The organism is Weissella paramesenteroides ATCC 33313 (genome assembly GCF_000160575.1).
Taxonomy (GTDB): domain Bacteria; phylum Bacillota; class Bacilli; order Lactobacillales; family Lactobacillaceae; genus Weissella; species Weissella paramesenteroides.
Genome location: NZ_GG697128.1, coordinates 512773 through 570228 on the forward strand (window position 1 = coordinate 512773; position 57456 = coordinate 570228).

The 57456-nt window shown below is 37.9% G+C and carries 61 protein-coding genes, 1 tRNA gene, 4 pseudogenes and 1 riboswitch; of the genes and pseudogenes, 8 read left to right on the plus strand and 58 right to left on the minus strand.

What is annotated here, in order from left to right:
- Positions 1-39: 39 nt before the first annotated feature.
- The 30 genes from HMPREF0877_RS02345 to HMPREF0877_RS02490 all read right to left on the minus strand — a co-directional run bounded on the left by HMPREF0877_RS02345 (position 40) and on the right by HMPREF0877_RS02490 (position 29363).
- The gene (locus HMPREF0877_RS02345) at positions 40-675 is read right to left on the minus strand and encodes a redox-sensing transcriptional repressor Rex (RefSeq protein WP_040760308.1); all 636 of its coding nucleotides are present in this window, start codon (positions 673-675) and stop codon (positions 40-42) included.
- Between the two features lie 444 nt (positions 676-1119).
- On the minus strand, positions 1120-2415 hold the full coding sequence (locus tag HMPREF0877_RS02350) for a DEAD/DEAH box helicase (RefSeq protein WP_002827578.1): 1296 nt from the start codon (positions 2413-2415) through the stop codon (positions 1120-1122).
- 25 nt (positions 2416-2440) lie between these two features.
- Positions 2441-3436, minus strand: a complete 996-nt coding sequence (locus HMPREF0877_RS02355) for a Gfo/Idh/MocA family protein (RefSeq protein WP_002827579.1) — start codon at positions 3434-3436, stop codon at positions 2441-2443.
- 131 nt (positions 3437-3567) lie between these two features.
- Positions 3568-4116, minus strand: coding sequence for a cysteine hydrolase family protein (locus HMPREF0877_RS02360; RefSeq protein WP_002827581.1), 549 nt, complete (start codon positions 4114-4116; stop codon positions 3568-3570).
- Positions 4117-4247: 131 nt separating this feature from the next.
- Complete coding sequence (rlmD, locus tag HMPREF0877_RS02365; protein WP_040760310.1) at positions 4248-5615, minus strand: 23S rRNA (uracil(1939)-C(5))-methyltransferase RlmD; 1368 nt, start codon at positions 5613-5615, stop codon at positions 4248-4250.
- 232 nt (positions 5616-5847) lie between these two features.
- Positions 5848-6738 carry a zinc metalloprotease HtpX gene (htpX, locus tag HMPREF0877_RS02370; RefSeq protein ID WP_002827583.1) on the minus strand — a complete coding sequence of 297 codons (891 nt, stop codon included), beginning with the start codon at positions 6736-6738 and terminating at the stop codon, positions 5848-5850.
- 13 nt (positions 6739-6751) lie between these two features.
- Entirely contained in the window at positions 6752-7321 is a 570-nt protein-coding gene (locus tag HMPREF0877_RS02375; RefSeq protein WP_040760312.1) for a LemA family protein, read from the minus strand.
- A gap of 430 nt (positions 7322-7751) precedes the next feature.
- Positions 7752-9476: a phospho-sugar mutase gene (locus HMPREF0877_RS02380; protein ID WP_040760315.1), complete on the minus strand. Its 1725-nt coding sequence runs from the start codon at positions 9474-9476 to the stop codon at positions 7752-7754.
- An 84-nt stretch (positions 9477-9560) separates the two neighbouring features.
- Positions 9561-10250, minus strand: a complete 690-nt coding sequence (gene rpiA, locus HMPREF0877_RS02385) for a ribose-5-phosphate isomerase RpiA (RefSeq protein WP_040760436.1) — start codon at positions 10248-10250, stop codon at positions 9561-9563.
- A 227-nt stretch (positions 10251-10477) separates the two neighbouring features.
- Positions 10478-11263: a carboxyltransferase subunit alpha gene (gene accA / locus HMPREF0877_RS10420; RefSeq protein ID WP_002827587.1), complete on the minus strand. Its 786-nt coding sequence runs from the start codon at positions 11261-11263 to the stop codon at positions 10478-10480.
- Between the two features lie 2 nt (positions 11264-11265).
- Positions 11266-12111: an acetyl-CoA carboxylase, carboxyltransferase subunit beta gene (gene accD / locus HMPREF0877_RS10425; RefSeq protein ID WP_040760318.1), complete on the minus strand. Its 846-nt coding sequence runs from the start codon at positions 12109-12111 to the stop codon at positions 11266-11268.
- A 10-nt stretch (positions 12112-12121) separates the two neighbouring features.
- The gene (accC, locus tag HMPREF0877_RS02400; RefSeq protein ID WP_002827590.1) at positions 12122-13498 is read right to left on the minus strand and encodes an acetyl-CoA carboxylase biotin carboxylase subunit; all 1377 of its coding nucleotides are present in this window, start codon (positions 13496-13498) and stop codon (positions 12122-12124) included.
- 2 nt (positions 13499-13500) lie between these two features.
- On the minus strand, positions 13501-13932 hold the full coding sequence (fabZ, locus tag HMPREF0877_RS02405) for a 3-hydroxyacyl-ACP dehydratase FabZ (protein WP_002827591.1): 432 nt from the start codon (positions 13930-13932) through the stop codon (positions 13501-13503).
- An 11-nt stretch (positions 13933-13943) separates the two neighbouring features.
- The gene (accB, locus tag HMPREF0877_RS02410; RefSeq protein ID WP_002827593.1) at positions 13944-14408 is read right to left on the minus strand and encodes an acetyl-CoA carboxylase biotin carboxyl carrier protein; all 465 of its coding nucleotides are present in this window, start codon (positions 14406-14408) and stop codon (positions 13944-13946) included.
- Complete coding sequence (gene fabF, locus HMPREF0877_RS02415; RefSeq protein ID WP_002827594.1) at positions 14408-15643, minus strand: beta-ketoacyl-ACP synthase II; 1236 nt, start codon at positions 15641-15643, stop codon at positions 14408-14410. Before fabF ends, accB begins: the two co-directional genes overlap by 1 nt.
- A gap of 87 nt (positions 15644-15730) precedes the next feature.
- A complete protein-coding gene (locus HMPREF0877_RS02420) occupies positions 15731-16453 on the minus strand; it encodes a 3-oxoacyl-ACP reductase family protein (RefSeq protein WP_002827595.1) in 723 nt (240 codons plus the stop codon).
- 11 nt (positions 16454-16464) lie between these two features.
- The gene (locus tag HMPREF0877_RS02425; RefSeq protein WP_002827596.1) at positions 16465-17394 is read right to left on the minus strand and encodes an ACP S-malonyltransferase; all 930 of its coding nucleotides are present in this window, start codon (positions 17392-17394) and stop codon (positions 16465-16467) included.
- Between the two features lie 16 nt (positions 17395-17410).
- On the minus strand, positions 17411-18358 hold the full coding sequence (locus tag HMPREF0877_RS02430; RefSeq protein WP_002827597.1) for a DUF561 domain-containing protein: 948 nt from the start codon (positions 18356-18358) through the stop codon (positions 17411-17413).
- 30 nt (positions 18359-18388) lie between these two features.
- Complete coding sequence (locus HMPREF0877_RS02435) at positions 18389-18628, minus strand: acyl carrier protein (protein ID WP_002827598.1); 240 nt, start codon at positions 18626-18628, stop codon at positions 18389-18391.
- 49 nt (positions 18629-18677) lie between these two features.
- Positions 18678-19649 carry a beta-ketoacyl-ACP synthase III gene (locus HMPREF0877_RS02440; RefSeq protein WP_002827600.1) on the minus strand — a complete coding sequence of 324 codons (972 nt, stop codon included), beginning with the start codon at positions 19647-19649 and terminating at the stop codon, positions 18678-18680.
- Positions 19650-19660: 11 nt separating this feature from the next.
- Positions 19661-20119, minus strand: coding sequence for a MarR family winged helix-turn-helix transcriptional regulator (locus HMPREF0877_RS02445; RefSeq protein ID WP_002827601.1), 459 nt, complete (start codon positions 20117-20119; stop codon positions 19661-19663).
- Positions 20120-20121: 2 nt separating this feature from the next.
- Complete coding sequence (fabZ, locus tag HMPREF0877_RS02450) at positions 20122-20583, minus strand: 3-hydroxyacyl-ACP dehydratase FabZ (RefSeq protein WP_040760323.1); 462 nt, start codon at positions 20581-20583, stop codon at positions 20122-20124.
- A gap of 233 nt (positions 20584-20816) precedes the next feature.
- Positions 20817-21056 carry a CsbD family protein gene (locus HMPREF0877_RS02455; RefSeq protein WP_002827603.1) on the minus strand — a complete coding sequence of 80 codons (240 nt, stop codon included), beginning with the start codon at positions 21054-21056 and terminating at the stop codon, positions 20817-20819.
- 127 nt (positions 21057-21183) lie between these two features.
- Complete coding sequence (gene purB / locus HMPREF0877_RS02460) at positions 21184-22479, minus strand: adenylosuccinate lyase (protein ID WP_040760325.1); 1296 nt, start codon at positions 22477-22479, stop codon at positions 21184-21186.
- A 141-nt stretch (positions 22480-22620) separates the two neighbouring features.
- Positions 22621-23682, minus strand: a complete 1062-nt coding sequence (locus tag HMPREF0877_RS02465) for a peptidylprolyl isomerase (RefSeq protein WP_002827605.1) — start codon at positions 23680-23682, stop codon at positions 22621-22623.
- Positions 23683-23751: 69 nt separating this feature from the next.
- Entirely contained in the window at positions 23752-26220 is a 2469-nt protein-coding gene (locus HMPREF0877_RS02470) for an ATP-binding protein (RefSeq protein ID WP_002827606.1), read from the minus strand.
- Entirely contained in the window at positions 26217-27302 is a 1086-nt protein-coding gene (locus HMPREF0877_RS02475; RefSeq protein WP_002827607.1) for a carbamoyl phosphate synthase small subunit, read from the minus strand. The genes HMPREF0877_RS02470 and HMPREF0877_RS02475 overlap by 4 nt, the downstream gene beginning before the upstream one ends.
- A 63-nt stretch (positions 27303-27365) precedes the next feature.
- Positions 27366-27878: a bifunctional pyr operon transcriptional regulator/uracil phosphoribosyltransferase PyrR gene (pyrR, locus tag HMPREF0877_RS02480; protein WP_002827608.1), complete on the minus strand. Its 513-nt coding sequence runs from the start codon at positions 27876-27878 to the stop codon at positions 27366-27368.
- A gap of 197 nt (positions 27879-28075) precedes the next feature.
- Positions 28076-28990: an RluA family pseudouridine synthase gene (locus tag HMPREF0877_RS02485; protein ID WP_002827610.1), complete on the minus strand. Its 915-nt coding sequence runs from the start codon at positions 28988-28990 to the stop codon at positions 28076-28078.
- A complete protein-coding gene (locus tag HMPREF0877_RS02490) occupies positions 28983-29363 on the minus strand; it encodes an EbsA family protein (protein ID WP_002827611.1) in 381 nt (126 codons plus the stop codon). Before HMPREF0877_RS02490 ends, HMPREF0877_RS02485 begins: the two co-directional genes overlap by 8 nt.
- Before the next feature lie 97 nt (positions 29364-29460).
- Here HMPREF0877_RS02490 and HMPREF0877_RS02495 point away from each other — a divergent pair, with 97 nt between their 5' ends.
- The gene (locus tag HMPREF0877_RS02495) at positions 29461-29853 is read left to right on the plus strand and encodes a ribonuclease HI family protein (protein ID WP_050755305.1); all 393 of its coding nucleotides are present in this window, start codon (positions 29461-29463) and stop codon (positions 29851-29853) included.
- Here the strand turns inward: HMPREF0877_RS02495 and HMPREF0877_RS02500 are convergent.
- The 4 genes from HMPREF0877_RS02500 to HMPREF0877_RS10070 form a co-directional block, all read right to left on the minus strand.
- A complete protein-coding gene (locus HMPREF0877_RS02500; RefSeq protein ID WP_002827613.1) occupies positions 29834-31189 on the minus strand; it encodes a Na+/H+ antiporter NhaC family protein in 1356 nt (451 codons plus the stop codon). The genes HMPREF0877_RS02495 and HMPREF0877_RS02500 overlap by 20 nt on opposite strands.
- 450 nt (positions 31190-31639) lie before the next feature.
- Positions 31640-31882: a type B 50S ribosomal protein L31 gene (locus HMPREF0877_RS02505; RefSeq protein WP_002827614.1), complete on the minus strand. Its 243-nt coding sequence runs from the start codon at positions 31880-31882 to the stop codon at positions 31640-31642.
- A gap of 139 nt (positions 31883-32021) precedes the next feature.
- A complete protein-coding gene (gene lepA, locus HMPREF0877_RS02510) occupies positions 32022-33845 on the minus strand; it encodes a translation elongation factor 4 (protein WP_002827615.1) in 1824 nt (607 codons plus the stop codon).
- Between the two features lie 72 nt (positions 33846-33917).
- Positions 33918-34055 (minus strand): hypothetical protein, encoded by a 138-nt coding sequence (locus tag HMPREF0877_RS10070; RefSeq protein ID WP_002827616.1) that lies wholly within the window; start codon positions 34053-34055, stop codon positions 33918-33920.
- 124 nt (positions 34056-34179) lie between these two features.
- Here HMPREF0877_RS10070 and HMPREF0877_RS02515 point away from each other — a divergent pair, with 124 nt between their 5' ends.
- Positions 34180-34806 (plus strand): DUF308 domain-containing protein, encoded by a 627-nt coding sequence (locus HMPREF0877_RS02515; RefSeq protein WP_002827617.1) that lies wholly within the window; start codon positions 34180-34182, stop codon positions 34804-34806.
- 67 nt (positions 34807-34873) lie between these two features.
- On the opposite strand, the gene cls is transcribed toward HMPREF0877_RS02515, so the two are convergent.
- The 12 genes from cls to HMPREF0877_RS02575 form a co-directional block, all read right to left on the minus strand.
- Positions 34874-36322, minus strand: a complete 1449-nt coding sequence (gene cls, locus HMPREF0877_RS02520; protein WP_040760330.1) for a cardiolipin synthase — start codon at positions 36320-36322, stop codon at positions 34874-34876.
- An 82-nt stretch (positions 36323-36404) separates the two neighbouring features.
- Entirely contained in the window at positions 36405-37925 is a 1521-nt protein-coding gene (locus tag HMPREF0877_RS02525) for an ABC transporter permease/substrate-binding protein (protein ID WP_040760333.1), read from the minus strand.
- A gap of 10 nt (positions 37926-37935) precedes the next feature.
- Entirely contained in the window at positions 37936-38856 is a 921-nt protein-coding gene (locus tag HMPREF0877_RS02530; protein ID WP_040760336.1) for an ATP-binding cassette domain-containing protein, read from the minus strand.
- Between the two features lie 239 nt (positions 38857-39095).
- Positions 39096-39713, minus strand: coding sequence for a thiamine phosphate synthase (gene thiE, locus HMPREF0877_RS02535; protein WP_002827621.1), 618 nt, complete (start codon positions 39711-39713; stop codon positions 39096-39098).
- On the minus strand, positions 39676-40509 hold the full coding sequence (gene thiM, locus HMPREF0877_RS02540) for a hydroxyethylthiazole kinase (protein ID WP_002827623.1): 834 nt from the start codon (positions 40507-40509) through the stop codon (positions 39676-39678). Before thiM ends, thiE begins: the two co-directional genes overlap by 38 nt.
- An 80-nt stretch (positions 40510-40589) precedes the next feature.
- Positions 40590-41024 carry an energy coupling factor transporter S component ThiW gene (gene thiW, locus HMPREF0877_RS02545; protein WP_002827624.1) on the minus strand — a complete coding sequence of 145 codons (435 nt, stop codon included), beginning with the start codon at positions 41022-41024 and terminating at the stop codon, positions 40590-40592.
- A 109-nt stretch (positions 41025-41133) separates the two neighbouring features.
- Positions 41134-41235, minus strand: a riboswitch (TPP riboswitch).
- A 50-nt stretch (positions 41236-41285) separates the two neighbouring features.
- Complete coding sequence (locus HMPREF0877_RS02550) at positions 41286-42182, minus strand: LysR family transcriptional regulator (RefSeq protein WP_002827625.1); 897 nt, start codon at positions 42180-42182, stop codon at positions 41286-41288.
- A 223-nt stretch (positions 42183-42405) separates the two neighbouring features.
- Complete coding sequence (locus tag HMPREF0877_RS02555) at positions 42406-43626, minus strand: phosphoglycerate kinase (RefSeq protein ID WP_002827626.1); 1221 nt, start codon at positions 43624-43626, stop codon at positions 42406-42408.
- Between the two features lie 108 nt (positions 43627-43734).
- Entirely contained in the window at positions 43735-44745 is a 1011-nt protein-coding gene (gene gap / locus HMPREF0877_RS02560) for a type I glyceraldehyde-3-phosphate dehydrogenase (protein WP_002827627.1), read from the minus strand.
- Positions 44746-45101: 356 nt separating this feature from the next.
- Positions 45102-45314, minus strand: a complete 213-nt coding sequence (locus HMPREF0877_RS02565; RefSeq protein ID WP_002827628.1) for a hypothetical protein — start codon at positions 45312-45314, stop codon at positions 45102-45104.
- 125 nt (positions 45315-45439) lie between these two features.
- Positions 45440-45895, minus strand: coding sequence for a hypothetical protein (locus tag HMPREF0877_RS02570; protein WP_002827629.1), 456 nt, complete (start codon positions 45893-45895; stop codon positions 45440-45442).
- Entirely contained in the window at positions 45882-46268 is a 387-nt protein-coding gene (locus HMPREF0877_RS02575; protein ID WP_040760342.1) for a helix-turn-helix transcriptional regulator, read from the minus strand. Before HMPREF0877_RS02575 ends, HMPREF0877_RS02570 begins: the two co-directional genes overlap by 14 nt.
- 167 nt (positions 46269-46435) lie before the next feature.
- Between HMPREF0877_RS02575 and HMPREF0877_RS02580 the strand changes: the two genes are divergently transcribed.
- Positions 46436-46507 (plus strand) — tRNA-Arg (locus HMPREF0877_RS02580).
- A 705-nt stretch (positions 46508-47212) separates the two neighbouring features.
- Here the strand turns inward: HMPREF0877_RS02580 and HMPREF0877_RS09815 are convergent.
- From HMPREF0877_RS09815 to HMPREF0877_RS02595, 3 genes are read right to left on the minus strand one after another with little or no spacing between them, the layout of a single operon-like run.
- Positions 47213-47611 (minus strand): DUF722 domain-containing protein, encoded by a 399-nt coding sequence (locus HMPREF0877_RS09815; protein WP_002827631.1) that lies wholly within the window; start codon positions 47609-47611, stop codon positions 47213-47215.
- On the minus strand, positions 47611-48006 hold the full coding sequence (locus tag HMPREF0877_RS02590; RefSeq protein ID WP_002827633.1) for a DUF722 domain-containing protein: 396 nt from the start codon (positions 48004-48006) through the stop codon (positions 47611-47613). Before HMPREF0877_RS02590 ends, HMPREF0877_RS09815 begins: the two co-directional genes overlap by 1 nt.
- A gap of 1 nt (position 48007) precedes the next feature.
- Positions 48008-48322, minus strand: a complete 315-nt coding sequence (locus tag HMPREF0877_RS02595) for a sigma-70 RNA polymerase sigma factor region 4 domain-containing protein (protein ID WP_002827634.1) — start codon at positions 48320-48322, stop codon at positions 48008-48010.
- A 256-nt stretch (positions 48323-48578) separates the two neighbouring features.
- Here HMPREF0877_RS02595 and HMPREF0877_RS02600 point away from each other — a divergent pair, with 256 nt between their 5' ends.
- Positions 48579-48914, plus strand: coding sequence for a hypothetical protein (locus HMPREF0877_RS02600; protein ID WP_002827635.1), 336 nt, complete (start codon positions 48579-48581; stop codon positions 48912-48914).
- Between the two features lie 1682 nt (positions 48915-50596).
- On the opposite strand, the gene HMPREF0877_RS02605 is transcribed toward HMPREF0877_RS02600, so the two are convergent.
- Positions 50597-50872, minus strand: coding sequence for an HK97 family phage prohead protease (locus tag HMPREF0877_RS02605; protein WP_002827636.1), 276 nt, complete (start codon positions 50870-50872; stop codon positions 50597-50599).
- A complete protein-coding gene (locus tag HMPREF0877_RS10495; RefSeq protein WP_420031172.1) occupies positions 50830-50955 on the minus strand; it encodes a hypothetical protein in 126 nt (41 codons plus the stop codon). Before HMPREF0877_RS10495 ends, HMPREF0877_RS02605 begins: the two co-directional genes overlap by 43 nt.
- A 523-nt stretch (positions 50956-51478) precedes the next feature.
- Between HMPREF0877_RS10495 and HMPREF0877_RS02615 the strand changes: the two genes are divergently transcribed.
- From HMPREF0877_RS02615 to HMPREF0877_RS02625, 3 genes are all read left to right on the plus strand, one after another.
- Positions 51479-51784, plus strand: a complete 306-nt coding sequence (locus HMPREF0877_RS02615) for a transposase (RefSeq protein ID WP_002827637.1) — start codon at positions 51479-51481, stop codon at positions 51782-51784.
- On the plus strand, positions 51781-52659 hold the full coding sequence (locus HMPREF0877_RS02620) for an IS3 family transposase (RefSeq protein WP_002827638.1): 879 nt from the start codon (positions 51781-51783) through the stop codon (positions 52657-52659). The genes HMPREF0877_RS02615 and HMPREF0877_RS02620 overlap by 4 nt, the downstream gene beginning before the upstream one ends.
- Before the next feature lie 257 nt (positions 52660-52916).
- Positions 52917-53123, plus strand: a complete 207-nt coding sequence (locus tag HMPREF0877_RS02625) for a MerR family transcriptional regulator (RefSeq protein WP_002827639.1) — start codon at positions 52917-52919, stop codon at positions 53121-53123.
- Between the two features lie 131 nt (positions 53124-53254).
- Here the strand turns inward: HMPREF0877_RS02625 and HMPREF0877_RS10355 are convergent.
- Positions 53255-53341: pseudogene (locus HMPREF0877_RS10355) on the minus strand (MerR family transcriptional regulator); the annotation flags it as partial.
- Positions 53334-53854: pseudogene (locus HMPREF0877_RS09940) on the minus strand (RepB family plasmid replication initiator protein); the annotation flags it as partial. The pseudogenes HMPREF0877_RS10355 and HMPREF0877_RS09940, both read right to left, overlap by 8 nt.
- Here HMPREF0877_RS09940 and HMPREF0877_RS10360 point away from each other — a divergent pair.
- A pseudogene (locus HMPREF0877_RS10360) lies at positions 53785-54152 on the plus strand (recombinase family protein). The pseudogenes HMPREF0877_RS09940 and HMPREF0877_RS10360 overlap by 70 nt on opposite strands.
- On the opposite strand, the gene HMPREF0877_RS02635 reads toward HMPREF0877_RS10360, so the two are convergent.
- The 5 genes and pseudogenes from HMPREF0877_RS02635 to HMPREF0877_RS02650 all read right to left on the minus strand — a co-directional run.
- Complete coding sequence (locus HMPREF0877_RS02635) at positions 54149-55138, minus strand: YhdH/YhfP family quinone oxidoreductase (RefSeq protein WP_002827644.1); 990 nt, start codon at positions 55136-55138, stop codon at positions 54149-54151. The pseudogene HMPREF0877_RS10360 and the gene HMPREF0877_RS02635 overlap by 4 nt on opposite strands.
- Positions 55139-55897: 759 nt before the next feature.
- A complete protein-coding gene (locus tag HMPREF0877_RS02640; RefSeq protein ID WP_002827645.1) occupies positions 55898-56257 on the minus strand; it encodes a hypothetical protein in 360 nt (119 codons plus the stop codon).
- Positions 56258-56639: 382 nt separating this feature from the next.
- Positions 56640-56801 carry a hypothetical protein gene (locus HMPREF0877_RS10080; protein ID WP_002827646.1) on the minus strand — a complete coding sequence of 54 codons (162 nt, stop codon included), beginning with the start codon at positions 56799-56801 and terminating at the stop codon, positions 56640-56642.
- Positions 56794-56994 carry a hypothetical protein gene (locus HMPREF0877_RS02645; protein WP_002827648.1) on the minus strand — a complete coding sequence of 67 codons (201 nt, stop codon included), beginning with the start codon at positions 56992-56994 and terminating at the stop codon, positions 56794-56796. Before HMPREF0877_RS02645 ends, HMPREF0877_RS10080 begins: the two co-directional genes overlap by 8 nt.
- Positions 56995-57130: 136 nt before the next feature.
- A pseudogene (locus tag HMPREF0877_RS02650) lies at positions 57131-57391 on the minus strand (tyrosine-type recombinase/integrase); the annotation flags it as partial.
- Positions 57392-57456: the final 65 nt, after the last annotated feature.

Below are 57456 nucleotides of genomic sequence, written 5' to 3' on the forward strand. Positions count from 1 at the left end.
ATTGATGTCATTTCATCAATGTTTTTTTGTATTTATTATTTACTTTTCACCAAAATTATTAATAAAGTATAACAACGTTTGCAACTCATTTGTTAAGTCAACGTTCTGAACGCGAATTGATTTTGGTACATCTAAACGCAATGGCGTGAAATTCAAAATACCTCGAATGCCTGCCGTTGCCAAGCGCTTAGCAACGTCTTGCGCAACATCAGCAGGTACGGTGACAATTGCAACGTCAATTCGTTGATCTGTAATTTGCTTCTCTAAATCATCTAAACTATATACAGGAATTCCTGATTGAATTGTATTAACAATATCAGGATTAACATCAAATGCTGCTGCAATGCGTGCATTTGAACTTTGGTGAAAATTAAAATTCAACAAAGCTTGTCCTAGATTTCCTACTCCGACTAATGCAACAGAAGCTAAAGTATCTTGATTCAAAATTTCACCAAAAAACTTCATCAAAGCTTCCACGTCATACCCATACCCACGTTTTCCTAGTGCTCCAAAATAAGAAAAATCACGTCGAATTGTTGCAGCATCAAACTTTACTGCATCAGATAATTCATTTGATGAAACGCGGACAGTCCCAGAATCTAACAACAACTTCAAATAACGATAGTAAATTGGCAATCGTTTTGCCGTTGCTCTAGGAATATCATGTTCAACCATTTTGTTCGACCTCTTTTTCCAAATTTTAACTATTTCACAATCTAACTCCAACATTGTGAACCTCTTATTAGTTATAATCATACCATATATAGCACATTATGTGAACGAAATAACAATTATTAATTCACAAACCGCCATTTTCTGTAAGCGTTTCCGGAATGCTGGATTTTTGATAAAAAAGTGACTGAAACTTCGGTGATAACCTTAAAAAGAAGAGGCTGGGACAGATGTTGTCTCAGCCTCTTCTTTTTATGCTAAAAGATATTAATTAAACGCATGTTAGTTTGACAGCATAAACGCGTTCCAAAAGTCTGAAGCCTCAATGTAACGCAATTTACGACATTTCTGTCCTTCGCTTTGCTTCGGCCAAAAATGACGAAAACTACGTTACACACCGGCTTCAAAACGACTTTTGTCTCGCTCTCTTTTTTGGCTAAAAATGTATTAATTATGTTTTGGCTTACCCTTATTTTTACGATGCTTACGCTTTGCGCGCTTTTCTTTATCAAAGCGCTCCTGACGTGAAATAACGTTTGTCACCTCAGACTTCTTACGTTGTGTTGCCTTATTATTAGTCCGTGGCTTGTCTGATGTTGAAGATGAACTAGGCGTTGCCTGCTTGCCTGGTGCTATTTTCTCAGCAACAATCGCTGTTTTTTTACTTGGTAATACATGATTACCAGAAATGGTCTGAATATCAACTGCTACCATTTTCTTTAAATCACGATAATCATGATCGTTTCCAAAGGAAATTACCGTACCTGCCTTACCCATACGCCCAGTACGCCCAGCACGATGTGTGTATGTTTCTCCATCACGTGGTAAATCAAAATTTATAATTGCCGGTAAATCAGGAATATCAAGGCCTCTAGCAGCCACATCTGTTGTGAGTAAAAATTTTGCTTTCCCCTGACGGAAGTTCATTAATGATTTTGATCTGGTCGTACTAGAATCACCACGTACCAGCGTAGCCATTGCAACATGTTCATGGGCTAAAAAGCTTGCCGTTATTTTTAATTGCTTCGTTGTGTTAAAAAATACGATTGCTTGAAAATGTTTTTGCGTTGCCAATTGGCGCAATCTTTTTTGGCGTTGATCACGTGCTGTTGGCCAAAATTCATGTTTAATTGCTGTCGGAATTTTAACCTGACGTTGATCGATACGCAAAAAATCGCGGTTAAACAAACCACTTGCTGTTGACTGATCAACTTCTGTTGCACCAAATAATGCAACTTGTACATCATCGTCATCAATAGCATCCCAAATCAGGTCAATTTGATTTGCTGTGTCATCGCGTAACAATTCATCTGCTTCATCTAAAATCAACGTACGTAAACGTTTCAATTTTAGTTTACCATTTGCAATTAATTCACTAACACGTCCTGGCGTACCAATCAAAATTTCTGGATGTTTTTTTAATCGGTCCAGTTGATGCTTAATATTTGCACCACCTGTTAAGGATAATACCTTCAACGATAAAACATTCGCCCAATCACGGATAACACGAGTTGTCTGCATGGCTAATTCTTGTGATGGTGCCAAGATCAATAGCTGTTCACCATCTTCTGGCACCAATTCAGGTAGCAATGGCCACGTGAAAGCCAATGTTTTCCCTGTCCCTGTTGGTGCAAGTGCATCAATCGATTGGCCACTTGCTAGCGGTTCAGCGACAGCTTCCTGAATTGGTGTTAGTGTGGTAAACCCAACACTAGTTAATCGTTCTTCAAAACGGGAATCCATTTTGTCTCCTTTATATTGTGTTTATTTATTGTTCATCAGCAGGAAATACAATGCCTGCATCTTGGCGTAAATCAAACAAAACTTGGTTCACTGTTCGACTCAAAGTCAATAATTCTTGATATGCCTCAACTGTTTCATTTGGATTAGTCATCATGTCAGCAAACTTAACAACTTCCGCAATCATTGGATTTGATAATGGTTCCTGACTTAATTGATGAGCAGTACTGCCATCATCATAGTAAGTTACATTAAGTACTTCAGCGATATCCCCAATAACTAAGGTATCACGACGCCCTAAAATTTCTGAGGTCAAATGACTATTAGACCCCTTACCAAATTCAATTGTTACATCAAAATCGTTATAGCGTAGAATCGCAATACCACGACCATCAGCACCATTGCGTAACGGTGTAGCAAAATAATGACTTTGTTTTGGTGCCCCAAATAGCTTAATTGCTGCATAAATTGGATACACACCCAAATCAGTCAAAGCACCGGCACTAAAGCGACGACTTAACACGTTAGGTTCGTTACCTGCTAGATAATCATCGAAGCGTGAAGAATATTTTTCATACACAAATGTTGCCCCTGAAATTTTTTCCATTTTGGCAACTTTCTGTTCAATAATTTTAAAGTTTGCTTGCTGAATATGACGTGCTGCTTCAAATAAACGCACAGCCGGATGGTCATGTAATAATTCTAAAATAGCTGCATATTCAGTTGGATTAGAAAAGGCTGATTTTTCTACAATTACATGAATATCATGGCTGATAGCTGCCTTTACCTGTTCAAAGTGTACGCTATTTGGTGAGGCAATATAAACAACATTGATACCACTGGTATAAAAGCTTTCTAAGTCAGTATAAACTGCATCAACATTGAATGTTTGCGCAAACTGCTGACCAGTATCCTCGTGACGTGAATATACTGCAGTTAACGCATATTGACCTGATTCGTGAGCCGCTTGTACGAACTGCTTTGTAATCCAATTGGTTCCAATTATTCCAAGTTTGTATGCCATAATTAGTCTCCCTTATATACCGCATATACGTTTAGTTAGTATTAATTATATATCATCAACAATAAAAGCTGCTAGCTTTTGACTGATAAATAACTCAAAATCAAATTATTTAAATACCAACGAAGGCTATTTTAAATAATATGCGCTCCTAGACTATTCTTAAAATGATCCAAGGCCCATTCTTGACCATGAGGTGTAAATGTTGCCACGCCCTCACTTGGAATAGTCAATTGATAGTTTAAATTGTAAGCATAAACTGCCGTATGAAGAACGCATATATCGGTGCATACTCCTACTAACCAAAGTTCATTCACATGTCGCTCTCTTAAGAAATTATCTAAATTAGTATTTTGAAATGCAGAATAGCGGTTTTTATTAAATTGATAAACTTTTTTATCTCCCCGGTGCTTTTCATACCAATGCTGTAAATCACCGTACAATTCCTGGCCCCAAGTACCAACGATATTGTGTGGTGGAAATAATTTGTGTTCGGGATGATAAATGTCATCCTTGAAATGCGCATCGGTTGGTAAAATGACATAGTCCCCATTTTCCAAAAAAGTCTGTGCTTGGTGAACGATATAATCTTCCAAAATTTGTGCCGGTTTACCACAAGTCAAAGAGCCCTTATCAGCAACGAAATCATTTGTATAATCAATAATTACTAAAGCTTTTGTCATGTCTTGTCACCCTCCTCTTTTGATTATATCATGCCCTTAACTCACTTTTTTAAAAGTAACTAACTGATATAAAAATAGCTGCCAATCTAACCATTTTCATTGGATGGATTGGCAGCTATAAGTATCTTTAATTAGTTACGCTCAAGTACTGTCACTGACTCGATATGCGTTGTTTGTGGGAATTGATCAACTGGTTGAACATCCCCTTTGATTGTGTAGCCATTTTCTTTGAACTGAGCAACATCGCGCACCAAGGTTGCCGGATTACAGCTAATGTACACAATTTTGCTTGGTGCCATAGCTGAAGCGGCATCAATTAACTCAGTCGTTAGTCCTTTACGTGGTGGATCAACGAAGATAACATCTGGTTTTAGACCATCTTGTTGCCAAGCAACCATCTTTTCTTCCGCTTTACCTAATTCAAATTTAACGTTATGGACATTATTCAAATCAGCATTACGTTTTGCATCATCAACCGCTCCTGGTACCACTTCTACACCAAGAACTGACTTTACCTTATCAGCAATCGTTAATGAAATAGTTCCAATACCTGAATAAGCATCGATGACCGTTTCATTACCTGTTAATTCTGCTTTATCAGCTGCTAACTTATATAGGATTTCAGTTGTTTGTGGATTAACTTGGTAGAAAGAATTTGGACCGATAGCAAAGGTCTTATCAAACAAAGTGTCCTTAATAACTTTGTTACCCCATAGAACATGGTTAACATCACCCAAAATAACATTCGTCTTATCCTGGTTAACATTCTGAATAATTGAAGTTACTTCTGGTAGCACTTCTTTAATTTGTGGAATAATAATATTTGCGCCAGGAATACGCTTTGAACGCGTTACTAGCACAACCATCATTTCATGTGAATAGTATCCACGACGGACCATAATGTTACGAATAACACCTTTATGATGGATTTCATCATAAGCAGGCACATGGAACTTTCGTAAAATATCACGAATAATAACGATTGCTTTATCAATTTCCGGATCTTGAATATAAAAATCTTCAATTGGCATCAAACGATGTGAGCCACGACGGAAGAATCCCGTAGTTAATTGTCCCTTTATTTCACGGGCTGGAATTTGTGCTTTGTTACGGTAACCTGTTGGATTTTCCATACCAATAGTTGGTGCAACATTAACATCAATGTGTTGCTTACTAAATAATTCAGCAATCTGTTGTTGCTTAAATTTCAACTGCGCATCATATTTCAAGTGTGCTAGTGGTGCAATACCAGTTGTTAGTGCTGCTGTATTGACTTCATGATTACGGTTTGGTGATGACTCAATCGTCTTCACAACTCGTCCAAAGGCATAGTTACTAGTAACCTTTGTAATCCCCACACGAATTTTTTCACCAGGGACAGCATTTGTCACAAACACTGGGAAATCATCGACTTTAACAACACCATTTCCTTGATAGGTTAAATCAATAACTTCAGCATCAAATTCTTGATTCTTAACCACAGGGGCTTTCTTTTTCATCATTTTCTCCTTCTTTTGGCCTTTTCGACGACCAACAATCATTTCATTGTATCACAGCGTCAGACAAAACGAAAAGGAAATATTGAAAAGAGAGCAAGAAAAAAGTCGTTTTGAAGTCGGCACGAATTGCGTTACATTTTTAGTTTTAGCTAAAAAAGGTTGGAACATTTTCTTTTGTCCCAACCTCATAAACGCATGCCAAAATATTTAATTCTTACTGTAACAACAATTATCACATCTTTTGCAATGCCGCAATGCGTTCCGACATAGGCGGATGCGTCGCAAAAAGATTTGTTAACTTTTTCTCTTTTAATGGGTTTGCGATGTACAACGCCGCACTTTCTGGTGAAACATTTTCATCCGACATTGGTTCACTTTGCGAAATTTTATTTAACGCATTGATCAATCCCTGTGGATTTCGTGTTAACTCCACCGCCCCCGCATCGGCAAGAAATTCTCGATTACGTGAAATTGCTAGTTGAACTAACGTTGCTGCAATCGGTGCCAATACCAAAACTAAAATTGAAGCAATCATGGCGATAATATTACCATCTTTATTATCACGATTTCGATTACCACCACCGAAATACCAAAAATGAGTACCAAAATTTGCCAGCATCGCAATTGCTGACGTCAAGGCAACCGCAATTGTTTGAATACGAATGTCATAATTACGAACATGAGTCATCTCATGCGCCATAACGCCCTCTAATTCTTCACGATTTAATACTGACAGAATACCTGAAGTTGCTGCCACCGCAGCATGTTCAGGATCATTACCTGTTGCAAATGCATTTGGACTCGGATCATCAATAATAAATACTCGTGGCATCGGAACGTTAGCTACTAATGCCATATCCTCTACAATGTGCCACAGGTCAGGTGCTTGATCCGCACTCGTAATTTCTTGGGCATGATTTAGACTCATCACAACGTCAGTTGACTGGCTAAACATATAAACAGCATAAACAATCCCCGTCACGATCGCAATAATGACACCTGGTACCCATTCACCGAGCAAGTAATATCCTAGTGCTGCACCGACAATTCCCATGAACAAAAAGAATCCAATAAATAACACAATCGTTTTGCGCTTATTTTTTGCAATTTGTTCAAATAACATGGTCAATTACCTCTTAAAGGCCACGATCATCAAATGACACGTTGACCACTTCTCGTTCTTTAGCTGGCGTTTCCAAGAATTCGCTAGGCTTGAAACTGTGGATCTTAGCCACAAAATTCGTTGGGAACGACTGTAACTTTGTATTATATGTGGCAGTTGTCGTATTAAATAATTGACGTGAGTAAGCAATTTTATTTTCTGTATTTGTCAATTCTTCCATTAACTTATTGTATTGATTTGATGCTTTCAAATCAGGATAAGCTTCTGCAACTGCAAAAACTGACTTTAAAGAGCTCGTCAATTGGTCAGACAGTGCCATTGTTTTCTGATGGTCATCAGTTGGTGTTTGAGTTAGTGCATTACGAAGTCCAACCACTTTTTCCAAAGTTCCTTGTTCGAACTTAGCTGATCCTTTAACCGTCTCAACCAAATTTGGAATCAAATCGTTTCGTCGTTTTAATTGTACGTCAATTTGACTCCATGACTCTTGTGTACGCATACGTGCTTGCACCAGTCCGTTATAGATACCGACCCATAACAAAGCTAGAACAATCACGATACCGACAATAATCCATCCAATCATCATTTTCTCCATTCTTTATGAATTACTCATAAGATGCTTTATAGTCTATCTAATATACATTGTACCATGCCCCAAAATTTACATTGTTTAATATTTACTTTTTTATAAAAAATGACCAAATATTGCGATGTCATTCTGGAAAGAAAGTGTAACAATCGACTGCTGTCTTTTGGAACATGTTTAAAGAGGCTGGGACAGATGTTGTCTCAGCCTCTAATTTTTATGCTAAAAGATATGAATTAACCGCATGTTAGTTTGACAGCATAAACGCGTTCCAAAAGTCTGAAGCCTCAATGTAACGCAATTTACGACATTTCTGTCCTTCGCTTTGCTTCGGCCAAAAATGACGAAAACTACGTTACATACCGGCTTCAAAACGACTTTTGCCTCGCTCTCTAAACGAATATCTAATGTTTAAAAATAGTTGCTATTAATCGACATAATCAGCAATTGATTGTTGAATAGCTGCTAACTTATCATCAGCTATTTGTTGGGTTGTTCCATTGGTACCAACATATAATTTAATTTTGGGTTCAGTACCTGAAGGACGTACAGCTACCCATGAGCCATCTGACAACCAGTACTTTAATACGTTAGCTTTTGGTAATGACATTGTTGTCTCCACACCTGTCTGGACGTCAGTCTCAGTTTGTAATGTAAAGTCAGCAAATTTTGTCACTGCAATATTTCCAAATGAAGTTGGTTGCTCTGCACGGAATTTTGCCATTAGGGCAGCAATTTTTTCTGCCCCATCAATCCCCTTAAAGGTTAGTGATTGTGTATTTTCTACAAAGTAACCATACTCTGCAAACAAATCTTGCAAACCATCATACAATGTCTTACCAAGTGACTTGTAGTAAGCTGCAACCTCTGCTAGCAAAACAGTTGCTTGAATAGAATCTTTATCACGAGCAAATGATTTTACTAAGTATCCATATGATTCTTCAAAACCAAATAAGAAGGTATGCTCATGTGTTGATTCATAATTTTGAATCTGCTCCGCAATATACTTAAATCCTGTCAAAACATTAATTGTTTCAATATTAAAACTCTTCGCAATATCTGCTGCGAATTCTGATGACACAATTGATTTAACAAGAACACCGTTAGCTGGTAATGTTCCTGCTGCTTTTTTAGCAGTTAATAAGTAGTGCAACAAAATTGCACCAATTTGATTACCAGTTAGCAATTGATACTCACCTGATGGCAAGCGAACAGCCGTTCCCATACGATCAGCATCCGGGTCAACCCCAATCACAACATCAGCCCCTTGCTTTTTAGCCAATGCAATGCCCATTGCTAATGCTGCTGGATCTTCAGGATTTGGCAAAGTTACTGTTGGAAAATCACCATCTGGTTGCTCTTGCTCTGGCACGATTGTAACATTCTTGAAACCTGCGTTATTCAAAGCTTGACCTGCAATCAACGCACCAGTACCATGAAGTGGTGAGTAAACCAACTTCATATCACGTCCCTCTTTATTGACCAATTCTTGATCAACTGTTACCGTCTTGATTTCAGACAAATAAGCATCATCAACGTCCTTACCAATAGTTACCAACAATCCAGCTGCTTCTAGTTCAGCTTGTGATTTTACTGGCACCGCAAACATATCTGCTTCACGAATAGATGCCGTAATGATATCAGACTCCTTTGGTGGCATTTGACCACCATCTTCACCATAAATCTTGTATCCGTTATACTCTTTTGGATTGTGCGAAGCTGTAATCATAACACCCGCATAAGCCTTAAAATATCGTACCGTAAAAGATAACTCTGGTGTTGGACGTAATGATTCGAAAACATACGCCTTGATACCATGTGCCCCTAATACCTTAGCTGATTCAAAAGCAAACTCTTGTGAGAAATGACGTGAATCATATGAAATGGCAACGCCACGTGCTTTTACGTCTTTAGATAATGAATCCATCAAACGTGCTAATCCCTCAGTAGCTTGTCGCACTGTATAGATATTCATGCGATTAATTCCGGCCCCTAGCAGACCACGCATACCGGCGGTTCCAAATGATAATGGTTGATAGAAAGCATCCTCTGCTTGTTGATCATCCTTTGCTAATGCATCCATCTCATTTTTTAAGTATTCTGGTAAATCATTACGCTTTGTCCATACTTGAAAATTATCTTGCCAAGTCATCTCTGTCATTCTCCTTTATTATTATGTTCCCCAATATAACTAATTTCATTGTACCATAGGATTATTCAGTTATTTAGTCCAACCTTATGGCTTCGTATTAGAAATTAATGTTGGTTGATTACCACCGATAATCACTTCATCAACCGTTTTTAAAAACAAACCATGTTCAACAACCCCGATCGTTTGTTCCAAAAAATATGCTAAACTCTGGGGATATTCAATACGATTCAAGTGTAAATCAATAATATAATTACCAACATCAGTTGTAACCCGTTCACCAGTCGCTGTCCGACGAAAAGTAGGCTGCATATCTGCTGCCAAAAATTTTTTCAACAGATGGTGGCTACCATAAGGCACCACTTCAACAGGTAATGGAAACTGGCCGATGACCTCATGATACTTTGATTCATCAATAATCCAAATATTCTTCTTCGAATTCAAAGCCACAATTTTTTCAAATAATAACGCTGCACCACCACCCTTAATACCATTTAGCTGATGGTCAACTTCATCTGCACCATCAATCGTTAAATCGATCATTGGTACTTCGTCAACAGAAGCAAGCTTAATCCCCAATGATTTTGCTAATGATGACGTTTTATTTGAGGTTGTCACCCCAGTAATATTCAGACCTTCATTGTTGATTTTGGCAGCCAACGCTTCAATAAAAAAACGTACGGTCGACCCTGTTCCCAAACCAACAATCATGCCATCAGTAATTAAAGTCGCTGCAAATTCGCCAGCTTGCTTTTTTTGAATAATTTGCTGATCAATCACTATGTGTTCCTCCTTTTCCCCCTGACAGTAAATTAATTTTACCGATAAAGCATAAAAAAAGATAGCAATAAACGTGTTTACTATCGAACCAATATTTATAACCAAAAGAATCTGAATCATAAAATTTTTTAGACTAAAAAACATCAAGCTACCGTTGTTAATGTGGTAACTTGATGTTTTTAAACGGAGTTTAGGCCAAAAGAAAATCTTCCAAACTCTTCTTACTAAAATTTACGAAAACGTGCGCGTCGTTGTGCAATTAACTTATCTGCTGGCATATTTGCCAACTTTTGAATTTCTTCATCCAATCTTGCACGAATTAATGAGAAGACACGTGTATGTGAACGACTTTCGGGTATGATGTACTCGATAATGTGATTATCTAACAAGTCATTTGGTGTTAAGCCCATGACTGCAGCTGCTTCATCATGTCGTTTCGCATCTTTCCACAGAATTGATGCAAAGCCTTCAGGTGAAAGGACCGAATAAGTTGAATTTTGGAACATCCACACTTGATCAGTAGTTGCTAGTGCAAGTGCACCACCAGAACCACCTTCACCATAGACAATGGCAATCATAGGAACTGGCAATTTCAAACTTTCCAAAATACTTTGCGCAATCGCTTCACCTTGACCTTGATCTTCCGCAGTCTTACCTGGAAAAGCCCCTGGTGTATTGATAAAAGTAATAATCGGACGACCAAACTTCGCTGCCTGTTTCATTAAGCGCGTCGCTTTACGATAGCCATATGGCTCAGGCGAACCATTCCGTTTAGCTAACTTATCATTGATATCTGATCCTTTGTCAATCACGATAACGGTCACTGGGCGACCATTCAGGTTAGCAAGCCCGCCAATAACGCTTTGGTCATCACCAGCATAGCGATCACCATGCAGTTCAAAGAAGTCAGTAAAGACACCTGAAATAATTTCACGCGCCATAAATCGATCTTCACGTGCACGTTTCACAATTTGAACGGGTGTTAATTCACGTCTAAATAAACTTACCATGGCTAACGACCTCCTTGTGGTTGATGGAATCTAACAAGTTGTGCTAAGACTTTAGGTAGTTCTTTACGCTGCACAACTGCATCAATAAATCCATTTTCCAAAACCGTTTCGGCCCGTTGAAAGTCCTTGGGTACTTTTTCGTGAATTGTCTGTTCAATCACACGTTTACCGGCAAAACCAACTAAAGCATGCGGTTCAGCCAATGTGACATCCCCTTGCATCGCAAATGAAGCTGTCACACCACCAGTTGTTGGGTCAGTTAACACCACGAAATATGGTAATCCAGCCTCTTGATGCGCGGCAACAGCAGCAGATACTTTAGCCATCTGCATCAAGGAATTAATTCCCTCTTGCATACGAGCACCACCAGAAGCAGTGAATAGAACAACTGGTAATTCTTGCTCAGTTGCCTTTTCAAACAAACGAGTAATTTTCTCACCAGTCATTGTTCCTAGCGAACCCATCATGAAGTAAGAATCCATAATTCCTAAGGCAACGGTTTCGTCTTCAAGGACTGCTTTACCAGTCAAGACTGATTCATTTAAATCAGTTTGTGATTTTGCTCGACTTAACTTTTCAGCATATCCAGGAAATTCTGGATTTTCTAATGTTAAGTCTGCGTCCCATTCCTCAAACGCCGTTGTCATCAAGTGAACACGCTCGTACGCTTGCAAACGGAACCCGTAACCACAATTTGGGCAAACACGGTGTTCGCCTAATTGTTTAGAATACAATTGTGCCCCACAATATGGACATGCTAGAAATAAACCATCTGGAATCTGAGCATCAACATGCGCGTCTTTTTTAATTTTAGGTAATTTGGCATTTGGTTTATTAAATAAATCCATCATTTGCCTCCTATTCACCTGATGTCAAACTTTTTTGCCATTTTGGTAAAAAGTCATGCTCAAGGTACTGTGTTGTAAATAAGCCCTCTGCAACAACATCATCATTTAACAACGCTTCTTGGAAATCAGCATTTGTATTGACACCATCAATAACCATTTCATCTAGAATACGTTTCATTTTAACAACTGCTTCAGCACGATCATCACCATGTACCAACAATTTTCCAATCATTGAATCGTAAAATGGTTGAATAATGTCACCAGAATAAATTGCTGAATCGATGCGAATACCAGGCCCACCAGTTGGTAAAAAGGCAAAATTAATCTTACCCGCACTTGGTGCAAAGTTACGTTCAGGCTGTTCAGCATTTAAACGTACTTCAATTGCATGACCATTGACTTTGATGTCCGTTTGACGCAAAGTTAATGCCTCGCCGGCCGCAACCTGCACTTGCATCTTGATCAAATCAACACCAGTTACTAATTCAGTTACTGGATGTTCAACTTGGATACGAGTATTCATTTCCATAAAGTAGAAATTGCCATCATGATCTTCCAAGAATTCCAGCGTTCCAGTATTCTCATAATCCAATGCGTTAACCGCACGTGTTGCAATTGCTCCCAGTTCATCACGCATTGCTTGAGTCACACCAACGGCTGGACTTTCTTCCATTACTTTCTGGTTATTCCGTTGTAATGAACAATTACGCTCAGGGAAGTATAGGACATTGCCTTGTTGGTCACGAATAATTTGCATCTCAATATGACGCACATTTGTCATCACCTTTTCGACGTACATGTGCCCATCCCCAAAAGCAGCTTTTGCTTCACGTTGCGCATCATCAAACTTTTCAGCTAATTCATTTTCTGAATAAACAAAACGCATCCCTTTACCACCACCACCAGCAGCAGCTTTTAACAATAAAGGATAACCTATCCGTTCAGCAACTTTTTTAGCTTCACTAGCATTATGAATAAAACCTTCAGATCCCGGAATCACTGGTACACCAGCTTCACGCATTGACTCACGTGCATTCGCCTTATTTCCCATTAACTCCAAGACTTTAGGACTTGGTCCAATCCACTTGAGACCAACTGCACCAACCATTTCAGCAAAGGCTTCATTCTCTGATAAGAATCCATACCCAGGATGAATGGCTTCAGCGCCAGTCAACACAGCTGCACTCAATATATTTTTCATATTTAGATAGCTGTCTTTTGATCTAGGACCACCAACAGCAATGGCTTCATCAGCTAGTCGCACATGAAGACTATCCGCATCAGCTGAAGAATAAATAGCAACAGATTTAATGCCCATTTCCTTCAGTGTACGAATGATACGAACCGCAATTTCTCCTCGATTCGCCACTAAAACTTTTTTGAACATACTTAATCTCCAACAATAAATGTTAAGTCAGCTGTAGTGACACGCTTGCCATCCACATATGCTGTTCCCTTACCTTCACCAATAGGGCCACGTAAACGAGTTAACTTAACCTCTAATCTTACTTGGTCACCTGGACGAACCATCTTACGGAAACGTGCCTTCTTAATACCACCAAAGTAAGCTGTCTTTCCTTTATGTTCAGGCATTGACAACAAAGCAACAGCACCAGTTTGCGCTAAGGCTTCAATCGTCAAATTACCTGGAAAAGTTGGGTTATTTGGAAAATGACCCTGAAAAATCTCTTCATTGATTGTTACATTTTTAATAGCAACGGCGCTTTCGCCAGGTACAAGTTCTTCTACCGTATCCAACATCAACATTGGGTAACGGTGAGGCAAAATTTCTTGAATTTGTTGTGTATTTAATACTGACATATCAAATCCTCCTAGGCATCCGGTTGAACACGGAATAATGCATGTCCGTAATCGACAACATCTTCTTCTTCAACCAAGATTTCCTTAATAACACCTGTTACTTCACTCTTCACTGGTGTCATCAGTTTCATTGCTTCAATAATTGCAACTTGTTCACCAACTTGCACATGATCACCAACTTCTTTAAAAGGAGCTGCATCAGGCTTTGGCTTCAAATAGACTGTTCCAACCAAAGGTGCTTCAACCAAGACACTGTTATCAGTACCTAAATCAGCAGTTCCCTCTGTTGCTTTCTTCTCAGAAACAGCAGATTGTGCAGCTGTTTCGGGTTGTGTGGTTGCTGCCACAACTGGTTGAGAAATTTCATTCTTACTTAAATGTAAGCTGAAATCTTCTGATTGTAATGAAAATTCACGCAATGAGCTGTTTTCTAAATCTTGCATCAATGTTCGAATTTCATCTAATTGCAAACTCATTAATTTTCACTCCACTTCTTAAAAATAATTGCTGCATTATGTCCACCAAAGCCGTAATTGGCTGACAGAACATAATTTGGTGCAACATGCTTATTTTCTTCATTAACTAGGGTTACACCTGCTGTTTCAGGGTCTTGTTCAGTTAAACCAATATTCACTGGTAACTCTTCACGAACAATTGCACCAATTGCAGCAATGGCTTCAATGGCACCGGCAGCACCTAATAGGTGACCAGTCATACCCTTTGTTGAAGAAACTAGGACACCATTTTTACCAAAGACCAATTCCATTGCCTTTGACTCTGCGGCATCATTTGCTCCGGTAGCTGTTCCGTGTGCATTAACGTAGTCAATATCACTTGGTTGAATATTTGCATCTTCTAAGGCTAATTTAACTGAGCCAGCAGGACCTGAACCATCAGGAGTTGGACTTGTTAAGTGATAAGCATCAGAATTTGAACCGTAACCGACAACCTCAGCAATGATGTTGGCACCACGTGCTTGTGCATGTTCTAATGATTCAAGAATTAAGACCCCTGAACCTTCACCTAACACAAATCCATGACGGTTAACATCAAATGGTGTTGAAGCCTTTAGTGGGTCAGATTCTGTTGACAAAGCTGTCAAAGCTGCGAATCCAGAAATTCCCATCTCATTCACTGAGGCCTCTGCACCACCTGTGATCATGACATCCATTTTACCTGATTGTACACGCCAGAAAGCCTCACCAATTGCATTGGTTGCACTGGCACAAGCTGTTGATACTGTGTAGTTAACACCTTTTGCCCCATAGCGCATTGAGACATTACCAGAAACCATGTTAGGAATTGCATTAGGTACGAACATTGGACTAACACGTTGTGGTCCTTTGTCGTGCATTTTAATAACCTGTTGTTCAATCGTTGTCAAACCACCGATACCAGTTCCCATAATCACACCAAAACGGTCTGGATTATCAACACCATCAGCTAATCCAGCTTGCTCAAGTGCTTCACCAGCAGCATGAACAGCATATTGTGAAAATAGATCCATCTTACGTGATTCACGTTTACCAACGCGAGCAGAAGGATCAAAATCCTTTACTTCACCTGCAACAGTGATACCAGTCTCTGTTGCATCGAATTTAGTGATTGGCGCAATACCAACTTCACCATTAAAAATACCATTCCAAAAATCTTCAGTGCTATTTCCAACAGGGGTAACAGCACCTAAACCTGTAATAACAACTCGTGTCATCTTGTTCTCCTTTATGTTTTAGCAATTTTATACGTACGAAAAAAGTAAGTAAAAATAAATAAGTGCAAAAGCGCACGTATGCGTTGCTTAAATATATAACCCACCATCGACCGTAATTGTTTGGCCGGTAATGTAATCGTTTTGAGCCAAGAAAACAGCTGTACTTGCAATTTCAGTTGCTTCACCAAAACGTTTTAATGGTACTGCTTCCAGCACTTGATTTTTCACTTTATCTGACAAGGCATTGGTCATATCTGAGACAATCATCCCTGGAGCAATGGCATTCACACGAATACCACGCATTGCGCCTTCTTTAGCTAATGACTTTGTTAACCCAACGATACCTGCCTTTGAAGCAGCATAATTAGCTTGACCAACATTTCCCATCAAACCAACAACAGAAGCCATGTTAATAATCTGTCCAGTACGGGCACGCAACATTTTCTTAAAAACAGGTTGTGTCACATTAAATGTGCCATTTAAGTTTGTGTTTACAACTTGTGCGAAATCTGCTGGTTTCATCCCCATTGTGAGTTTATCATTCACAATACCAGCGTTGTTAACTAGAATGTCAATGCCTTCAATTTCAGCAAATAATCCGTCTAATGCTGTCTTTACACTAGCATCATCTGCAATATCTGCTGTGATGGCCATGGTACCTTCGCTAAATTCACCTAACACCTCTGCCTTTGGTGCAGAACGACCGTGTAAAATAACACGTGCGCCAGTATCATCAAAAGCGTGTGCAATGGCCAAACCAATACCACGAGTTGACCCTGTAACTAAAACTGTTTTCCCTTCGAGATTCATCACTTCGTCTCCTATTCTGCTGCTAACATTTCACGAACTTCTTGATACGTCTTAAAATTAGTAACCTTATAACGCTTAATATCTTTACCGACAATTTTACGAGCAAATTTATAAAGTGTATCACTTGGACCAAATTCAATTAACGTATCAACCCCATCATCTACCATCGCTTGCAATGCTTGCGCAAAGTAAGTTGGTGAAACAATTTGGTCTAACAATGTTGTTTTAACATCTGAGAATTTTTTACCAGTTGTATTTGAATACACATCAAATGACATTGGTGAAAATGGCTCATCTGCCAAACGTGTCGTCAATTGATCGGCTGCCGATTGCATTAATGGCGTATGGAAAGGTCCTGAAACTGGCAACTCAACCAATCGTTCAATACCTGCGTCTGTCAGTGCTGCAATTGCTGCATCAACATCAGCACCTACACCACCAATAACTAATTGATTAAATGTATTATAGTTCGCTGGATAAACACGCTTACCCGCTGCTTGCAATTTGTTAATAGTCGCAATAACCAAGTCTTGATCTTCTGTCATCACAGCGACCATTTTACCTGGATTATCATCACCCGCTTGCTGCATGTATGCACCACGGTCTTTAATAATCCGCATAGCTTGATCAAAAGTCAATACATCAGCGGCCACCAAAGCACTGTATTCACCAAGGCTAAGTCCCAGCGTTGCTTGTGGTGTTGGCATGATATCCGCCAACGCGCGATAGATACCAGTACTCATTGCTAGAATTGCAGGTTGCGTGAATTTTGTCTGCTTCACATTCTCTTCATCATTAACAATAGTTGACATGATGTCATAACCTAGCACTTGGCTAGCCTCATCAATGGTTTCTTTATAAGCTGGTACTTGCTCATATAAATCAGCACCCATGCCAACCTTTTGAGCACCTTGTCCGCTCATTAAAATTCCAAGTTTCATATGTCCTCCAATATTGTTAATTCAAAAGATCTTCTGCCTGTGACCAAGTATCTTCCAAAATTTGTGCGACTGGCTTCAATTCAGTGATCAAACCAGAAACTTGTCCAGCCATGAAAGCACCAGTTGCCTTATCACCATCGATAACAGCTCGGCGTAATGAACCGTTCTCTAGATCCTCAATTGCATCAGCATCTGGCTTAGGCTTTTGAATTTCGATTCGTTCTTGCTTAACGAAATTCTTTGACATTTTTGTCTTTAGCACACGCGCACGGTTTCCCATGATTTCGCCAGTTACTAAAGTATCAATATCCTTTGCTTTGACAACTGCATTCTTAAAGTTTTCATGTACTTCTGATTCTTCAGAAGCTAGGAATCGTGTTCCCATCTGAACACCTGAGGCACCGAGCATAAAGGCAGCTGCAACACCACGACCATCTCCGATACCACCAGCTGCAATAACTGGAATGTTCACAGCATCAACAACTTGAGGTACAAGCGTCATGGTTGTTAAACTACCAATATGACCACCAGATTCCATACCTTCGGCAACAACGGCATCAACACCCTTCTTTTCCATCATCTTAGCAAGACCAACTGATGGAATAACTGGGATAACTAGAATGCCATGACTGTGCAATTCATCAATAAAAGGTGATGGATCACCTGCACCAGTGGCAACGACCTTCACACCTTCTTCAATCACAACATCAAACACTTCACGAATGTGACGTGAAAGCAACATCACGTTAACCCCAAAAGGTTTGTCCGTCACTTCACGCGCACGATGAATTTCTTCACGAACTTTGTCAGCCTTCCAGTACCCAGTTCCGATAATACCTAATCCACCAGCCTCTGAAACAGATCCAGCCAAATGACCTGTTCCAGCCCAAGCCATACCGCCTTGGATAATAGGATATTTCATGCCCAACTTTTCAAAAAGTGGATTATTTAGCTTAAAGCTCATAATATCGTCCCTTCTAACTACGTCGACTACTTAGGCGTTTACTTGTTCTGTTACCTTGTTAACCAAATCTTGTACTGTTTGAATTTCTTCAGCAACAGCAAGCTTAATATCAAATTCGTCTTCAACACGGTTCAAAACTTCGAACAAGTCAAGTGAATCTGCATCGATATCTTCACTTAAGTTTGTATCTAACTTAATTTCATCATCTTCCAAATCGAATTGGTCAACCAAGATTTCGCTTACTTTGTTAAAAATTTCTGTTTCAGTCATGTTATTTTCCTCTTTTTTCTCTTATTAATAATAAATTAGTTGTTATAAATTATAGCTGGATAATTAGCGCACCTGCAGTCAGACCACCACCAAAACCAGCTAATGCAATTTTCTGACCTTGATGAACAACGCCTGTTGCCCGTAATTCATCAAGCAAGATGCCAATACTTGCAGCACTTGTATTCCCATAGTTGACAACATTGGTTGGGAATTTATCAATCGGTTGTCCAAATCTTTTCGCAATACTTGCAATAATTCGTGCATTTGCTTGGTGTAAGACATATACATCAATATCATTTGCAGTTAATTGTGCCGTTTCTAATGCTTGAGATAAGACAGCTGGCACTTGACGTGTTGCAAAATTATAAACCTCACGCCCATTCATATGAAAGTAAGGATCAGCTGCAACGATATCACCAACGAAATGATTACTATTTCGCTGACGACCTGCCGTCAAAAACTCAGATTGATCACCGTATGTTTTTAGCGCTTCTGCTAACAGGCCAGTATCTTCTACTGTTTGTTGTAACAAAACACCTGAAGCACCATCTCCAAACAGGACTGCAGTAGACCGGTCTTCCCAATCTACTAGCTTGCTTAGTACTTCAGCACCAATTACCAAACCACGTTGATATTTGGTCGCTAGTAACTTACTGGCCATGCTAAGTGTATATACAAACCCGGAACATGCGGCCGACAAATCAAATGCAAAAGCATTCGTTGCACCAATTCGTCCTTGAACTTGTTGTGCCACACTTGGCGTTAAGTAGTCTGGTGACATTGTGCCAACAATAATAAAATCTAATTGATTTGCTGACAAATTTGCCTGTGCCAAAAGTTTTTCTGCAACAGTTGTTGCTAAATCACTCGTGCTTTCATTTGACACAATGTGTCGTTGATGAATACCTGTGCGAGAGTGTATCCACTCGTCTGACGTATCCATAAACGTTGCTAATTCATCGTTTGTGACGACACGCTCAGGCACCACGTGGGCAGACTCAACAATTGTAAATCGTTCCATAATGTCCTCAATTAAAACTGTATTAGCTCACGAAGATAATCTTGTAAATCACTAACGGCTTTTTCAACCGCAGGTGCTTCACCTTCCTCTAATGAATCAAACAATGAATGGGCCATACCTCGATGAAATGCTTCATGGGCACGAAAAACCGTACGACCCTTGTGCGTCAATCCAATGCGAACCACACGTCGATCCTTCGTATCACGCGTACGAACGACATAACCCTTTTTTTCAAGCTTATCAATTACACTAGTCATTGCACTAGGTGTTAAATGCATCGTTTGAGCTAATTGGGATGCCGTCCGCGTGTCATACATAGTAATCGCCGCAATCGTATGCATATCTTTAATAGAAATATCCTTAAAGCGTGATTTGCGCAATGAGGCTTCCTCAATCCACATCACATTATTGAAGACATCTACTAATGACTCATTCATTTTTTCAAAAGAATCCTCTTCATGTGCGGTCATACTTATTTCTCCGTGTCACTAGCTGACTTGTCTTCAGGTGAAACGACAAACATTAGTTCAGCGCTAGTAGCTAATTTACCATCAACTACTGCCTTAACTTTTACTGTTCCCATATTTTCACGTAGGTTACCAAATTCAACATGCAACTTCACTGTATCGCCTGGCTTAACCATTCTCTTAAACTTGGCATTATCAATACCAGTCATATAAGCTGTTTTACCAACAAATTGTGGTGATGATAAGATCAAGATTGAAGCCGCTTGTGCCAATGATTCAATAATTAGAACGCCTGGCATAACTGGATTACCTGGAAAATGTCCTTGGAAAAATTGTTCATTAATTGTTACATTTTTTGTTGCAATCAATGATTCCCCTGGGGTCATTTCATCAACATAATCCATATACAAGATGGGATAACGATTTGGAATTAAATCCATAATCTCTGTCGTAGATAGAACTGCCACAGTCGTGCTCCTTCCAAAATTTATTTCGAACATCGAAATATTCGATATTCAAATGTTATTGCTTTTTGGCATAAATGTCAACTTATTATACAGATTAATCGAATTTATCTAATATTTCGTTAAAATTATTGCGATCAAATCAAGCCGCTATAATTAATTTTCTAACAAAAAGCGGCCAAGACAAACATCATTGTCTTGACCGCTATACTTTGAAATTTATTATTGGTAAATTATTACTTCTTAAACTTTGACTTCAGTTCATCAACTGCATCTTCCGCCTTATCCTTAAGGTTTTCAGCTGAATCTTCAACCTTATCTTTTGCATCTCCGAAAAGGCCACGTGCTTTACCAGCTAACCCTTGTGCTTTTCCTTCAGCTTCTAACTTTTCGTCATCGGAAACAACACCAGCAACTTCCTTTGCCTTACCAGAAACTTCATCAACTTTACCTTTTACATCATCTTCTACTGCCATAAATATAATCCCCCGTTTCTATATTTTCTCTATAATAACTGGTATTCGCAAAAGGTGCAAATAATATCTATTAAACAATAAAATTAATAACAAATTAAGCTAAAGCAATACAAATATTTCCTTATATTTATAACAAACCTAAACGCTTATAGATATCATCAACGTGCTTAAGGTGCCAATGGTAATCAAATGCATCATCTACCTCTGCAGGCGTTAAGTTGGCTTGAATTGTTTCATCAGCGTCTACCAATTCACGGAATTGTAACTGATTATCCCAAGATTGAGCCGTTAATGGTTGAACTGTATCGTATGCTGCCTCTCGTGACAATCCCGCATCAACTAATTTCAATAGTAAACGTTGTGAATAAATCAACCCATATGTGCGCGTCATATTATTCTTCATCGTTTCTGGGAAAACCTGCAAATTGCGTAAAATGTTTGTCAAACGATGTAACATATAATCTAGAACGGTTGTGCCATCAACGAGAATGATTCGTTCGGCACTAGAGTGTGAAATATCACGCTCATGCCACAATGTCACATCTTCGAGTGCAGTAACTGCATATCCTCGTAAGACACGTGATAAACCAACGACATTTTCAGATCCAATCGGATTACGTTTATGAGGCATCGCTGATGATCCCTTTTGACCACCACGGAAACCTTCTTCAACTTCATGAATTTCTGAACGTTGTAAGCCACGAATCTCCGTTGCCAGTTCTTCTAAATTAGCACCGATTACAGCAATCGTTGTCATATAATCAGCATGTAAGTCACGTGGTAATACTTGTGAACCAATTGGTTGTGGGGTTAATCCCAATTCTTTCATCGCCACTTCTTCAACTTGTGGTGGAATATTTGCAAAGGTTCCCACAGCACCTGAAAGTTTTCCGGTTTCAATAGCTGCAGCAACGCGATCAAAACGTTCGATATTACGTACAGCTGCTTGGTAGAATCGAGCCATTTTCAATCCAAAGGTCGTTGGCTCAGCATGGACACCATGAGTACGCCCCATCATAACCGTATCTTTATATTTTAAAGCCAACTCTGCTAACGTTGCTTTCAGTTCCTGCAAATCATCCTTAATGACCTGATTAGCTTGGCGTAATCTCAAAGCCTGTGCGGTATCAACAACATCTGTTGAAGTTAATCCATAATGAATCCACTTCCGCTCCTCACCTAATGATTCTGAAACATTTCTGGTAAAAGCAACGACATCATGACGCGTTGACTGTTCAATTTCTGCAATACGTGCAACATCAAATTTTGCATTTGCACGAATGGCAGCTAAGTCGTCTGCTGGCACATGCCCAACCGAGACCCAACCGGCAGTAGCGGCAATTTCAACATCTAACCATGACTGGTATTGATTTTCAAGCGACCAAATACGTCCCATTTCTGGGCGTGTGTAACGATCAAGCATCCTTTTTAACCTCTTATTCCCTTTCGAAAAGCCGAACAAATTATTATATTCAACAACTATTGTAACGTAAATCCGAATTTCTTTCAGCATTTTATCAAATAAAAAAACTACAGAAAAAAAATCTGTAGTTTTTATGATTAACTAATTGCTACTTTCCGAACTAGCACTTGATGAAGAACTTGAGCTATCTGACGATGCTGATGAGCTAGATGAAGAACTAGATGAAGAGCTTGAAGATGCTTCCGATGAAGAACTTGAACTCTCAGAAGATGAACTTGAACTCTCAGAAGATGAACTACTCTTTGCAGTCTTTGCAGTTGCGGCAGCTTGTGTATACGTAGACAAAACATTTTGTAATGTTGAATCCTTAATATTCACATTGGCCTTACCCAATTCTTCACCAACAATTGCTTGAACTTCAGTCGTATCTGACATTGTCTTTTCAACCAAGATACTCTTCATTTTTGACTTCAAAGCACTAAATGACTTCTTATCACTCTTTGAGTTCATCTTAATAATAAAGTATCCTTGCGATGATGTTGATTTTACAGGTGTCTTTGTATATTCACCCTTCTTCAACTTGAAAGCAGCTGTTTTGAAATCATCTTCAAGATTTGTATCAGTTGAATCAAAACTAGTCATCTTACCACCATTTTTCTTGGTATTGGTATCGATTGACTTTTCTTTTGCTAACTTAGCAAAGTCACCACCTTTATCAAGTTGTGCAATAATCTTTTTCGCATCATCCTCTGATGAAGTCAAAATAACTGATACACTAACCTTTGGTTGATATTCTTTGTAAGCTTTATGCAATTGCTTATTTGAATAATGCTTATCAGCAATTACTGCTTGCTTTTCCAAAGCTTGGATACGCAATGAATCACGGAAACTATCCTCCGTCATACCATTTTGTGACAACACTTGTGAGAATTGTGAACCATACTGTGACTTAGCGTCATTGTATTGTGATTCAATAGATTTCTTTGAAACTTTATCTCCATATTTCTTATCCAAAACCTTTTGAATAATCATATTGGCCAATTCCTTTTGTCCTTCAGGAGAGCTTTTTAATTTTTTGTAATATTCAGCTTGTGAAACATTACCTGCATCGGTCGTTACGAGTGACTTTGGGCCAATTCCCCAAGCAGCCAACCCAACACCCGCCGCAATTACGACGAGCACGCCTAATACTTTTTTCCACATCGGTAGTGCCTTCTTTCTCGAAATTTTTAATTCAACTTGTCTAGTTTATCATATAAACACAATTGATACTTAAATTATACGGTAAGTTGCCCCAATCGCATAACGACCATTGTCTAATTCTTCATCAATTTCCATATGTTCAGCAAAATCAGCATCCCAATACTCGAGTTGTGCTCTGGGAACTCGCCAGGTCAACGACTTCAGTTGCGCTAAAAATTGTTGTTCTGAATAAGTTTGCCGATTTAGCATATAACGAATTACCAATCGTAACCAGTCTATGCCCGTTACCTTATCCAGAAAAGCGACCATTGTAAATGGCATTGGTCGTACAATCATTGCTGGATTTTCATCATAACTTGGTAATGGATTAATGATCAATTGATACAATCCTGGTGTCTCAGAACTCATTTGTGGTCGTGGTAACCTTTCCCATAATTCTTCTGACATTAACGATTGATCTAAAATGATACCTTGATTACTTTGATAGCCTAACCCAATTAAGTAAATCGTTTGCCCATCATAAAAATAATTAATCACGATATGTGGTAAATCATCTTTCATACTACTTGGTAAATATTTTTCTTTAGCAATTACCTGAACGTTAATCCCATTCTGGCGTAAACTATTGATCAATTTGATTCGATTACCAGGGACGAATACTTGGGTTGGCTGTTCAATTTCAATCACATTCATGACATCAGAAATTTCTAAAGGCTCATAATATTTTTTACTACCCAACTGTGACATAAACATTAAATCAGTTGGATTGTTATTCATGAGAATAGTGTCAATATTCTGACTTTGCAGTTCTTTGACGACCATTGCCATCACATAGGACGCTGCTGCACCATCTCCTAGGCGGAATCCACCAGAACCAATAACCAATACCGACCGTCGTCCCAATCGATTACTTTCATTTTCTGATTCGAAAGTTGAATAATATTGATTAGCTGCCTCTTCGAATTCACCTGCTGATGGCTCGAACGCCTTAAACGTTGGCAAAATACCATTATCCCATCGGTAACGACGGACTTCCTCAAACTTTGCATGCCACAAACGGGCAATCAATCCATCTGACAAGCCGTAATACTTTGCCAATTTTAAAACATCCGTTTGCCAAGCGTTATTTTTTACAGTTTCTTCCAATTTATTAATCTGATCTAATTTATAGAAGTAAAAAGCATTAATTTTTGTTAATTCTGCCAATTCATCAACTGTATATCCTCTTCGCAATGCTTCCATCAACACAAAAATACGGTTATCCCGGGGATGAATCAACTGTTCAATTATTTCGTTATCTGTTAGCGCATTCATCACAGTCGGCGAAAAATTCCGGTTATTAAAATGCGCAGCACGGATAGCCTTTTCTAAGGCTTCCTCAACACTTCTCCCAACACCCATCGTCGCACCGACTGATTTTTGGACTGTATTCAGTCGATGCTCTGTTTTCACACCATTTGACTCAAAATCACCAAATGAAAAAATAGGAAAACGAATCACGATATGATCCATCGTTGGCTCCAATAATGCTGTATGATTGGCACCAATAACTGGTGTTTTAACATCCTCAAGATTTTCACCCAGCATTAATCGAATAACCACTGGCACCAAAGGATAACCTGTTGCGGCTACTAATAATGCGGCCGTCCGATCAAAATAAGGTGTCACACGAGTAATAATATACTCATTATTCTTTGGATCAACAGCAAAACGGACTTCTAATAGGCCCACAACATCAAATCCCCGAATAACTGTAAATGCTGCTGCACGTAATTTTTGGTACACAGGATCGGGTAATGTTTGAATTGGTGTAATGGCAATTGAATCCGCTGAATGAATCCCAACCGGATCCATATCCTCAACACCACCGATTAAAATCGTTGAATCACTTTTATCGCGAATAACTAACATAGAAATTTCTTGATAGCCGCGAATACTCTTGTCAATATTCACTTGATGGGTAATTGAGCGACTAAGTGCGGTTTCTGCTGCCTCTTCTAAATCATCTGTATCTTCAACCTGTAGTCGCAATGTCTGACCCATTGGCGCAACTGGCCGAATAACAACAGGCAACTCAAAATCTCTAGCTGCATCGAAAATTTCATTCAAATTACTAGCAAGGCGTGACTGTACCGTTGGAATTTTTAACTGGGTCAAACGTTCATGCAAATATTTTGTATTCTGAGTTGCTTGCATCACTGGCAATGATAATCCCAAAACGGTTGGGGCACCATTTCCCATTAGTTTAAGAATGTCTGTCCCCAGGCGAATTGCTGTTGAACCACCAACCGAAGTAATCATGGCTGTGATATGCTCATCATTAATAATTTTAATTAGGTTTTCAACGGTCAATGTTTGTTCAATCACTTGAATATCATGCCGTGCACTGGTAAAAGAATATGGATTGTCATCAACAACCACCACTTCATGACCATATTGCTTTAGGGCATGAACAACCTGATAAGCAGCAACATCACCCTCAGTTTCTCGGCCAAAATCGTTAGCAGAACCACCAATGATTAAGACTCGTTCTGTCATATCGTTCCACCTCCTCGACGTGCCATCACCATTTCCATAAACTCAGCAAATGCCTGAGTCTCTTCTAATGGTCCTGGTGCCGCATCTGGAAAAAATTGTACGCTAAATGCTGGGTAATCTCGATGCCGTAAACCTTGAATCTGGTTATCAGTAATGTCAATATGGGTCACAAATAAAGGCGTGTTCTTAATCGACTCACTATCCACATAATATGCCTGACCTTGGGTAGCAAACATAATATCTTTGGTAATCTGCTCACGAATAGGATGATTCATCCCATGATGGGCTGACGCAAGTTCACCGACCTTAGCACCATTAGCTATTGCAAATAATTCATGACCTAACCCAATACCAAATAATGGTACGCGTTTTTCAAACTCGCGAATAATATCTAATGCTGTCTCAGGAACTTGTGCTGGATCACCCGGCCCCGATGAAATGACAATACCATCTGGATCAAGATTAGCAACTTCATCGATTGTGGCAGAAAAAGGTAATACTGTAACATTTGCATCAAAATCGCTGAGCATCCGCAAAATACCACTTTTAAGGCCAAAATCCAATACAACAACATTTGCTCCACGCCCGGGATTAGCATATGCTTTGGGCGTCGAAATTTGTGCAATTTGTTGATTTGTCAACACCATCGCCCGTAACTGATCAAAGGCATGATCATCCGGTTGGTCAACAATCGATGCTTTTTGCACACCTGTTTCCCGTAAATGACGCGTCAAGGCACGCGTATCAATTTGTGAAATCCCTGGAATATTGTGCCTTTTTAAGTAATCATTTAAACTAAGCGCTTGTAGTCGATTGGTCGAAATTTCTGCAATTTCACGTACAACAACCCCTTTTACTGCGGGCACAATTGATTCATCCGCATAGTGATTAATGCCGGCTGCCCCAATCGTTGGTGCAGTGAACATCACAATTTGATTGTAATAAATTGGATTAGTAATAATCTCCTGATAACCAGTCATAGCCGTATTAAAAACTAACTCACCAAAAGTTGTTGCAGGCGCCCCAAAAGCTTCACCAGCATACACAGTGCCATCTTGTAAAATTAAATAACGTGTTGTCATGACGTAGATCTCGTTTAACAGCTTTGCTAAACGATCCCTCCTTCCCGTCTAACCGTTGAAAAATTAACGAATTTCTATACCATCCATGCCATCAAATTCTTTCATGTTTACACGAATTTTTTCAGAAGTCGCTGTTGGAATATTTTTGCCCACAAAATCCGCACGAATTGGTAATTCACGGTGTCCTCGATCAACCAAAACTGCTAAATTAACGGCTGCTGGTCGTCCGTTATCCATAATGGCATCTAAGGCCGCACGAATTGTTCGCCCAGTAAAAAGGACATCATCAACTAAAATAATTCGTTTATTATCAATATCGACATTGAATGATGATTTTTCACCGTTGCCATCTGTATCATCATCACGGTAATGTGTAATATCAAGAGGTATAACGGGAATTGTTGCACCTTCTAATTGTTGAAGACGTTCTGCAATACGTTGACCAATAAAGACGCCACGTGTCTTGATGCCAACAATCACAAGATTGGCAACACCCTTATTTTTTTCGATAATCTCATATGTAATTCTTGTGAGTGCTCGCTGCATTGCCATTGCGTCAACAATTTCTTTTGCCATAATTTATTCCTTTTCTCTAGTTGATTTCAGTTAATAAATAAAAAGAGACACTACCTCCTCTAAAAAGGGTAACGTCTCGTTCATTATGTTTACCACGCTACCTCCTAATAACCTCACAGGATTACTTTAAGAAAGTTACAATTTTCATTTTGTTTATCTAAAACTATTTTAGCATGTTCAACGTCATTTGCGTACTATCAGTTGTTTTCTTCCGCATATGGTTGTAATTGTGCTAATGTTTCAACAAAATATTGTGGTAATGGTGCTTCAAATGTTAATTCTTTTTTAGTTGTTGGTTGTGTTAACCCTAATGTCGCAGCGTGTAGGAATTGACCATTACCAGCGAGCGTCTTCTTTGGGCCATATAATGGATCACCAGCCACTGGATGACCGATATAGGCCATGTGTACGCGAATTTGATGTGTACGTCCTGTTTCTAGCGTTACTCGTAACAAGGTATACCCGACATATCTCTTCACGACCTCAAAATGAGTAACTGCATCTCGACCACCAGCAATCACTGCTTGCTTCTTACGATCTGTCTTTGAACGTCCTAATGGCGCTTTAATGGTCCCTTTATTCTCAGAAAACTCACCATGCACTAGCGCATAATATTGACGCAGATTTTTCTTGTCTTTTAAATCTGCGGATAAAGCTTCGTGAGCCTGATCATTTTTGGCTACCATCAACAATCCTGATGTATCTTTATCAATGCGATGAACAATTCCTGGCCGAATGACCCCATTAATTGATGACAATTCAGTATGATACATCAATGCATTAACTAATGTGCCATTTGGATGGCCAGCAGCAGGATGAACCACCATCCCCTGCGGCTTGTTGACAACCAATAAATCATCATCCTCATAGACAATATCCAAAGGCAAGTTCTCTGGCTTAATATCCAAAACAACTGGTTCTGGTACAACAAACGAAATCACGTCACCAGCATGCACTTTATACTTTGCCTTCTTAGTTTCGCCGTTAACTGTTAAAATACCATCATCAATCCATTTTGACATTTGTGTTCGCGTGTAATCCGTGAATGCCTCTGCAACAACTTTATCCAAACGGCCTTCTTGGTCTGTAATTGTTAATGATTCCTCAGTCATTTGTTTGTCCTTCAATTTCTTTTTTTAAGTTGTTTAAAAAGCGTTGATTCATACAAAAGCTATAGTGCTCACCATCATAACTAAATAAAATCGTTCGTTTTGTAAATTGCACATGTGCCATTTCAGAAAAGCGAAACTTATCCGTATGCACCCCAAACATAGGTAAAATCCATAGGGCTTCTTTGGTTAGCGCAACTCTGCGTCTAAAATAAGTCAATAATGTAATCACAATAAAGGCAGCCACTGCCCCGTATGTCCATACATTAAGGTGTGTTACCTCTAATTGCATAATGAGGCCAAACAAGGCAATCATTAGAATCCACAGCCAGTTAACCCAGCCGATCAGGCCAGCTGGTTGATAATATCCCTTCATTCTTATGTCCTTTCTGATTTACCAAATAATCAAAGCATTTGTAAATCATCTGAGAATGTCCCTACCATCTAGTATAATGAAATTGGAGGTACTTGTCATGTTAATCAAAGTTTACTCAGATGCAGCTAGTCAAGGAAATCCTGGTAATAGTGGTGCTGGGCTTGTCATTCTATATAATGGTCAGCAAATTCAGCAGCATCACTATCTAGGAAACATGTCAAATCACGAGGCCGAATTTGCTGCTGCTATTTGGGCTTTTCAAGTTTTAGCCACTCTCAGCAATGAATCTGATACGATCATGTATTATGCAGATTCAAAGATTGTTATCGATAGCATCCATAAACGCTATGCGAAACATTTCGGACCGCAATTAGCGCAGTTACTAACTTACTATGACCGTTATCACCTAATCATTGCGACATGGCTGCCAGAAAAGCAAAACCATGGTGCCCACCAACTTGCATGGCAAGCTATTCATCATCAACATTAAGTTGACCAATACCTATCCACGCACTGACTAATGAGCAGATTGGTGATAGCAGGGAAAAAAACGTAAACGGTGCAAACGTTGTTACCGAAACACCCAGTGTCTGTGCAGCAAAACTTCCTGCTACACCCCAAGGTACCAAATAATTAATAACCGTACCTGAATCTTCCAACGTTCTCCCTAGTGTTAATCGATTGATATTTAAGCGAGTAAACGTATCATGCCAAAGTTGTCCAGGTAAAATGGTTGCTAAATATTGTTCACCAATTAAAAAGTTAGCGGAAATACCAGTCAATAACGTACCAGTAATCACACCAGCTTTTGTTTTAATAAGATTAACTAACGGTGTCATAACTGATTTTAAGACACCCTGTTCTGTTAATAATCCACCTAGTGCTAATGCCAACATAATAATTATGACCGTGGGCATCATGGAAAGCATCCCCCCACGATTCAATAATGCTGCTAATAACTTGTTATGGATGGCTGTTTTTGACCCGTTCATAATGACATCTGACAATTGTTGCAAGTTATGGTTCACCATAAACATGCTGCCAGTCACAGCAATATTAACCAATAACGTTGGAATTGCTGGAATATGTCGCCATGCCATGATAAATAACAATGCAATTGGAATGACTGACCACCAAGTGGGAGATAATAAGCCAGCCAATTTTTGTAAATCATTCACACTACCCTTAATTGTCTGTTGTTGATTTAATATCGTAAAGATCACTAATGACCCCACTAGCGCTGGAATTGTCGTCCACATCATGTTCTTAATGTGCGCAAATAAGTCTGTGCCTGCAATCGACGATGCTAGATTTGTTGAATCTGATAATGGTGAACTTTTATCACCAAAGATTGCGCCTGATAATACTGCACCAGCTACCACACCCGGATCAAATCCGATGGCTGTTCCAACGCCCATTAATGCTACCCCGACTGTCGCCAATGTTGTGAAAGCAGACCCAATCATTGTACCCATTAAGGCCATAATCAATAGCGCGCTTGGCAGGAACCACTGCACATTGGCAATTTTCAAACCGACCCACAATAAAGATGGAATGGTATTGGTTCCCATCCATAGGCCAATCAGCATACCAATGAGCAAAAATAGGAATAATGGTGCCAGTGCAGTTTTAATCCCTTTTAATAACTGATCTTGAATTGTTTGCCAAGTGGTCCTACGAATCCTGGCAAATACCATGACAACAATAATACTAATAACTAATGGTACATTGGGAGATAAACCAAACCCAAGAATACTCAAACTAAAAATGAAAATTAATACTAATAATACTGAAAGACTTTGTTTAAATGTCATTGGTTTAACCATATCTATCTTCTCCTCTAATTAAATGAAATAATTTTTTGTTTCAACATGTTATTCCTAAATAAGTTGATAATTGATAATGGTTAAGTCCTCCGACATGTCCGGTATGCTTTAGTACCCCATTGTTTTTTGCTCCTCTCTGCATAAAAAAGTCCCAGTGACAAGGCCTTTAACCTATCACTGGGACGAAATTTTTCCGCGGTACCACCCAAAAATTAGTTGGTCACTGCGGATCAACTCTCTTAAGTTTATTTAACTGTTTCAAATAGTTCAGTTACTCCACCTGCGCTACTCACAGCTCCCGTAGCTTCTCTGACATACAATGAAGTATCCTACCAATATCCGCTATTTTACGCATCGATTAAGTCTTTGTCAACCTCAATTAAAAAACGCACAAAAAAACCGTCGCATAGGCATTTAGCGCTATGCAACGGCTTTTGTAGGAGTTTGCAATTAAGCAAGTCCGTATTTCTTGTTAAACTTATCAACAGCACCATCTGCAGTCATAAACTTTTGCTTACCAGTGTAGAATGGGTGTGAATCTGAAGTAATTTCAACACGAATCATTGGGTAAGTAGCACCCTCAAATTCGATAGTCTCATCAGTTGTACGAGTAGAACCTGACAAGAACTTGTAACCAGTAGTTGAGTCAACGAAAACCACTTGGTGGTAATCTGGATGAATATCAGCCTTCATTATTTTCTCCTTATCGCCCTAGTTTTCTAAAAACCAGAGTCAGTTTATTTAACTAGAATATATTAACATAAAAAACTATAAAATGATAGTTTTTAACTGAAAAGCTATTAAAAATCGGCTAATTCTTTTATTAGTGGGATTACTCTTCGTCTGTCTTAAGAACTGCCATGAAAGCTTCCTGTGGTACTTCAACTGTTCCCACCGCCTTCATTCGTTTCTTACCACGTTTCTGTTTATCCAATAGCTTTGCACGACGATCCGGATCTCCTGTATGGATACGAGAAGTCACGTCCTTACGGTAGGCTTTAATTGTTGACCGCGCAACAATTTTTGATCCAATGGCAGCCTGAACTGGAATTTCAAAGTTTCGTCGTGGAATAATTTCCTTTAACTTTTTCGTAATAACGCGTGAACGCTCTTGTGCAAAATCACGATGCACAATGAAACTCAATGCATCCACTTTATCGCCATTCAATAAAATATCGATCTTAACTAGTTCAGATTGTCGATAACCTGAAATTTCGTAATCTAATGAAGCATAGCCACGAGTACTTGACTTCAACTTATCAAAGAAATCAAAGATAATTTCAGACAATGGCATGTAATACTTAACATTAACACGATTTTCATCCAAGTAATCCATGGTATCAAACTCACCACGTTTTGACTGCGCAAGTTCCATTACAGCACCCACATAATCATTTGGCACCATAATTTGTGCGTGTACGAATGGCTCTTCGATTGATTTAATTTCTGAAACATCTGGTAGCTCAGATGGATTCGCAACCTCCACCATTTCACCATCTGTTGTATAAGCATGATAGGTTACCGATGGTGCAGTTGTAATCAAGTCTAGATCGAATTCACGTTCCAACCGTTCTTGAATCACATCCATATGAAGTAGTCCTAAGAAGCCCGTACGGAAGCCAAAGCCAAGTGCTTGTGATGTTTCTGGTTCAAATTCCAGTGAAGCATCATTTAGCTGCAATTTTTCTAAGGCATCACGCAAATCATTATATTTTGCATTGTCAGTTGGATATAATCCAGAATAAACCATTGGCGTCATTGGCTGATATCCAGGCAATGGTTTTGCTGCAGGTCGTTTCAAATGAGTAATCGTATCGCCCGGCCGAGCATCACGAATGTTTTTAATTGATGCAGCAACATAGCCAATATCACCAGCCATTAAGAAATCACGTTTGATTGGTGTTGGTGAATTAACACCAACCTCAGTGACTTCATATTCTGCACCAGAGTTCATAAATTTAATTTTATCACCTGGCTGCAATACACCAGTCTTCACCCGAATGGTTAAAATAACGCCTTTATATGAGTCATAAGCTGAGTCAAAAATCAGTGCCTGCAAGGGTGCTTCAAGTTCTCCCTCAGGCGCTGGAATATCCTTCACAATCTTTTCCAAAAGTTCTGGAATACCAATACCCTTTTTGGCCGAAGCTAATACGGCGTCAGATGCATCAATACCAATGACATCTTCAATTTCTTTACGGACAGCTTCAGGATCAGCTGCTGGTAAGTCTATTTTATTAATGACAGGTAAAATTTCCAGATCATTTTCAATCGCTAAATAGACATTTGCTAACGTTTGCGCCTCAACGCCTTGGGCGGCATCAACAACCAAAATTGCACCATCAGCTGCTGCTAATGAGCGAGATACTTCATAAGAAAAATCCACATGACCTGGTGTATCAACTAAATGAAAAATATAATCTTCACCATCATTAGCACGATAATGGACCTCAACTGCGTTCATTTTGATTGTGATACCACGTTCACGTTCCAAATCCATCGTATCCAGCAATTGATCTTGCATTTCTCGTTCGGTAACCGTATGTGTCGCTTCCAAAATACGATCTGAAATCGTTGACTTCCCATGATCAATATGAGCAACAATACTAAAATTTCGTATATGTTTTTGGCGCGCCTGCATTTCTTCTATATTCATTATTGCGCTCCTGTTCTTTGTATTTTCTGTCCATACTATTATACAAGTATTCTTATCATCATGGTAGTGCCACTAATGGTCATTCTTATCCTTTAATTTATCAGTTAATTCTTTTGCTTTTTGATCAACTGATCTATCAAACTTTTTCTGACGATATTGTGTATAACCAAATAATGCCAATAGTACAAGGGGAATAATCACTTCAATCATCTTTTATATTTCCTTTTTTTATAAATATCTAATATTTTTTATTTTAAATTAGTCTTCAATTGTATTTTACTCTATTTTCAATTACACTCAATTTAAACAACTCAAACTATAAGGAGGCTTAGCAATGAATAATTTGCCAGAAGTTCAACAACCTGAGGTCGATGGTGAGAAGAATCCTCAAAGACGTTCAGAGCAACAACACCCACAAAAGCCAATTATTTCATACTTCGTGCGTAAACTGTTAGCTGCCGCAGGTGTTATCTCAATTATCTTAGGAATTTTTGCTTTTGTCTTTAATCCTGAATGGTTATTAGCGGTATCAATCCTATTTGGACTATTTTCGATTTTTATTGCGCTAATTGATATTTTACTATTTGGTCACAGTACCTACCTACGTGGTTCACACTTAATGAGTGCTTTGTTGAGTACTGTCATGGGACTAGTTCTCCTATTTCGGCAAGATGTTGCAAAAGATTTTATTGGCTTGGTATTTGGATTTTGGATTTTATTCAATGCCACGAGTAATTTAGCCCAAACTTGGGTACCCGAGTTATTAATTGGTTGGCAACGTCTCGTTGGTTTAGTGATTGGTGCAATCGGTCTTTTCCTAGGGTTATTCCTAGTATTGTTTACAGGTTACTCAACCCATGATATGCAAATTATTTTAGGTGTTTACACAGACTTGTTAGGTATCTTCTTCCTACTAGTTAGTTTCTTTAGTCGCAAAAATGATTTGAATCAACCAGCATAATTTAACAAACATCAATAAAAAAAGACAGAACACATGATGAAGTGTTCTGTCTTTTCTTATTCCTAATTTATAAAATAGGTGTTAATAATCTTGAGAAAAAATACTTAAACCTTAACCACCCTGATTGCTTAGCAAAATACTTTGGTGTCAATAAGGTCGCATCTGCCAAATCCTGTTCAAAAATATTATTCATTTTTAATGCCAAACTCTGGCTATACAAAAAGGCATTCACCTCAAAATTCAATGCAAAAGAACGGATATCCATATTCGCGCTACCAACGGTTACGATTTTATCATCAATCACAATTGTCTTAGCGTGCAAGAATCCTTTATCGTAAGCATAAACTTCAATACCTTCCTGCGCAAGAACGCTAGCATAATACTCAGTTGCACGATAAACAAACATATGGTCCGGTTTTGATGGAATCATCACCCTTACCCTCACACCAGATCTGGCAGCAACCTCAATTGCATCCATAATGGCTGAATTCGGAATAAAATATGGCGATTGAATCGTGATACTTTCATGCGCCATCGAAATCATCCGCAAATAACCTTGATAAATTTGCCTTGTATCAGAATCAGGTCCTGAAGAGACGACTTGCATCGCAACATCCCCGCTTGCATTAGTTGATGGAAAGTAATTTTCACTAAACTCCAATTTTTCATTTTTTGTCGTTGCGTTCCAATCAGTAAAAAAGCGGCTCTGCATGGCTAAAACACCATCACCCACCACGCGGAGTTGTGTATCACGCCAATACCCGAACTTTTTTAAACGACCAAGATATTGATCACCCACATTGAACCCACCAATATAGCCAATATTTCCGTCAATAATTACTAATTTACGGTGGTCATGATTATTAACATGTAATGAAAAGAGATGCCATCTTGGCATTAAAAACGCTTCAACCTGTCCACCAACTGCTCGTAGTCGCTTGTATAGTTTTGCATTTTTTCCACCCGATCCCCATGAATCAAAAATGACACGAACCCGAATTCCTTCTTTAGCTTTTTCAGTCAGTAAATCAACTAGTTCATTACCAATTTTGTCATTATAAATAGTATAAAACTCAATATTTATATGATGTTTTGCAGCACGAATGTCCGAAAATAATTTTTCGAACATGTCATGACCATCTGTTAAAATATCAACTTCATTTTGATTTGTAAAAATTGCTTGTTCATTCTGTAAAAACAATCTAATAAATGATTGTTCTTCAACAAAATGCTCGGGATCCGATACCGACAGTACTTCTTGTTGCTGATTTGTTGCGATTCGATCAATACCCATGATTTGTTGTGTCTGCATCGTGAAAATATGGTTTCCCGACAACTTTCGACCAAACAGAAAATAAATTAAAAATCCAACGATTGGGAATAATAGCAAAACCAACATCCATGCCCAGATTGCTGTAATATCACGGTAGCGATCTCTAAAAACGGTTAAAATAGCAGCCAGTGTGTTAATTATGAACACAAACTCCACTATCAATACCATCCAATGTTCAAACATACCCACACTCCTTTTGAATAGTACTATTATTCTAACAGTTTTATGTTGCATCAACATATTAAATTATGCAAAAAACTCAATACTACTTTAATAAGTGATGTTTGACTAGGTATTGATGGGCTACCTCATCAGCCTGTTTATGTTGTACAGTTACCTGATAGTTCATCTCAATCATGTCCTTATTGGTTATCTCTCCATCGAGTCGAGCTAAACTCTTTTGAATACTTGGGTATTTATTTAGAATTGCCGTTCTAACCAATGGTGCTCCTTGGAAAGGTGGAAAATATTTCCGATCATCTTTCAAAGCCACCAGCTTATAGGCTTTTAATTGTGGATCCGTCGTATAGGCATCCGTAACATCAATTTGTTTGTTTACTAAAGCTTTATAACGCAAATTTGATGACATGCTGGTAACTTTTTTAAATTGTAATTGATATGCCTGTTTCATACCTGGATACGAATCTTTTAATTCATAAAAATCATGATCAAAGCCTGCCGTTAACTGAGGTGATAATTTGGCTAAATCACTTGTCGTTTTTAAATGATACTTTTTTGCATCTGATTGCCGAACCGCCAATGCATATGTGTTTTGATACTTCATAGGTGCTAGATATGTGAGATTATCTTGCTTTTTTATTGCACGCTGCGCATCTTTAAAAGCTTGTGCAGGTTGGTGACTAACATGTTCCCTTTTTACCAAAGATTGTAAAACGGTTCCTGTAAATTCTGGATAGATGTCAATATCACCACCTTTTAAGGCTTTATAAATAAAGGTTGTTCCGCCAAAATTTGGTTTCAATTTTACATCTAAACGTGGGTTATCTGCTTCAATGAGTTCCTTATACATATTGATTAAAATTTCTGGCTCGCCACCCAGCTTACCCGCAATCGTGATTGTTCCTTTCGGTTGTAAAATTGCTTGACCACCTATATAGATACCACCGATTGCAACAAGGCTAGTTAACAGAATGCCAATTTTTTTCAAAGAAAGCTTCCCAATCAACTTAATTCCCCAAGAGAAAATTAGCGCCAACAAAGCTGATAAAATTGCACCCAGCAAAAGCTGTGCATTATCATTAGTTTGTATACCAATCATGATAAAAGTTCCAAGACCACCGCCACCAATCAAGGCAGCTAATGTAGCGGTACCAATTACCATAACGGTTGCAATCCTTAAGCCTGATAAAATCATTGGCATAGCTAGCGGTAACTGAATTTTGAATAACTTAAATGGACGCGAAAAGCCGAATGCTTCGGTCGCTTCAGTTAAATTTGGATCAATTTCAGTTAAACCTGCATACGTGTTTTGAAAAATAGGCATAATTGCATATAAAACTAAGGCAATTATTGCTGGCACTGTTCCAATACCGACAAATGGAATCAACGCCCCTAAAACAGCCAAACTAGGAATCGTTTGAATCACACCTGCTATCTGTAAAACTAGCTCACCAGCTCGGCGATGATTCATTAAGGCAATTGCCAATGGCACGGCAATTGCTGCTGCGATGAGAATGGCTGCTAGTGAGAGTAACACATGTTCACGTAACGCAACCAAAATATCACCTGACTGCGTTGTCAGTAAATTTACCAAATCGTTTAACATGCAATCTCCTTTATTGTTGACTGATATACTGCAGTAAATCATCTGCAGTAATAAAATGTTGCTGATCAATAATTACTTGATGATATTCTCGTAAAACCATTGCTAATTCTTGAATTGTCTGCGTTTCCGACAAATGTGGCGCCTGGATCACTTGGTCTGACTTTAATAAATGAAATAAGCCCGCCGATTTTAAATCCGAAATCAATGTAACCCGTTGATTGTTAAATAGTGATGACACAATTTTATTAGCTGGCTGATTAATCACCGTATTTGGATCTCCAACTTGCTGTAAACGTCCATTAACAAGTACACCAATTCTGGTCCCCAATCTTAGTGCTTCTTGCATATCATGAGTAACAAATAAAATCGTTGGCTTAAATTCTTTATGTAACTCTAAAATAAGATTTTGTAATTGTTTGCGAGATAATGGGTCCAATGCACTAAAGGGTTCATCCATTAAAATGACACTTGGTTTTGTAATCAACGACCTAACAATCCCGACCCGTTGTTGTTCACCACCTGATAGTTCACTAGGCATTCGATCACTATACTGCTCATGAGGCAAGCCAACTCTGTCCAACAATTCATTGACCAATGTTTGTCGTTTTTCTCGTTTAATACCTTGTGCCTCTAATAAAATACCGGCATTTTGGCTGATTGTTAAATTTGGAAACAGCGCAATATTCTGTAAAACATAACCAATATTTTTTCTCAACTTGGCCCTATCTACCTGATTAGTGTCCACCCCATCAATCAATATCTGACCATTAGATTGGGAAATCAATCGGTTAATCATTTTCAAAATTGTCGTTTTCCCACTACCACTTGGTCCAACCAAAACAAAAAACTCACCTGAGGCAATGGTTAAATTGAGTTTATTAACGACTTGCTTTTCTTGATATGTCTTGACCACATCACTGAATTCTATCATTGCTATGACTCCTTTATTTAGCACCTAATTGCCATCTAAAAAATAATTTCTTCAAAATCAAAGGAATATAAAAAAGAAGTTGGGACAAAAGAAAATGTTCCAACTTTTTTTGCTAAAAATATCTTAATTAAAAGCATGTCAGTTTGATAGCATAAACGCGTTCCAAAAGTCTGAAGCCTCAATGTAAAACAATTTACGCCGGCTTCAAAACAACTTTTGTCTCGCTCTCCTTTGATACATTATAACATTTCAAGCGCCTTTTTTAAACGTTGCACTTTTTGAGCAATGTTTGTTGCCTTCATAATCTCACTAACAATTGCCACACCAACAATTCCTGATTCCTTGAAGACATCAATACGTTCTTCTGTAATGCCACCAATGGCAACGACCGGAATATTAACAGCTGCAGTAATTGCCTTGAGTGTATCAATTGACGTTTGCTTCGTAACAACTTTTGTCTGTGTTGGGAAAATAGCACCTGTTCCTAAATAATCTGCACCATCTGCTGCCGCTTCAGTTGCACGTGTAACTGTTTTTGCTGACACACCTAAGATTTTATCCTTACCAAGCAATTTCCGAGCAACTTTGACTGGTAACTCGTCATCACCAATATGTGCACCATGCGCATCAACCGCCAGGCAAATATCAATTCGATCATCAATAATTAATGGTAAGTCATATTTATCTGTAATTTGTTTTACTTTTAGCGCTAGTTCATAATAATCCCTTGTCGATAAATTTTTCTCCCGCAATTGCACAACTGTAACCCCGTTAGCACAAGCGGTTTCAATTTTATTTAAAAATTCATTTTCTGATTCGTCATATCTCGCTGTCACTAAATATAATTGTTTCGTCATTTTTTGTTCCCCTTATCTTATTTACCCAGTCAGAATCTTCAACCCCTAATAATGAAAGCTCATTTAAGAATAACTGTCGAAATTCTGCAATTCCTGAAGTCACAGTTTTGCTTTTTGCGGTCTCCCCTGCAATGTTCAAATAGCTGATTGCTTGAATCGCTGCATCTTCGGGGGAAGCACCTTCTCCCAATAACGCTGCCAACAGGCCACTTAAAGTATCTCCTGAACCTGTAAAACGATCTAATTCTGGTACACCATTACTTAGAACCCAAACGTTATTCCTAGCCACAACAATATCTTTTGTCCCAGTAGCAACATAAACCGATTCTTGAGGTAATTGCTTAAGTGCCGTAATTAAATTGATTAATTCTTCATCTGTCTGGTCTAATAAACTACCATCCACACCTCGTCCATGCGTTTGTAAATCACAAAGTGCACGCATCTCTGAAATATTACCGCGGACAATTGTTGGTTGATCTGCAATGATTTTTTTAGCGACTTTCATGGCAGATTTAGCGCTCGCAATGCCAACCACATCTAGTACAACTGGTTCTTTGCCAATTGCTAATTTACTGGCTGCTAAGATGCTCTTTCCCTTATCAAGTGACAGACTTCCTAAATTTAACAACAAACTATTTGTCTGCAATGCTAAATCATTAAAGGCGCGAATGTCTTCTGTCATAATCGGCTTCGCACCAATATAAAGGAGTGCGTTTGCCACAGTCTCTACTGAGATAGCATTAGTAATACAATGAATGAGCGGTGCTGTTTGCAACGGAATGGTGATCTTTTTCATCTTATAATACGCTCCTCGCCATTAAAAACTCGCATCATGTCTTTGAACAAAGATATCTTTTTTGCTTGTTGCCAAATGAGTCAAGCTGCTACCGCACCAATAAATGTGGCACCTAAGAATCTTGGTGTATACAGTAACCAGTACAAATCTGTCTTGGTGCCCGTAAATAGCACCATAACTGGGTAAGATAGTAAAGATCCGATTATTCCAGTACCGATAATCTCACCAACAATTGACCCATAAATACTATGTACCCAACGGGCACCTAACCCTGCTAACAAGGCGCCAAAAACGGCCCCAGTTAATGCCAATGGTGGGATACCCATCATCATCCTAATAATTCCGCAACAAGTCGCCATAATCGTTGCATACAATGGTCCCATAAGTACACCAGCTAAAATATTAATCACGCTGGACATTGGTGCCATTCCTTCGACACGTAAAATTGGTGACAACACCACGTCTAGTGCAATCATCATAGCTAAATATGGTATTTTTCTAACTTTCGAATTCATTATTGTTTTCCCCTAGTAAATTTAGACAATATCATTTCATTAATCCAAGAATAGATGCAAAATAAAAAACCTCCTCGCAATAAAAAAATCATCACAAAGAGGCCATTAATTGACACATTCTCACAATTCCTACGCTTAAATAACTAAAACAGGTACGAAGGGTCTAGATTCTATCTCATTCTCAGCCAGATTGGCTCCCCTTTGTGATTATATTTAATTTTTATACTATTATATTATCACACATACGATTGAAATGTATTTTTAAATAATATCATGGTTAAGTGATTGTGTGATGTATTTCCAAAATAATTCATTAGCTTTGGATTCATGAACTTGTTTCATTCTCATAAAGCCAAAATCACTGGTTGTGTGTGTTGCGATTTTACGCTTTACCATTTGCCCATCATTCGTCATATCAACTCTTTTTTCCATCATCAAAGCAATACCCATACCATTTAATACCATGTTTAAAATAATATCGATTCGCTCACCTTGATAGGCAACTGCAGACATTAATTGCCTTCTTTCTCCAGCAGAGCCAAATTTATTAAAAATGATTGTCTCTTCGCCTTCTAGTAGCAATAATTCTTCCTTCATTAAATCGCTTAATGAAATAACTTGATTTGCTGACAATGGATGATTAGCAGGTAATACACAAATCAAGTTGTCTTGATCGGTCAGCAGCGTCTCAAGTTTATTACTAACATCTGGTGTATAGTGACCAAAAATTATATCTGCTTGATTATCATTTAATGAGTTAAGTAATAAACTATCTTTAGTTTCAGAGAAGTGCAGCGTAATTTCAGGATGACTTTTGTGAAAGTCACTCATTAATGAAAAGCCACGATAATTCGAAAATGTTGCCATTGTATGAATCGTCAACACGTTATCTGACTCTGAATCATGTTGCACTAACGTCTGTTGTAATGCGTCAAATTCATGCAAAATTTTTTTTGCATACATTTCGGTAATTCTTCCTGACTCAGTTAAGGAAATATGGCGGTGCTCCCGTTTGAATAATTGCGTTTTTAGTTCCTTTTCCAAAGATAAAATTTGCTTAGAAATATTACCCTGTGTTGTATATAATCTTTCAGCAGTTTCTGAATAATTACCTGTTTCAGCTAAATCTAGAAAGACCTTAAATTTATGTATATCCATGATACAGTTCCCCAATTATTACTATTTGGAATAGTTTATCACATTTTAGTTAAATTTGTCATATGTAAATTTTTATCCAATGCCTAGTTAATTTTTGAAAAAATATTTGAAAGATCGCTAAACAACTATCACTGCTTTTGATTCTAATCATGTTATTCTTGGTCATATGACAAAAAAACTGGAACAATTTAATGTTCCAGTTTCTTCATTGATTATCTTAAAATTACTTCTCAGAAATTGCTGCAATTCCTGGCAATGTCTTACCTTCTAGGTATTCAAGAGAAGCACCACCACCAGTTGAAATGTGGCTCAATTTATCAGCAACACCTAATTGTTGAACAGCAGCAGTTGAATCACCACCACCAACAATCGTTGTTGCACCCTTTTCAGTTACCTTAACTAGTTCTTCACCAATAGCTAAGGTTCCCTTGGCAAAGTTAGGCATTTCGAATACACCCATAGGTCCGTTCCAAACAACCGTCTTTGCATCCGCAAGAACTGACTTAAATAGTTCAATTGACTTAGGACCAATATCTAGTCCCATGTAACCATCTTTAATGTCACCTTCTGCAACATATGAATCAGCATCATTTGCAAACTTATCAGCTGCAACAGCATCAACTGGCAATACCAACTTATCACCAGCATCTGCAATTAATTGCTTTGCAAGTTCAACCTTGTCTTCTTCAAACAATGAGTTACCAATTTTCTCACCCTTGGCAGCAGCAAATGTATATGCCATTCCTCCACCAACAATGACTTTATCAGCTTTTTCCAACAAGTTTTGGATAATAGTAATCTTATCAGATACCTTAGCACCACCAATAATAGCAACAAATGGACGCTCTGGATTTTCAACAGCGCCTCCTAAGAACTTAATTTCCTTTTCCATTAGGAAACCAGCTGCAGTTTGAGCAATATTTGCAGCAATGCCGGCATTTGATGCATGTGAACGGTGTGCAGTACCGAAAGCATCATTAACAAAGATGTCACCCAATGATGCCCAGTAAGCACCCAAGGCAGGATCATTCTTTGATTCACGCTTAACAACTTCACCATCAACAACATCAGCGTAACGTGTGTTTTCAAAGATTAATACTTGACCATCTTCTAACTTGTTAATAGCATCTTCAAGCTCTGGACCTTCAATTGCTGGTACAAATGTCACAGGTTGGCCAAGTAAATCAGCCAAACGTTGCGCAACAGGCTTCATTGATAGCGCTGGCTTATCATCTTCACTCTTAATACGTCCCAAATGTGAAAACAATACCGCACGTCCACCGTGTGACAAAACATACTTGATTGTTGGCAATGCTGCAACGATACGATTATCATTTGCAACTTCTTGTTGTCCATCAACTTCCTTTAGTGGAACATTGAAGTCAACACGCATCAATACTTTTTTACCTTTTAATTCTAGATCCTCAACTGTCAACTTTGCCATGGAATCCCTCTTTCTTTTTTACTTCAAATACTACAAATCTTATATAAAAAACGGATGGTTCAGACTATTACTAAACCATCCGTTTTCAAATAATAGTGTAAGTAACTATTAAAGTGTTGCCAAGTGCAACAAAGTACGGATCATGTTTGAAGTGAAACCATACTCGTTATCATACCAAGCAGCAGTTTGTACTAATTGCTTATCACCAACAGTGATAACCTTAGTCAAAGTTGGATCAAATACGGCACCGTGTGTGTCGCCAATGATGTCTGATGAAACAATTTCATCATCATTGTATCCGAATGAAGCATTTTCATACTTCTTAACTGCTTCGTTAACTTCTTCAGCAGAAACTTTCTTTGACAATACAGCAGTCAACTCAGTAACAGAACCGTCAACAACACCAACACGTTGTGCGTGACCATCCAACTTACCAGCAACTGATGGAACAACAAGACCAATAGCCTTAGCAGCACCAGTTGAGTGAGGAATTGTATTTACAGAAGCTGCACGGTTTGAGCGCAACTTCTTACCCTTAGGTCCATCCAAAAGCATTTGAGTACCAGTAAAGGCGTGAACAGTAGTCATCAAACCAATTTCAACACCGAATTCCTTGTCCAAGGCATTTGCCAATGGTGCAAGTGATTGTGTTGTACATGAACCAGCAGAAACAATGTTGTCATCTGCAGTCAATGTATCTTGGTTAACACCGTAAACAACCGTTGGTACTTTACCAGCAGGTGCTGATACCAATACCTTCTTTGCGCCGGCATCCAAGTGTGCTTGTGACTTTTCTGCTGAAGTATAGAAACCAGTTGATTCCAATACAATTTCAACACCGTCATTAGCAACCCACTTCAAGTCAGCCGCATCACGCTCAGCGTATACACGGATCTTCTTACCGTCAACGATAATTCCTTCTTCGTCAGCTGAAACGTCAGCGTTCAAAGTACCATGAGTTGAATCATACTTCAACAAGTATGCCAACATAGCAGGGTTAGTTAAATCGTTAATCGCAACAACTTCAATGTCGTCCGCTGTATCCTTTAACTCAAGAATACGACGAAATGCCAAACGACCAATACGGCCGAAACCGTTGATACCAATCTTAACAGTCATATTATTAAGATTCCTCCCAGAAAAAATTCTTTTGTAACGTTTCTACATGAATTATTATACGACTTTGTTTACAATTTCGCAAACAAACCCACCAACTATTGTTACGTATTAATTTCATATCAATTGAAATTAATATTATGAAGGATGAATTAGTGAATATCATCTAGTATTCAAATGTCACCCACTACGATTATTATACGATAAGCAGGAACAAATTTCGTTATATTTGCTTGAACATTAGTTCACTTAACGTATTGACTTAATTACAAAATAATAGTTTATTATTATCGGTTTTCAAATCGTTAATTTGACATATTACAGACAACAAAGCATACTCACTTGTGAAATTCCACACTTTATTTACCTAATAGAATCCGATGTGCCTCTTCACCATCAACGCCACCTAGCCTAATCAGACTATAACGTAATAATAACTTTACACCACGTACCACTCGATGAACATTTCCATCAATTAAAAACTCAATCATTGAAATAATTGCCATTACCACAATCCACATGCATGTCAGTGTCCCCAAGATGATTAAGAACGTTATCATATCATTACTCATAAATTGCCTCCTGATAATTAGTTTAAACTTAATGTTATTTGTTAATAATAGTCCTAAGTACAATTCCTTAGGACTATTATTAGTATATATTAGGTTTAAATTAATTTCAAGGGTAAAATTTATATTTAACTTAACAACCCGTTTCTTCTATATAAGCTAACAGTTTCTTGCGCAAAATCTAATGGATATCCTAAATATTCACACAACATCCAGGCCTCGAATGGTTGATCCTCATACTCATGTGCAACCCTTAATATAACTTTCTCAGGTGTCATGTATTTAATTACCGACTCTCGTGCGTCGATTTCGTCATTATGAGCAAGTGTTGCATCGTAATCCATGTGGTTACCAATATCTGAAATCGCATGATGATATTCTTCAACCAAGGTCTTCGCCTTATCAAAAATTGACAACGTTTTGTCTATAAAAATATACGCCTTATTCCCTTTTAAGTAAGCAACGCCATCTAAACCAGAATTTTCTTTAAGTGGCATTGTGTCTAAGATAACCGGTGTCATCCCCAAACCAAGTAGATCATTCTCCACCCTAATTAGAAAATCATCATAACTATCTATTCCCATTCCGATCCTCATAATCAGCAATTAGTCCTTCAATATAAGACTTAGCTCTATCAATAACTCGTGAACGTTCTTCATCTGGTAAACCAGAAATATCTAGTCCCCAGTGAGCAGCCATTAAGACTGGTTCATCAGTAACCACTGCTTTTGAAGATTGGTTAGGCTCTTCGACAAGATCTGATTTTGATATGCCAAAAAATTCAGCCATTGCCTCAATTTTATCGATTCTCGGATATGTTTTCCCATTTGACCAATCAGAAATAGTTGCGGTTGATACACCAATAACTTCAGCAAGGTGTGCTGCCGTCATTTCATTTTGTTTAATGTATCTTTTTATATTTCGGCCCATCGTGGCCTTTCCTTCTGATGATGCCATATGCTCCACCTTTTCTATTTTAAAATTTTGAATTATTTTTATTTTTACAGTTACTATAATAAAGCTAAACTTAATTAATTGCAAGGTTTAACCTAACGATTAGGTACATCGAAGCCATTGTTAATGTTGCAAATACAAATTTAATAGGCTATAATTTAATCTGTTGTGGACCCGTAGTGTAATGGATATCACGTTGGATTCCGGTTCCGGAGATGAGGGTTCGATTCCCCCCGGGTCCATAGTAAGGTGTAAAAAACGGCTATAAATCAACGTTTACATTGATTTAATGGGCTTAGATACACATAGAGATACACATCTGAAAGTTATATAATTCCGTGAAATACCATTGAATTTTTGCCTAATGTGTATTTTGATGTGTATTTCTGACAATCAAATAATACGGGACTACCTACCGTGTAAATATGTCGCTGTTCGCTTTAAGTGAACGGCGCTTTATTTTGCCATTTTATTGGGAATGAATTTGTATGATCTAATAATAAGTGTGAAAACGGGTACGGTTGTGCACGTGGTTGTCACTTCTAAGTGCCGGGCATAGTGGTGGTTACTTCCGACAGGTGCAGTTGTAACTTCACTATCGACTGTTTACAGCTGTGCTTGCATGTCCCCCTTGTAATTCTCAACATGTTGCGAAACACTTAGGTTTTATTAGGTTCATTCTGCACTTGTTCGGAAAAAAATAAACAGTTTTCCTAAACTGGACAACCTTTATTTGTTCAACACGTTGTATAAAAAGTGGGATCGTTTATAACACTACTTGACTAATTATTCCAATCAACATAAAAACGGCTTACAAGCCAATATATGAGCTCTCATGGGGTGGCGCAATTTTACGCTAACCTATTAAATTACTGATCTGTGTTTAAACATATAACTAAATACGATTATTTATTTTTTAAAGGTGTCTGCATCTTACCGACCCCTGTTTATAAAACGTTTTTTAATGGTCGTTTTAACTTATTTTTAAAGTCATCTCGCCACCTAATAACTGTTCTAACATCAACATGCTCACTCATACTAATATCTATCCATGTACGCCTTTGCCCATAGCGTGCTTTTATAATTCGCTGTACATTATCCAACTCCAACGCAAACATCAGCTCAATAACTTGACTTGCATATAACCAATCTTGTATCAGTCTATCTGATTCTACTTTTAACATGGTTGTTTCAGTATTGCGGACAATGTTATTTTGCATTCGTCCACCACCAACATTATCATCATGGTTAGTATGGTGACTTAGTTCTAACTTCCGCAACTTGATATTCGCCTCGAGCTTACCAGTGAAATAATCACTTAAAATGTGATCCAACTTATCTGCCATTACACTGCCTCCAAAGGGGACTTAATCAATGCCTTAAATTCATCGCGTCTCTCCCTTGCTGAGCGTTCATCTATATGTACAATCATAGAAACAGCTAACCAGCTTTTCTTGCGACCGTAACGCTCTTGAATAATCTTTTGGACAGTTTCCGTTTGCGTGTCGAACATCATACCAATCACTTCTTTTATGTACGTTAAGCGCATTAACATATAATCATCATCTAGTTTCTGCATTGTTATCTCCGCCCCACGGACAACATTGTTTTGCATCCGACCACCACCGATATTTTCATCATCATTGCTGTGATAACTAAGTTCTAGTTTACGCATTTTAATATCAACATCCAACTTACCTGTAAAATAATCAGTTAATAAATGATCTATATTATCTGCCACACTATGCCTCCAATCGTGCGTTTAATCCTTTCAACAACTTAGATTTTAAATCTTCTAATACATACCGTTTAACGCCTAATTTATCGCTAATATCTTGCCATGTCATATTGTCCTTATCGTGCATGGTAATAGCTTGTAACTGAACGGGCGTTAATGTTGACAGCACCTCATCAACAGCAGTCTTTTGTGCCTCATAGGCTTTTAATTTGGTATCGTCATCAGTCTTCAAGTATTCCATTTGTAACTTAGAACATTTAATATTCACGTCTAAACGCCCATTGAAGTAATCTTTAATAAGCTGTTCTGCCCTTTTCATAACTTCCTCCTGTATACCTATATTATATATATTATTATACTAAAAATAGTTCAGAAAATAAAAAAACACTAACAAATTAATGCTAGTGCTTGTTACGGTAAACATCATTCCGCTTGCTTGTTCTGATAACAATTACTTTAAATTTATTATCCAAATGCCTGCTTAATTACTTCTTCACGAGATATAGTTTCAGTTATGAGGGTGTAGGCTTTCCTACTCCCTATGCTAAAATAACTTTAAAAAGGCGGTGGTTTATATGATGAATGATTTAGATTACTGGAAGATGCGTTTAAATAAATTCATGGATAGTAAGGAACTTAATACCATTAGCGCTATTGCCAAATTTGATAGCCTATCTGGTATTGGTAAAGTTCGCTATATTTCTGTTGTTTCTGAACTTGTTCAACCAATGCTCAACCAATATAATGTAGATCCTCGTTACTTTAAACTACTACTAAATAAGAAAATGACATCTAAGAAATTTACTTATCAACGTGTAGCAATCTGGGCAGAATACTTTCATGAAGAGGGTGTCACTCTATCAATCGGTAATTTTGACGCTATTGTTCCAAGCTACGCAAAGTTTGAGTAACGGTCACATCTAAATGGGTACAAGCGCAATCTTTTTTACACTTGTTCAGTAGACAAGACAATTACACTAAAACAGCCCCGAACGTTGTTAAAACAAGTTTTAGCAGGTTAAAAAGTCCTGATATTGTATAGTTTTATCAAGCTTTAATAATAGGTTATTGGGTGTTAATTTTTTTACACCCTTTACACCAAGTTCTTACTAAGTTCTCACTGCGCAAAATTCCGCTATGAAATAGCTAAGTTCTCGTTGTCGAAAATTCGACAGTGAAGCGTAAATAAGTAAAGTTTATTTAATTCTGCCAAAAGTGGCAGAAAGGTCACGCCCTATGTTTAACTTAGACCGTCAAAATATTACAAGTTTTGACAAGTCCTCATTTGTCGGGATCGTTGCCACTTGTGGCAAATGTATAATGTCTTTTTTATTACTGAATGGTTGGTTCACAACCGTACTTGTAAAATCGACACCACTTTATACTAAGTTCTCTTGTATGTTGATGGTACTGATTGGACGGTCGTACTTGGAGGTACGACCGTTCCGAATGGTGGAAATGGTGCGCTTTATGTTCTCACTGCGGAAAATTCAGTAGTGAAAATAGCTAAGTTCTCGTTGTCGAAAATTCGACACTTTTGTCGATGCTGTAAAACTAACTAAAAAAGACGGTGGTTAGTAGGATGAATGACTTAGATAATTTTAAATAAATTAATGGATAATAGTGATAGGAATGTATAAGATATGTATAGCAAATATGCTGTTTCAAATAAAAAAAGTCCCACCAGATAGAGTGACCGCTCTACTTAGTGGGGCTTTTTAAATGTCCTATCCTAGATCAATGAGATCAGATAAAACATAATGGAAAGTGTTGCATATCAATGAATATTAGGAAAACCTAATTAAGATAATTAGTAGACGGTTATGTCCACCAAATATCTACACAACTATTGTAACACAATATTTTAAATAACTCGTTAAAAAACCACCAGTCACATAAACTGGTGGTTTAAACCATGACAAGGAGCAAATACAAAATGGTAAGTTTATCATAGTTTTTATAGTCATGTGACTCGATCAACACATAACTACTTGTAGAGTGATTTAAGAGTAATCAGTTAAATAGCTATTACACTCTACGTGGGAATTATAACACATAACGAAAAGCCCACCAAACTATTCAATCGAATAACCTAGTGGTAATTTCAACTTGATAACTTTTTGTTTAATGCAAATGCTGACTTTTTTATTTACCTTTTCTAATTAAAGTTTTATTATTGTCTCATAATATATAAACATAGCAACCGCAGAAATATAGGGCATAGATTATGGGTAAACGAAAATTGAGTAATATTTTATTTTCTCTAGGAATAATTATTGTAATTGGTAGCTTCTTATTTTTTTGGTTTAAGGAAAATTGGTTTATCCCGGAATTATCTTGTTGGTTATTAGGAATTTGTTTAGTTATATATTCTAGTTATATAGACTTATAAATAATAAATTCTCATAAATATAAATAAATTTAATAGATCATCGCCACTTTTGGCTATTTTTTTATTTGAAAAATAATTATAACTGCAGAGCGTGCAAAGGATGCCCCTATTTGATATTCGGTTATTTCCCACTACCTAGGGCGGGGGGTATAAAAAAGCGCTCACTTATTTCTAAGTCAGCACTTACTTGATAAAGTTTCGTTAAATATGGTCTAAATAGTATTTTACTTTCTGTCTATAATTCTGCTCCTTATAATGCTTAAAGACATCAAAATCTCGTGTCACATTAACACTTGTATCATCATAAGCAGGTAAGCTAACAATGCTAATTTCATTAACCTTTTTAATTTGGTTAATAAAGCGTGTCGGTTTAGGTCTCGTCTGTTTCCAACTATCGCCACCCTTAGCGACTGTAAAACCAAAGCTCATGCCCTTTAAGTTGCCTGCCTTAACGTTGGCATAGACATCTCTGCCCAACGATGTGTCAGGGACGGTGCTTCTGCTGGTTCTGTTTCACTTTGGGGTGACACACCTTTTTCATGCTCACGACTCGGCATCACTAAGGATCTCAAATATTTGATTTCTGCTTTGTACTCTTCTAATAGTTTTTTGTCTTGCAAAGCCAATCGTTGTTGCTGGTCTAGTAAGTTTTGTGTTTGATTCTGAATTTCAACTAGACTTTTTATCTGTTCATCCTTGATCGATAATTAATCATCTTTTTTATTCAGTTGTTCTTTCAAATAACTGATTTGTTCAGACTTTTCATCAATCAGTTTGTTTTTTTCAGTGTCTAATATACTATCTAATTTGTGTCTATTTTGGATACCAGATGTATCTAATTCAACCGGCGAAGTGTATCCAATACTTGATTTTATCTTTGATATGGCAGACTTACCAAGATATATAGTACTGCTCCTATCCTAGTATTTGGTACATAAATTTCTGAACAGTTGTGCCATAATTAATAAAACAAGATAGGAGCATTCCAATGAAACGATATCAAGAGGTGCTTATGCTAGTTTCATGGAATGGTTTTTAGAACCATTTCCTGTAAAATGAAACCAGCAGGAGCATCTTTTTATTATGACTACACGAAATTATTATTCCCCTGAACAGAAGGCAGCTATCGCTGCCCTACATTGGGATGAAAAACAAACATTAAGCCAAATTTCACGTGAAAATAAAATCTCAATAAGCGCCGTTCGGCGCTGGGTCCGTGAGTATTCACCTGCGGTGAATGACAATGGCGAAAAAATTACCAAGAAAACAGTCTCTGAACTTGAAGCGAGAATCGCCGAACTCGAACAAGATAACCAAATTTTGCGTGAAGCAGTCACTTTAATGGACAAATACTCACGTGAACAGATAAAAAAATCCAACCGACGATGAGTTTAGCGGAGCGCGCCGTCGTCGATATGTCTGAAAATGCGAAATATTCTCAAACCAAGTTGCTTGCGGTCATGAATGTGCCCTCAAGCACTTTTTATTCGCACAAAGCTCCAAAATCGCCCACAGAACACGATTTACAAGACGCTCTGATAATCGAGAAAATTCAAGAAATCGTTGACGCGCACGAGTTCAATAATTCCTACGGAATTAAGCGTATGGTGCAGGAATTGGCCGATCAATATGACATACATACCGGTGAACACCGTGTTCATCGCTTGATGCAGAAGATTGAATATAAGTCTGTTATCACTCAGTCTTATAAAGGAAATCGCGGCCGTCCAGTTGTTGAACGCGACAATCTGGTTAAAGACATTATCATTGAACGACCATACCAAGTTCTCACAACCGATGTAACTTACCTGGTGATGCCAGATAAGCAGAAACTCTATAAAGCCAGCGTTCTAGACTGGTTTACCGGTGATGTCATTGGTGCCGTCGTTGGCTATGATATGACATCTGATTTAACTAAACGAGCACTTCAAACAGCTATGCGTCAAATTCCTAAATCGATTCTCAACGCCGAAACATCAATCATTTTGCACTCAGATAACGGTTCCCACTTCATCAGTGAGGAATACGAAGATACCGTCTCATTTTATGGCCTCATGCACTCATTCAGCCCACCGGGGCATCCCGAGCACAACACAATCATCGAAAACTATCACTCATTTTTCAAATCAGAATTCTTCAACCCACGTCGCTTAAGTTGGTCAATCAATGCGATTATTGCAGGAGCGCACCGCTATGACTACTGGTGGAACACCACCAGAATATCTAAGAAGACCCGTCCGGCAGCTATACCACTTGCTGCTTAACATAATGCCGGTTATCGGCACTAGCCGGTACGACGCCGTTTATAAGCCGTCACTTGTGAATTTCAAAAATTCGCCTTGTGAAGGCTTATTTGTTGCACGATACAACTTGTGAAATCCGGCTGGTTCACAATCTATACCACCTGTTTTCTCTCACCGGTAGGGCTCGGCCCTGTTCCACCTACAAAAACACCCAGAAATCACGCCGTTTTAAGCTGAAATCCGGGTTTTGAAAAATTTTCGGAGTGCGGTACCTCTCGGTGCCAAAAAAGCCTGTCCATAATCTTGACATCAGCGCCGTGTTCGAAGACGACCCGACTACCATTCCAGCCCATAAAGACATTCTAGGCGAAGCAATTAATACGCTTAACGAAAAGGTAAAAGAAATTGTTGATGCCCGTGATTATTTACAGTGGAAAATTGACAACTATGATTCTCACATGATTGAATCCGAAAATAAATTATAGAAAATAAACGAGGTCCGGGCGATGATTGCCTGGACCTCGTTTATTCTTTTTGATTAAACTTTCGGGGTAGCTCCGGCCCCTCGCGGGGCTATCTAAAAACCACTCCAAAGTATTGACATTATTCCCCCATATAATTTAGACACTTGATAATGTATTTTCTTTTTTGAGACGCCCAACTCCTCAGCAAGTTCTCGAATTGTTTTTAAGTTATCACTCATGATCTATATCCTGCCTCTTAACAATCTGTAGATACTGTTCAATCGATTTTTTAAGATACCTAGCAATGTTCTTTTTTGCATAGTTATCTTGTTTATCATTGACATATGCTAGAGGCTCTTTAACATCATTTAAGCCACGTATGTCCTTTAATTCGTCGTAGAGTGGATAAACATTTTTCCGTAGACCAGACAAATTGCCGTATCTGTCATTTCTTGTAACTCTTTCATACCAATTTCAGGATTACGGTAGCTGTCAATTTGTTATTCTCGGTGTCCACCTTTAACACTATAGTGCTCGTATTGGTTGTAATTCATCGATAACCAACGATACAAAATAACGGCATATTTACTATTAAATTCAGAAATTTCTGACAAGGCATGTTGCGTAAAATTAGTTTTAAGATTAATTAAATAAGGCATGATTTCAGGACTAAAGCGAATTAATACCTCATCCTGATTTAGAAAGACAAATTGAATCTTTAGAAAAATTTGGTACCGAAAAGATTTTTGTTGAAAAAAATCGGGCGCCACAATTGAGTAGCGTCCAGTTTTTCAAGAAGCATTAAATTTTGTTCGAGAAGAAGATACGTTCAAGGTAGAAACAATTGGAAATCAGCTGTGAGACCGTTTCATCAAAGATTTAATTGTTCAAATATTGGCAATGATATCAGAACAAGAGAGAACTGAATATAAAAGACGACGAGCGGTTTATCGAAATATTGTTCATGAATTAGAAAAAGAAGCTGCAATTTCAAAAATTGTTAAAGAATACGGAGTGATTTGTCAAACTGGTTATAGAATTAAAAACTAAATATTTACAATTGTTCGTCCTAAGTGTTTTCCTTCTTTTAACTGATTTAATGTTTTAGAAAGCCCTTCTAATGTAATTTCGTTTACTAATGTCGTATCTGTAATTTTCCATTTTTTTGAAAGATTTTCCCAAATGAAAAGTCTTTTTTCATTAGAAATGTTAACTGAGTCAATTCCTAAAAGATTAATACCTCGTAAAATAAATGGCAGTACTGTGGTTGCCATTTTAATTCCCCCAGCATTACCACATAGGGAAATAGATCCTTGATAAAAAACGTAAGGAATCAAGTTTGCCACTAATTCTCCTCCAACAGTATCTAAAATGTAGTGGAACTGTTGTTTGTTTAATGGTTTATTTTCGAATTCAAAATCGCTCAATAAAATAGTATCGGTGGCACCTAAGGTTTTCGCAACTTCAATTTGGTTTTCTTTTCGTACAAGAGCAATGATGTTTTTATATCCTACTTTTGATAAAATTTGCAAAGCTATACTACCAACACCACCAGTCGCACCAGTCACTAAAATCTTTTGATCTGAGTCAGCTCTCATACCATTTTTCTCTAGCGCATCAATTGATAGTGCTGCTGTGAATCCAGCAGTTCCCAAGATCATTGCCTCTTTCATAGTTAGATTTTCAGGTATCGGAATTATCCATTCTGCGGGAATTTTAGCATATTCAGAAAATCCTCCAGTATGACTCATTCCCATCTTATAACCCGTCACAAGAACTTCTTGTCCTTTTTTAAAATTAGGATTAGAAGATTCTACAACTTCTCCGCTTAAATCAATACCAGGTATCATAGGATAATCTCGAATGACACCACCATTTTTTTGGACCGCTAGCATGTCTTTATAATTTACAGAAGAGTAATGAATCTTAATTAATACTTCTCCATTGGATAGATCATCAACTGTAAGATTGTTTTCAATATTATAGTCAATTTCTCCGTCTTTATCGCTAACAAGTAATGCTTTAAAATCTTTCATAAATTTTCCTTTCTAAACAAAATAGTTTTGTTGCAATGTAAGGTAGCTGTGGCCTTGATTATAAAAATATTCATCACCCAAATAAGGAGTCTAGTAGTAGATAACCTAGTAAGTCAGTATTATCGGTATTACTTATTATTTTATCAAATGTATCTGTAGAATAAATATGGCGATCTAATATAATTGATATTGTTAAATAGTCCGAGACATAATATTTTTTGGATACATAGCTAAAAAGTAACTTTGTTTCAAAAGTGTTATAAAAATTCTCTATACACATATTTTTTTCTCTTGGTATTTTCTTTGAATCCAATTAAAAAAACTAGCTTTATAACTACGCAAAAGAACAAAAAATATAAAATACAAAAGATAAACTTATAATAGGCTGCGCATTTTTCATGTTGAAAAATAAAATCGACAAAATGTCCATACCTAATTTGAGCTAGGTCTTTTTTTTACACAGAAAATTTTATGTATATACGAGTTTAACGTATCAATCAACAATAAAATCACTAGTATATTCTGAAAATCGTATGACCCAAAACAGTAATGACTAATCATTTTATTAAATGACCATCGAATCACAAAATAAGGGCATTAAATCTTAAAAAGCTTGAATTTACAAGCACTTATTTGCCAGCATCATAACCGAATGAAATGAGGGCAATGCGCACTTACACTCTTGACACCTGTCAATAGTAGTTTGCCAAGGATTTCATCCTTGGTTTTTTCCTTGTATCAGAAGGCTAACGCCAACCATTAATTAATCACATTATGCAGGATCCAATGGCTATAAGATAACCGGGCACTCATCGTAATTAACCACGGATGATTGACTTCGAAAATTTGTATTTCCGTTTCTAAGTACAGGAGTGTTTTACCATGATTAAAGGTTAAAATTGGTGCTGGGAAATCGGGTCTGGTCGCAACCTGATGTACGCTTTGCCGTGAGTTCATCTCCCAACGTTCTTTTAGATCTTCTCGTGATAAAAGTTTTGGTAACTGCTCTTTTTCAACTAACACTTGTTTTGTGAGTTGTGCCGTTAGTTCTTCCTTAGCCGCATTAGGATGCCAATCATTTAAAATATCATATGCGTTATTACCCAAATCTAATTTCATGAATAGTCCTCCTATGATGGCGTGGTTATAAGATTCTACAAGATAAAATATTCACCCCGAATAGTAAAATTTACTATCATTGCCATGAAATACTTCAATGCGTAGATAGTAATAATTATCATAGATACCAGCTAGATACATCGCTTGCGTGATGTTGTGTCACATGGGAGGTATTTAAGATACGTTTACGTAGCAACCAGAAATGTTCATTATCAGTTTGAATAAACACACAGCACCGGTTATCTCTCACATTAAACAATCTGTTTTTAAGGCCGTCATCATAGCGAATAATAGCTTGTAAGTCTAAAGGTTCATCGTATGGATTTTAAATGATTTATCATGGATTATCTAGTTAGAACAAACACAATTTTTTCAGATAAGTTCAAATGTTTTTATCAGATTCGTCATTACTATGAGACTCATTATGCTGATTAATCAAATAATCAGCCAACAGATATTGTTCTAGAGAATCATCCTCAGTTGTTGGCAAGTCATCATCCGAAGTGATTTTAGTCGGGTGATATGGAATAGTATTTTTATCCACTATTTTTTTTTGCAAACTGGATACATAACCAGCCCATAACTAAGGTATACCAAAGAGATTGAACATTTCCCCATGACCATGACCAAGTTAATGTTGTTGAAACTATATCGAGGACACCCCAAAAATAACATAGATACCCGATAACAGCGAAAATATCTTCCATACCATATAACACCCGCCAAATTTTTTTCATGGACTATCTCCCTAATTATCGTATAGCTCTAGCTAGCTTATGCATTTACTTGACCAGAATTAGTTCTAACTTGTACTAAGTATACGGCGATATAAATAATGTGATAGCTATTTTTTTAGGATAAACAAGAGTATATTTACCCAAAATCAATTTGATCTAACATTGTCTCGCGACTAGCTTGATCTAAACCAAGATAAGTTAACGTCATGGCTTCACTTGAGTGATTCAATAAATGCATAACTAAACCAATATTGTAGTTTAACTGTGTATAGACACGGTAAGCGCCTGTTTTACGCATCGTATGTGTGCCTAGATAGTTGATACCTAATAAATCACCAACGCGTGCCATCACCTTATAAAACTGCTTCTCTGTGATATGTCGATCTGGATGGGCGAGAGCGTAAAATATCTTGTGTAAATGCATAAAAGATTTCTGAATTGTATAGAAATAGGGAATGCCTT

What these genes read in the sequence shown, in the direction of transcription:
- HMPREF0877_RS02345 (WP_040760308.1), bottom strand. Translation starts at nt 675, where the DNA reads ATGGTTGAACATGATATTCCTAGAGCAACGGCAAAACGATTGCCAATT.
- HMPREF0877_RS02350 (WP_002827578.1), bottom strand. Translation starts at nt 2,415, where the DNA reads ATGGATTCCCGTTTTGAAGAACGATTAACTAGTGTTGGGTTTACCACA.
- HMPREF0877_RS02355 (WP_002827579.1), bottom strand. Translation starts at nt 3,436, where the DNA reads ATGGCATACAAACTTGGAATAATTGGAACCAATTGGATTACAAAGCAG.
- HMPREF0877_RS02360 (WP_002827581.1), bottom strand. Translation starts at nt 4,116, where the DNA reads ATGACAAAAGCTTTAGTAATTATTGATTATACAAATGATTTCGTTGCT.
- rlmD (WP_040760310.1), bottom strand. Translation starts at nt 5,615, where the DNA reads ATGAAAAAGAAAGCCCCTGTGGTTAAGAATCAAGAATTTGATGCTGAA.
- htpX (WP_002827583.1), bottom strand. Translation starts at nt 6,738, where the DNA reads ATGTTATTTGAACAAATTGCAAAAAATAAGCGCAAAACGATTGTGTTA.
- HMPREF0877_RS02375 (WP_040760312.1), bottom strand. Translation starts at nt 7,321, where the DNA reads ATGATTGGATGGATTATTGTCGGTATCGTGATTGTTCTAGCTTTGTTA.
- HMPREF0877_RS02380 (WP_040760315.1), bottom strand. Translation starts at nt 9,476, where the DNA reads ATGACTTGGCAAGATAATTTTCAAGTATGGACAAAGCGTAATGATTTA.
- accA (WP_002827587.1), bottom strand. Translation starts at nt 11,263, where the DNA reads ATGGTAAGTTTATTTAGACGTGAATTAACACCCGTTCAAATTGTGAAA.
- accD (WP_040760318.1), bottom strand. Translation starts at nt 12,111, where the DNA reads ATGGATTTATTTAATAAACCAAATGCCAAATTACCTAAAATTAAAAAA.
- accC (WP_002827590.1), bottom strand. Translation starts at nt 13,498, where the DNA reads ATGTTCAAAAAAGTTTTAGTGGCGAATCGAGGAGAAATTGCGGTTCGT.
- fabZ (WP_002827591.1), bottom strand. Translation starts at nt 13,932, where the DNA reads ATGTCAGTATTAAATACACAACAAATTCAAGAAATTTTGCCTCACCGT.
- accB (WP_002827593.1), bottom strand. Translation starts at nt 14,408, where the DNA reads ATGAGTTTGCAATTAGATGAAATTCGAACATTGATGCAAGATTTAGAA.
- fabF (WP_002827594.1), bottom strand. Translation starts at nt 15,643, where the DNA reads ATGACACGAGTTGTTATTACAGGTTTAGGTGCTGTTACCCCTGTTGGA.
- HMPREF0877_RS02420 (WP_002827595.1), bottom strand. Translation starts at nt 16,453, where the DNA reads ATGAATCTCGAAGGGAAAACAGTTTTAGTTACAGGGTCAACTCGTGGT.
- HMPREF0877_RS02425 (WP_002827596.1), bottom strand. Translation starts at nt 17,394, where the DNA reads ATGAAACTTGGAATTTTAATGAGCGGACAAGGTGCTCAAAAGGTTGGC.
- HMPREF0877_RS02430 (WP_002827597.1), bottom strand. Translation starts at nt 18,358, where the DNA reads ATGAGCTTTAAGCTAAATAATCCACTTTTTGAAAAGTTGGGCATGAAA.
- HMPREF0877_RS02435 (WP_002827598.1), bottom strand. Translation starts at nt 18,628, where the DNA reads ATGACTGAAACAGAAATTTTTAACAAAGTAAGCGAAATCTTGGTTGAC.
- HMPREF0877_RS02440 (WP_002827600.1), bottom strand. Translation starts at nt 19,649, where the DNA reads ATGGAACGATTTACAATTGTTGAGTCTGCCCACGTGGTGCCTGAGCGT.
- HMPREF0877_RS02445 (WP_002827601.1), bottom strand. Translation starts at nt 20,119, where the DNA reads ATGACCGCACATGAAGAGGATTCTTTTGAAAAAATGAATGAGTCATTA.
- HMPREF0877_RS02455 (WP_002827603.1), bottom strand. Translation starts at nt 21,056, where the DNA reads ATGGCAGTAGAAGATGATGTAAAAGGTAAAGTTGATGAAGTTTCTGGT.
- purB (WP_040760325.1), bottom strand. Translation starts at nt 22,479, where the DNA reads ATGCTTGATCGTTACACACGCCCAGAAATGGGACGTATTTGGTCGCTT.
- HMPREF0877_RS02465 (WP_002827605.1), bottom strand. Translation starts at nt 23,682, where the DNA reads ATGTGGAAAAAAGTATTAGGCGTGCTCGTCGTAATTGCGGCGGGTGTT.
- HMPREF0877_RS02470 (WP_002827606.1), bottom strand. Translation starts at nt 26,220, where the DNA reads ATGACAGAACGAGTCTTAATCATTGGTGGTTCTGCTAACGATTTTGGC.
- HMPREF0877_RS02475 (WP_002827607.1), bottom strand. Translation starts at nt 27,302, where the DNA reads ATGACAACACGTTATTTAATTTTACAAGATGGCACTGTGTATGCTGGT.
- pyrR (WP_002827608.1), bottom strand. Translation starts at nt 27,878, where the DNA reads ATGGCAAAAGAAATTGTTGACGCAATGGCAATGCAGCGAGCACTCACA.
- HMPREF0877_RS02485 (WP_002827610.1), bottom strand. Translation starts at nt 28,990, where the DNA reads ATGACTGAGGAATCATTAACAATTACAGACCAAGAAGGCCGTTTGGAT.
- HMPREF0877_RS02490 (WP_002827611.1), bottom strand. Translation starts at nt 29,363, where the DNA reads ATGAAGGGATATTATCAACCAGCTGGCCTGATCGGCTGGGTTAACTGG.
- HMPREF0877_RS02495 (WP_050755305.1), top strand. Translation starts at nt 29,461, where the DNA reads ATGTTAATCAAAGTTTACTCAGATGCAGCTAGTCAAGGAAATCCTGGT.
- HMPREF0877_RS02500 (WP_002827613.1), bottom strand. Translation starts at nt 31,189, where the DNA reads ATGGTTAAACCAATGACATTTAAACAAAGTCTTTCAGTATTATTAGTA.
- HMPREF0877_RS02505 (WP_002827614.1), bottom strand. Translation starts at nt 31,882, where the DNA reads ATGAAGGCTGATATTCATCCAGATTACCACCAAGTGGTTTTCGTTGAC.
- lepA (WP_002827615.1), bottom strand. Translation starts at nt 33,845, where the DNA reads ATGAATATAGAAGAAATGCAGGCGCGCCAAAAACATATACGAAATTTT.
- HMPREF0877_RS10070 (WP_002827616.1), bottom strand. Translation starts at nt 34,055, where the DNA reads ATGATTGAAGTGATTATTCCCCTTGTACTATTGGCATTATTTGGTTAT.
- HMPREF0877_RS02515 (WP_002827617.1), top strand. Translation starts at nt 34,180, where the DNA reads ATGAATAATTTGCCAGAAGTTCAACAACCTGAGGTCGATGGTGAGAAG.
- cls (WP_040760330.1), bottom strand. Translation starts at nt 36,322, where the DNA reads ATGTTTGAACATTGGATGGTATTGATAGTGGAGTTTGTGTTCATAATT.
- HMPREF0877_RS02525 (WP_040760333.1), bottom strand. Translation starts at nt 37,925, where the DNA reads ATGTTAAACGATTTGGTAAATTTACTGACAACGCAGTCAGGTGATATT.
- HMPREF0877_RS02530 (WP_040760336.1), bottom strand. Translation starts at nt 38,856, where the DNA reads ATGATAGAATTCAGTGATGTGGTCAAGACATATCAAGAAAAGCAAGTC.
- thiE (WP_002827621.1), bottom strand. Translation starts at nt 39,713, where the DNA reads ATGACGAAACAATTATATTTAGTGACAGCGAGATATGACGAATCAGAA.
- thiM (WP_002827623.1), bottom strand. Translation starts at nt 40,509, where the DNA reads ATGAAAAAGATCACCATTCCGTTGCAAACAGCACCGCTCATTCATTGT.
- thiW (WP_002827624.1), bottom strand. Translation starts at nt 41,024, where the DNA reads ATGAATTCGAAAGTTAGAAAAATACCATATTTAGCTATGATGATTGCA.
- HMPREF0877_RS02550 (WP_002827625.1), bottom strand. Translation starts at nt 42,182, where the DNA reads ATGGATATACATAAATTTAAGGTCTTTCTAGATTTAGCTGAAACAGGT.
- HMPREF0877_RS02555 (WP_002827626.1), bottom strand. Translation starts at nt 43,626, where the DNA reads ATGGCAAAGTTGACAGTTGAGGATCTAGAATTAAAAGGTAAAAAAGTA.
- gap (WP_002827627.1), bottom strand. Translation starts at nt 44,745, where the DNA reads ATGACTGTTAAGATTGGTATCAACGGTTTCGGCCGTATTGGTCGTTTG.
- HMPREF0877_RS02565 (WP_002827628.1), bottom strand. Translation starts at nt 45,314, where the DNA reads ATGAGTAATGATATGATAACGTTCTTAATCATCTTGGGGACACTGACA.
- HMPREF0877_RS02570 (WP_002827629.1), bottom strand. Translation starts at nt 45,895, where the DNA reads ATGGGAATAGATAGTTATGATGATTTTCTAATTAGGGTGGAGAATGAT.
- HMPREF0877_RS02575 (WP_040760342.1), bottom strand. Translation starts at nt 46,268, where the DNA reads ATGGCATCATCAGAAGGAAAGGCCACGATGGGCCGAAATATAAAAAGA.
- HMPREF0877_RS09815 (WP_002827631.1), bottom strand. Translation starts at nt 47,611, where the DNA reads ATGGCAGATAAGTTGGATCACATTTTAAGTGATTATTTCACTGGTAAG.
- HMPREF0877_RS02595 (WP_002827634.1), bottom strand. Translation starts at nt 48,322, where the DNA reads ATGAAAAGGGCAGAACAGCTTATTAAAGATTACTTCAATGGGCGTTTA.
- HMPREF0877_RS02600 (WP_002827635.1), top strand. Translation starts at nt 48,579, where the DNA reads ATGATGAATGATTTAGATTACTGGAAGATGCGTTTAAATAAATTCATG.
- HMPREF0877_RS02615 (WP_002827637.1), top strand. Translation starts at nt 51,479, where the DNA reads ATGACTACACGAAATTATTATTCCCCTGAACAGAAGGCAGCTATCGCT.
- HMPREF0877_RS02620 (WP_002827638.1), top strand. Translation starts at nt 51,781, where the DNA reads ATGAGTTTAGCGGAGCGCGCCGTCGTCGATATGTCTGAAAATGCGAAA.
- HMPREF0877_RS02635 (WP_002827644.1), bottom strand. Translation starts at nt 55,138, where the DNA reads ATGAAAGATTTTAAAGCATTACTTGTTAGCGATAAAGACGGAGAAATT.
- HMPREF0877_RS02640 (WP_002827645.1), bottom strand. Translation starts at nt 56,257, where the DNA reads ATGAAATTAGATTTGGGTAATAACGCATATGATATTTTAAATGATTGG.
- HMPREF0877_RS02645 (WP_002827648.1), bottom strand. Translation starts at nt 56,994, where the DNA reads ATGAAAAAAATTTGGCGGGTGTTATATGGTATGGAAGATATTTTCGCT.